The organism is Polaribacter aestuariivivens (assembly GCF_005885675.1).
GTDB lineage: Bacteria > Bacteroidota > Bacteroidia > Flavobacteriales > Flavobacteriaceae > Polaribacter > Polaribacter aestuariivivens.
In genome coordinates this window covers 114,291-171,961 of sequence record NZ_VANR01000005.1, presented here as the reverse complement: position 1 = coordinate 171,961, position 57,671 = coordinate 114,291, and the positions used below count along the sequence as shown (strand labels likewise).

51 protein-coding genes and 1 other RNA gene (2 of these 52 cut by a window edge) are annotated in these 57,671 nt (G+C 29.0%); 22 read left to right on the top strand and 30 right to left on the bottom strand.

Going from position 1 to position 57,671, the window contains the following annotated elements:
• Positions 1-409, bottom strand: partial view of a glycosyltransferase family protein gene (locus tag FDT66_RS14175; protein ID WP_246034840.1) — the beginning only. The gene continues 710 nt to the left of window position 1, outside the view; only the first 409 of its 1,119 coding nucleotides appear in the window; it begins with the start codon at positions 407-409; the stop codon falls past the left edge of the window.
• A gap of 56 nt (positions 410-465) precedes the next feature.
• Here FDT66_RS14175 and FDT66_RS10435 point away from each other — a divergent pair, with 56 nt between their 5' ends.
• Entirely contained in the window at positions 466-1,284 is an 819-nt protein-coding gene (locus tag FDT66_RS10435) for a 2OG-Fe(II) oxygenase (protein ID WP_138536250.1), read from the top strand.
• On the opposite strand, the gene FDT66_RS10430 is transcribed toward FDT66_RS10435, so the two are convergent.
• The 4 genes from FDT66_RS10430 to ssrA all read right to left on the bottom strand — a co-directional run bounded on the left by FDT66_RS10430 (position 1,285) and on the right by ssrA (position 7,017).
• Positions 1,285-2,370, bottom strand: coding sequence for a glycosyltransferase (locus tag FDT66_RS10430; protein WP_171032368.1), 1,086 nt, complete (start codon positions 2,368-2,370; stop codon positions 1,285-1,287).
• Between the two features lie 573 nt (positions 2,371-2,943).
• The gene (acs, locus tag FDT66_RS10425) at positions 2,944-4,851 is read right to left on the bottom strand and encodes an acetate--CoA ligase (protein ID WP_138536246.1); all 1,908 of its coding nucleotides are present in this window, start codon (positions 4,849-4,851) and stop codon (positions 2,944-2,946) included.
• Between the two features lie 66 nt (positions 4,852-4,917).
• Positions 4,918-6,222, bottom strand: a complete 1,305-nt coding sequence (locus FDT66_RS10420; RefSeq protein ID WP_394347938.1) for a sugar MFS transporter — start codon at positions 6,220-6,222, stop codon at positions 4,918-4,920.
• A 401-nt stretch (positions 6,223-6,623) separates the two neighbouring features.
• Positions 6,624-7,017, bottom strand: a transfer-messenger RNA (tmRNA) gene (ssrA, locus tag FDT66_RS10415).
• A gap of 346 nt (positions 7,018-7,363) precedes the next feature.
• Between ssrA and FDT66_RS10410 the strand changes: the two genes are divergently transcribed.
• From FDT66_RS10410 to FDT66_RS10400, 3 genes are read left to right on the top strand one after another with little or no spacing between them, the layout of a single operon-like run.
• Positions 7,364-7,579 carry a hypervirulence associated TUDOR domain-containing protein gene (locus FDT66_RS10410; RefSeq protein ID WP_138536244.1) on the top strand — a complete coding sequence of 72 codons (216 nt, stop codon included), beginning with the start codon at positions 7,364-7,366 and terminating at the stop codon, positions 7,577-7,579.
• Between the two features lie 58 nt (positions 7,580-7,637).
• Positions 7,638-8,843: an NAD(P)-dependent oxidoreductase gene (locus FDT66_RS10405; RefSeq protein ID WP_138536242.1), complete on the top strand. Its 1,206-nt coding sequence runs from the start codon at positions 7,638-7,640 to the stop codon at positions 8,841-8,843.
• On the top strand, positions 8,830-9,054 hold the full coding sequence (locus FDT66_RS10400; RefSeq protein ID WP_138536239.1) for a DUF3820 family protein: 225 nt from the start codon (positions 8,830-8,832) through the stop codon (positions 9,052-9,054). The genes FDT66_RS10405 and FDT66_RS10400 overlap by 14 nt, the downstream gene beginning before the upstream one ends.
• Positions 9,055-9,060: 6 nt before the next feature.
• On the opposite strand, the gene FDT66_RS10395 is transcribed toward FDT66_RS10400, so the two are convergent.
• The 7 genes from FDT66_RS10395 to FDT66_RS10365 all read right to left on the bottom strand — a co-directional run bounded on the left by FDT66_RS10395 (position 9,061) and on the right by FDT66_RS10365 (position 13,455).
• A complete protein-coding gene (locus tag FDT66_RS10395; protein WP_138536237.1) occupies positions 9,061-9,693 on the bottom strand; it encodes a DUF1361 domain-containing protein in 633 nt (210 codons plus the stop codon).
• Positions 9,680-10,060, bottom strand: coding sequence for a ribosomal maturation YjgA family protein (locus FDT66_RS10390; protein WP_138536235.1), 381 nt, complete (start codon positions 10,058-10,060; stop codon positions 9,680-9,682). The genes FDT66_RS10395 and FDT66_RS10390 overlap by 14 nt, the downstream gene beginning before the upstream one ends.
• An 11-nt stretch (positions 10,061-10,071) precedes the next feature.
• Positions 10,072-10,452, bottom strand: a complete 381-nt coding sequence (locus FDT66_RS10385) for a hypothetical protein (RefSeq protein WP_138536233.1) — start codon at positions 10,450-10,452, stop codon at positions 10,072-10,074.
• The gene (locus FDT66_RS10380; RefSeq protein ID WP_138536232.1) at positions 10,449-11,837 is read right to left on the bottom strand and encodes a DUF4153 domain-containing protein; all 1,389 of its coding nucleotides are present in this window, start codon (positions 11,835-11,837) and stop codon (positions 10,449-10,451) included. The genes FDT66_RS10385 and FDT66_RS10380 overlap by 4 nt, the downstream gene beginning before the upstream one ends.
• A 56-nt stretch (positions 11,838-11,893) precedes the next feature.
• Positions 11,894-12,190, bottom strand: coding sequence for a winged helix-turn-helix domain-containing protein (locus FDT66_RS10375; protein WP_138536230.1), 297 nt, complete (start codon positions 12,188-12,190; stop codon positions 11,894-11,896).
• A 32-nt stretch (positions 12,191-12,222) separates the two neighbouring features.
• Complete coding sequence (locus FDT66_RS10370; protein WP_138536228.1) at positions 12,223-12,828, bottom strand: hypothetical protein; 606 nt, start codon at positions 12,826-12,828, stop codon at positions 12,223-12,225.
• A 66-nt stretch (positions 12,829-12,894) separates the two neighbouring features.
• Positions 12,895-13,455, bottom strand: a complete 561-nt coding sequence (locus FDT66_RS10365) for a hypothetical protein (RefSeq protein WP_138536226.1) — start codon at positions 13,453-13,455, stop codon at positions 12,895-12,897.
• A gap of 65 nt (positions 13,456-13,520) precedes the next feature.
• Here FDT66_RS10365 and FDT66_RS10360 point away from each other — a divergent pair, with 65 nt between their 5' ends.
• Entirely contained in the window at positions 13,521-13,892 is a 372-nt protein-coding gene (locus FDT66_RS10360; RefSeq protein WP_138536224.1) for a DUF1801 domain-containing protein, read from the top strand.
• Here FDT66_RS10360 and FDT66_RS10355 read toward each other — a convergent pair whose 3' ends face one another.
• Together FDT66_RS10355 and kdsA are read right to left on the bottom strand one after the other, a co-directional pair.
• Positions 13,893-14,849 (bottom strand): transglutaminase domain-containing protein, encoded by a 957-nt coding sequence (locus tag FDT66_RS10355; RefSeq protein ID WP_246034838.1) that lies wholly within the window; start codon positions 14,847-14,849, stop codon positions 13,893-13,895.
• 110 nt (positions 14,850-14,959) lie between these two features.
• On the bottom strand, positions 14,960-15,778 hold the full coding sequence (kdsA, locus tag FDT66_RS10350) for a 3-deoxy-8-phosphooctulonate synthase (RefSeq protein ID WP_138536222.1): 819 nt from the start codon (positions 15,776-15,778) through the stop codon (positions 14,960-14,962).
• A gap of 133 nt (positions 15,779-15,911) precedes the next feature.
• Here kdsA and FDT66_RS10345 point away from each other — a divergent pair, with 133 nt between their 5' ends.
• The 3 genes from FDT66_RS10345 to FDT66_RS10335 are packed head-to-tail and all read left to right on the top strand — an operon-like array spanning position 15,912 to position 17,790.
• Complete coding sequence (locus tag FDT66_RS10345) at positions 15,912-16,910, top strand: M28 family peptidase (RefSeq protein WP_138536220.1); 999 nt, start codon at positions 15,912-15,914, stop codon at positions 16,908-16,910.
• A 2-nt stretch (positions 16,911-16,912) separates the two neighbouring features.
• Positions 16,913-17,428, top strand: coding sequence for a DUF4136 domain-containing protein (locus tag FDT66_RS10340; RefSeq protein WP_138536218.1), 516 nt, complete (start codon positions 16,913-16,915; stop codon positions 17,426-17,428).
• 8 nt (positions 17,429-17,436) lie between these two features.
• Complete coding sequence (locus FDT66_RS10335) at positions 17,437-17,790, top strand: TfoX/Sxy family protein (protein ID WP_138536216.1); 354 nt, start codon at positions 17,437-17,439, stop codon at positions 17,788-17,790.
• A 92-nt stretch (positions 17,791-17,882) separates the two neighbouring features.
• Here the strand turns inward: FDT66_RS10335 and FDT66_RS10330 are convergent, their stop codons facing one another.
• On the bottom strand, positions 17,883-18,362 hold the full coding sequence (locus FDT66_RS10330) for a hypothetical protein (RefSeq protein WP_138536214.1): 480 nt from the start codon (positions 18,360-18,362) through the stop codon (positions 17,883-17,885).
• 94 nt (positions 18,363-18,456) lie between these two features.
• Positions 18,457-25,143: an alpha-2-macroglobulin family protein gene (locus FDT66_RS10325; RefSeq protein ID WP_138536212.1), complete on the bottom strand. Its 6,687-nt coding sequence runs from the start codon at positions 25,141-25,143 to the stop codon at positions 18,457-18,459.
• Positions 25,144-25,313: 170 nt separating this feature from the next.
• On the opposite strand from FDT66_RS10325, the gene FDT66_RS10320 reads away from it, so the two are divergent.
• Positions 25,314-26,666 carry a UDP-N-acetylmuramate--L-alanine ligase gene (locus FDT66_RS10320; protein ID WP_138536210.1) on the top strand — a complete coding sequence of 451 codons (1,353 nt, stop codon included), beginning with the start codon at positions 25,314-25,316 and terminating at the stop codon, positions 26,664-26,666.
• Here the strand turns inward: FDT66_RS10320 and FDT66_RS10315 are convergent.
• From FDT66_RS10315 to trkA, 6 genes are all read right to left on the bottom strand, one after another.
• Positions 26,650-27,762: a nucleotidyltransferase domain-containing protein gene (locus tag FDT66_RS10315; protein WP_138536208.1), complete on the bottom strand. Its 1,113-nt coding sequence runs from the start codon at positions 27,760-27,762 to the stop codon at positions 26,650-26,652. The genes FDT66_RS10320 and FDT66_RS10315 overlap by 17 nt on opposite strands.
• Positions 27,752-28,891 carry a phosphoenolpyruvate carboxykinase (ATP) gene (locus FDT66_RS10310; RefSeq protein ID WP_138536206.1) on the bottom strand — a complete coding sequence of 380 codons (1,140 nt, stop codon included), beginning with the start codon at positions 28,889-28,891 and terminating at the stop codon, positions 27,752-27,754. Before FDT66_RS10310 ends, FDT66_RS10315 begins: the two co-directional genes overlap by 11 nt.
• Before the next feature lie 90 nt (positions 28,892-28,981).
• Complete coding sequence (locus FDT66_RS14045) at positions 28,982-29,149, bottom strand: hypothetical protein (protein WP_171032367.1); 168 nt, start codon at positions 29,147-29,149, stop codon at positions 28,982-28,984.
• A gap of 26 nt (positions 29,150-29,175) precedes the next feature.
• Complete coding sequence (locus FDT66_RS10305; protein WP_138536204.1) at positions 29,176-31,590, bottom strand: T9SS type A sorting domain-containing protein; 2,415 nt, start codon at positions 31,588-31,590, stop codon at positions 29,176-29,178.
• A 96-nt stretch (positions 31,591-31,686) separates the two neighbouring features.
• On the bottom strand, positions 31,687-33,186 hold the full coding sequence (locus FDT66_RS10300; protein ID WP_138536202.1) for a TrkH family potassium uptake protein: 1,500 nt from the start codon (positions 33,184-33,186) through the stop codon (positions 31,687-31,689).
• Positions 33,187-34,533, bottom strand: coding sequence for a Trk system potassium transporter TrkA (gene trkA, locus FDT66_RS10295; RefSeq protein WP_138536200.1), 1,347 nt, complete (start codon positions 34,531-34,533; stop codon positions 33,187-33,189). It lies immediately after the preceding gene.
• A gap of 151 nt (positions 34,534-34,684) precedes the next feature.
• Between trkA and radC the strand changes: the two genes are divergently transcribed.
• The 3 genes from radC (at position 34,685) to FDT66_RS10280 (ending at position 37,663) form a co-directional block, all read left to right on the top strand.
• Positions 34,685-35,371: a RadC family protein gene (gene radC, locus FDT66_RS10290; RefSeq protein ID WP_138536198.1), complete on the top strand. Its 687-nt coding sequence runs from the start codon at positions 34,685-34,687 to the stop codon at positions 35,369-35,371.
• Between the two features lie 75 nt (positions 35,372-35,446).
• On the top strand, positions 35,447-36,751 hold the full coding sequence (locus FDT66_RS10285; protein ID WP_138536196.1) for a polysaccharide deacetylase family protein: 1,305 nt from the start codon (positions 35,447-35,449) through the stop codon (positions 36,749-36,751).
• A 3-nt stretch (positions 36,752-36,754) separates the two neighbouring features.
• Positions 36,755-37,663 carry a hypothetical protein gene (locus tag FDT66_RS10280; RefSeq protein ID WP_138536195.1) on the top strand — a complete coding sequence of 303 codons (909 nt, stop codon included), beginning with the start codon at positions 36,755-36,757 and terminating at the stop codon, positions 37,661-37,663.
• Here the strand turns inward: FDT66_RS10280 and FDT66_RS10275 are convergent.
• Complete coding sequence (locus FDT66_RS10275; protein ID WP_138536193.1) at positions 37,649-38,908, bottom strand: MATE family efflux transporter; 1,260 nt, start codon at positions 38,906-38,908, stop codon at positions 37,649-37,651. The genes FDT66_RS10280 and FDT66_RS10275 overlap by 15 nt on opposite strands.
• A 1-nt stretch (position 38,909) precedes the next feature.
• Positions 38,910-40,043, bottom strand: a complete 1,134-nt coding sequence (locus tag FDT66_RS10270; protein ID WP_138536191.1) for a glycosyltransferase family 4 protein — start codon at positions 40,041-40,043, stop codon at positions 38,910-38,912.
• Positions 40,044-40,115: 72 nt separating this feature from the next.
• Between FDT66_RS10270 and FDT66_RS10265 the strand changes: the two genes are divergently transcribed.
• The 4 genes from FDT66_RS10265 to FDT66_RS10250 are packed head-to-tail and all read left to right on the top strand — an operon-like array spanning position 40,116 to position 43,520.
• Complete coding sequence (locus FDT66_RS10265; protein WP_138536189.1) at positions 40,116-40,799, top strand: YjjG family noncanonical pyrimidine nucleotidase; 684 nt, start codon at positions 40,116-40,118, stop codon at positions 40,797-40,799.
• A gap of 34 nt (positions 40,800-40,833) precedes the next feature.
• Positions 40,834-41,370 carry a hypothetical protein gene (locus tag FDT66_RS10260; protein WP_138536187.1) on the top strand — a complete coding sequence of 179 codons (537 nt, stop codon included), beginning with the start codon at positions 40,834-40,836 and terminating at the stop codon, positions 41,368-41,370.
• 1 nt (position 41,371) lies between these two features.
• On the top strand, positions 41,372-42,742 hold the full coding sequence (locus tag FDT66_RS10255) for a DUF5723 family protein (RefSeq protein WP_138536185.1): 1,371 nt from the start codon (positions 41,372-41,374) through the stop codon (positions 42,740-42,742).
• A gap of 1 nt (position 42,743) precedes the next feature.
• On the top strand, positions 42,744-43,520 hold the full coding sequence (locus tag FDT66_RS10250; protein ID WP_138536183.1) for a hypothetical protein: 777 nt from the start codon (positions 42,744-42,746) through the stop codon (positions 43,518-43,520).
• Here the strand turns inward: FDT66_RS10250 and FDT66_RS10245 are convergent.
• Entirely contained in the window at positions 43,517-44,788 is a 1,272-nt protein-coding gene (locus tag FDT66_RS10245) for a replication-associated recombination protein A (RefSeq protein WP_138536181.1), read from the bottom strand. The two genes, FDT66_RS10250 and FDT66_RS10245, sit on opposite strands and share 4 nt — an antisense overlap.
• 77 nt (positions 44,789-44,865) lie before the next feature.
• Here FDT66_RS10245 and FDT66_RS10240 point away from each other — a divergent pair, with 77 nt between their 5' ends.
• Positions 44,866-45,543, top strand: a complete 678-nt coding sequence (locus tag FDT66_RS10240) for a rhomboid family intramembrane serine protease (RefSeq protein ID WP_138536179.1) — start codon at positions 44,866-44,868, stop codon at positions 45,541-45,543.
• Positions 45,544-45,556: 13 nt separating this feature from the next.
• On the opposite strand, the gene rlmB is transcribed toward FDT66_RS10240, so the two are convergent.
• The 5 genes from rlmB to FDT66_RS10215 all read right to left on the bottom strand — a co-directional run bounded on the left by rlmB (position 45,557) and on the right by FDT66_RS10215 (position 53,751).
• Positions 45,557-46,306 carry a 23S rRNA (guanosine(2251)-2'-O)-methyltransferase RlmB gene (gene rlmB, locus FDT66_RS10235; protein ID WP_171032366.1) on the bottom strand — a complete coding sequence of 250 codons (750 nt, stop codon included), beginning with the start codon at positions 46,304-46,306 and terminating at the stop codon, positions 45,557-45,559.
• Between the two features lie 74 nt (positions 46,307-46,380).
• Complete coding sequence (locus tag FDT66_RS10230; RefSeq protein ID WP_138536177.1) at positions 46,381-47,100, bottom strand: hypothetical protein; 720 nt, start codon at positions 47,098-47,100, stop codon at positions 46,381-46,383.
• A 65-nt stretch (positions 47,101-47,165) separates the two neighbouring features.
• Positions 47,166-48,653: a RagB/SusD family nutrient uptake outer membrane protein gene (locus tag FDT66_RS10225; RefSeq protein WP_138536175.1), complete on the bottom strand. Its 1,488-nt coding sequence runs from the start codon at positions 48,651-48,653 to the stop codon at positions 47,166-47,168.
• A 27-nt stretch (positions 48,654-48,680) separates the two neighbouring features.
• Positions 48,681-51,950: a SusC/RagA family TonB-linked outer membrane protein gene (locus FDT66_RS10220; RefSeq protein WP_138536173.1), complete on the bottom strand. Its 3,270-nt coding sequence runs from the start codon at positions 51,948-51,950 to the stop codon at positions 48,681-48,683.
• 217 nt (positions 51,951-52,167) lie between these two features.
• On the bottom strand, positions 52,168-53,751 hold the full coding sequence (locus FDT66_RS10215) for a BamA/TamA family outer membrane protein (RefSeq protein ID WP_138536171.1): 1,584 nt from the start codon (positions 53,749-53,751) through the stop codon (positions 52,168-52,170).
• Positions 53,752-54,007: 256 nt separating this feature from the next.
• Between FDT66_RS10215 and rpsL the strand changes: the two genes are divergently transcribed.
• The 5 genes from rpsL to rplC all read left to right on the top strand — a co-directional run.
• Positions 54,008-54,382 (top strand): 30S ribosomal protein S12, encoded by a 375-nt coding sequence (gene rpsL / locus FDT66_RS10210; RefSeq protein ID WP_018943587.1) that lies wholly within the window; start codon positions 54,008-54,010, stop codon positions 54,380-54,382.
• A 25-nt stretch (positions 54,383-54,407) separates the two neighbouring features.
• Positions 54,408-54,887 (top strand): 30S ribosomal protein S7, encoded by a 480-nt coding sequence (gene rpsG, locus FDT66_RS10205; RefSeq protein WP_138536169.1) that lies wholly within the window; start codon positions 54,408-54,410, stop codon positions 54,885-54,887.
• Between the two features lie 5 nt (positions 54,888-54,892).
• A complete protein-coding gene (gene fusA, locus FDT66_RS10200; protein WP_138536167.1) occupies positions 54,893-57,010 on the top strand; it encodes an elongation factor G in 2,118 nt (705 codons plus the stop codon).
• Positions 57,011-57,029: 19 nt separating this feature from the next.
• On the top strand, positions 57,030-57,335 hold the full coding sequence (gene rpsJ / locus FDT66_RS10195) for a 30S ribosomal protein S10 (protein WP_068363283.1): 306 nt from the start codon (positions 57,030-57,032) through the stop codon (positions 57,333-57,335).
• 282 nt (positions 57,336-57,617) lie between these two features.
• A protein-coding gene (rplC, locus tag FDT66_RS10190; RefSeq protein ID WP_138536165.1) for a 50S ribosomal protein L3 crosses the window boundary here: on the top strand, positions 57,618-57,671 show its 5' portion. It continues 564 nt past the right edge of the window; 54 of the gene's 618 nt are visible here — the first part of the coding sequence; it begins with the start codon at positions 57,618-57,620; its stop codon lies off the right edge, out of view.

The window sequence follows — 57,671 nt, the reverse complement described above, 5'->3', positions numbered from 1 at the left end:
TTTTTGCTAAACCTAAGAAATAATGATGTTCGATGTTATGAGTTCTTACATAACTTTCTTTAAAACTATTTTTGTAAAGAGGATAAGTAGCATGCAAACCTTCAAACAAAATAGGTGCATTTATTTCTGTTAAATTTATAATTAATGCTTTATTGTTTCTGCTTTTAACCCGAAAAGGAAGGTGAGAAATAAATGTTTGCAAACCACTGCTTCTTTCATAATAATAAATTCTTTCACACAAATTTTCTAAAGCAATTTGTTGCTTAGTATTTTTAGTTAAATAGCAATGTAAATGAATGGAAACACCTAATTTGGAAAGTGCTTCAATTTTATAAAACACATCTATAATACCACCATAATTGGGTGGATATGGAACATCAAAAGAAACAATTTGTAAAACTTTTTTCATTTTAAACAAAAGTAGAATTTAAAAAATGAATACTTTTATACTTCTTAAAAAGAATTATGAATTTTACGAAAAAGGACATTGCAAAAATTATTTACAACAATTTAAAAAAAAATAAAGAAATTTTAAAAGATCAGTTTTTAAAATCTAAAAATGAAATTGGTTTTTTTTATTTAGATGATTTGTTGCCAGAAAATTTAGCTTTGGAAATTCATGGAAAATTCCCTAACGTAAAAGATTCAGTTCAAAGAAAAAGCATAAGAGAATTTAAGTTTACTGCTTTTCAAATGAATAAATACGACCCTTTATTGGAAGAAGTTATTTATGCTTTTCAAGACAAGGAAATTGTGGATTTGGTGTCAGAAATTTGCGAAATTGAATCAGTTTTTCCAGATGAAAATTTATATGCAGGTGGTTTGTCATTAATGAAAAAAGGCAATTTTTTAAATCCGCATTTAGATAATTCTCATGATAAAGATAGAAACAGATGGCGTGTTTTAAATATTTTATACTACGTTTCACCTAATTGGAAATTAGAAAATGGTGGTAATTTAGAGCTTTGGCCCAAAGGGTTAAATGACCAACAAATGACTATAGAAAGTAAATTTAATAGGTTGGTTGTAATGGCAACTCATAAATATTCATGGCATTCTGTAAGTAAAGTCACCAGCAATGATGTACGTTGTTGTGTATCTAATTATTATTTTTCAAATGAAACGTTATTGGCTTCAGATGATTTTCATATAACTACTTTTAGAGGAAGACCAAACGAAAAAATGAAAGATTTTTTACTGCGTGCAGATAATAAACTACGAAGTACGATTCGTAAAATTTTTAAAAAAGGAATTCGCGAAAATCCTCATCAATACAAAAAATAACTAAAGTGTATTTTTAAAAATAGCTAACAATTTGTCTTCTTGACTTTGCCAAATCAAATCTTTTTTAGCTTTTTTTAATTGGGTAGAAAAATCTTTTTCTAAAATTTTTTCAATTTGATTGGCTAAAGCTTTAGGCTCTCTTTTTTCTATAATTTCTCCAACATGATATGCTGTTATAACTTTTTTCATTTCTGGTAAGTTAGAAGCAATGACGGGTACTTCTGCTTGTATATAATCAAAAATTTTATTTGGTAAAGCGTACCTGTAATTCAAGCCTAAATCTTCTTCTAAACTAAAACCTAAATCAGCTAAAGGTGTTATTTTGTGTAATTTTTCAGGTATTATTTTGTCCAGAAAAATAATTTTGGGGTTTAATTTTTTTTGAGAAACAGTAGTTTTTAATGTATTAAAAATATCGCCATTTCCAATAATTATTAGCATATGATTGTTTAAGTAATTCATAGTTTCAATCATTAACTCCAAACCACGTCCAATATTTACAGCTCCTTGATATAATATGATTTTTCTTTGGTGAGTTTCAAAATTTAAAACACCTTTTTTAATGTTTTTTTTACGTGGTAAATTTAAAATAGTTTCAAAAGTAGTGTTGTATTTTTTTTGATAGTAGTTAGCTATACTATCGCAAACAGTATAATTGTTTTTTAATTTAGGAATTATTTTATTTTCGATAGCAAGCCAGATTTTTTTTACACGAGGACGTTTTACAAGTTCTGGAATTTCAGAAAAAAGCTCATGACTATCAAAAACCAATTTTTTGTTTTGAAATTTTGAAATTAAATAATTAGGTAACAAGGTATCTACGTCGTTTGCCAATAGAATATCTTTTTTAGTAAAAAGTAAAAAAAAGAATAATTTCAAATTAAATTCGGCATAAAATAAAAATCCAGTATTAAAAATTAACTTGAATCTTTTAGTGGCGTAATTTCTATCAATTGGTTCAGAGTTTTTCAAAAAACGTCCAATTAAAAGAATTTCGTAGCCATATCCTTTTAACGAATTGCATACTTTTTCCACTCTTTGATCCGTAGTAAGATCGTTAGTAACAGAAACAATTATTCTTTTCAATTGATTGTAAATTTATGGCAATATAAAACATAAAGTTATATATAGTATAGCATTTTAGTTGAAAACCTATGGTTTGAAACGTACAGAATACAGGAATAGTTAATATTTACACAATTTTTAATTTAATTTTCATTAAAAGTGTTATATTTTTAAATATTTGCAATAATTAATTACTTTTATTTGCGAAATTTTTATTATGTTTGATTGTTATGCTGCATGAAAAAGAAAAAGTTTAAGGATTAATTCCTAGAAATTGATTTATAAACTAAACTAACCAATCAACCAATGTCAAAATGTCCTTCATGCAACTCAAGTTATCGAAAAAGATTATCAAGAAACTTATTGTTGAAAATTATTCCTAAATCTAAAATTTACAAATGTTTTCATTGTAAAACAACCTATTTAGTAATTCCATATTTATTTTCAGGTTTAATTTTAAGAAATAGAAAGGAAAAACAAATACAAACAATTAATTAATTAATTAAAAAGCTCTTAATTTAAATTAAGAGCTTTTTAATAAAATATCTATTGAAAAAAAAATACTTACCTTTTAAGAGTAATTAAGAACAATATTTATAATTTGTTTTTAATAATATTTTCTACAATTTCTGGGTTTAGCAACGTACTCACATCTCCTAAATTATTCAAATCATTAGAAGCAATTTTACGTAAAATACGACGCATAATTTTTCCAGAACGTGTTTTTGGTAAACCTTCTGTAAATTGAATTTTATCTAATTTCGCAATAGGTCCAATTCTGTCAGAAATTAGTTGATTTACTTCTTTTTTTAAGTTATCGTGATTTCTACTTTCGCCAGTTTCTTTTAAAGTGATATAACCATATAAGGCACTTCCTTTAACATCATGAGGAAAACCAACAATAGCACTTTCTGCAACTGCAGGATGTTCATTTATAGCGTCTTCAATTGGTGCAGTTCCTAAATTGTGTCCAGAAACAATAATTACGTCATCTACTCTTCCTGTAATTCTATAGTAACCAACTTCATCACGTAAAGCACCATCACCTGTAAAATATTTATTTTCAAATGCAGAAAAATAGGTTTCTTTATAACGTTGATGATTCCCCCAAATAGTTCTAGCGATACTTGGCCATGGATACTTAATACACAATCTTCCTTCTACTTGATTTCCTTTTAATTCATTTCCAGTTTCATCCATTAAAGCTGGTTGGATTCCAATAAAAGGCAAAGTTGCATAGGTTGGTTTTGTTGGAGTTACGTATGGAATTGGAGTAATCATAATGCCACCTGTTTCTGTTTGCCACCAAGAATCTATAATAGGACTTTTTCCTTTTCCTACAATATCATTATACCAATGCCAAGCTTCTTCATTTATGGGTTCACCAACAGAACCTAATACTTTTAATGACGATAAATCATATTTATCTACCAATTCAGTTCCGTGTTTTGCCAAAGCTCTAATGGCTGTTGGTGCAGTATAAAACTGATTTACCTTGTGTTTTTCTACAATATTCCAAAAACGACCAAAATCAGGATAACTTGGTGCGCCTTCAAATAAAACTGTAGTTGCGCCATTTGCTAAAGGTCCATAAACGATATAGCTGTGACCAGTAATCCAACCAATATCTGCAGTACACCAGTATACATCATTTTCTTTGTATTGAAATGCATTTTTAAAAGTATAAGCTGTATATACCATGTAGCCAGCAGTAGTGTGTACCATTCCTTTTGGTTTTCCTGTAGATCCAGAAGTATATAAGATAAATAATGGATCTTCTGCATCCATAACAGTTGCTTTGCATTGTTTTGAAGCACTATCTAATAAAGGTTGCAACCATTTGTCACGACCTTCTTTCATATTGATATCTGAATTGATTCTTTTTGCAACCAAAACAGTTTCTACACAAGAACAACTTTCTAGCGCATCATCAACAATTCCTTTTAAATCGATGGTTTTATTTCCTCTAAAAGATCCATCTGCAGTAATTACCATTTTACAATCTGAATCATTTATTCTGGTAGATAACGCTGTTGATGAAAAACCTGCAAAAACGACAGAGTGAATTGCGCCAATTCTAGCACAAGCCAATGTAGCAATGGCTAATTCTGGAATCATGGGTACATAAATACATACTCGATCTCCTTTTTGAATACCATTTTCTTTTAAAACATTTGCAAATTGATTAACGCGCTCATACAATTTTTTATAAGAAATGTGCTCTGCTTTCTCATTTGGATTATTAGGTTCAAATAAAATAGCTGTTTTGTCACCACGTGTTGCTAAATGTCTGTCAATACAATTTTCGGTAATATTTAATTTTGCACCTTGAAACCATTTGATTTCTGGTTTAGAAAAATCCCACTCTAAAACTTTGTCCCATTTTTTTCGCCAAATAAAATGTTCTTCGGCAATTTCTTCCCAAAAATTCTCTGGTTCACGAATCGATTTTCTGTAAACCTGATAATATTCTTCTAAATGTTTGATATGGTAATTACTCATGAGAAAAATCTAATTTTATTTGTTTAAGAATGTGAAGCTTTTTGATTTTAAAAGTAAAAAATCTAACTATACTTTCCAATTTTTAATTTTATGTCCCCAAATGGCAAAAAAGAGGATGATGGCATAGCAAGGAATTAATATCCAATAACTTTCATTAGAGGCTGTTGCTATGGCTTCAGCTTCTTGAATTCCGTTGGTAACCATTTCGTGTTTGTTGGCATCTACAATTCTTCCATATAAAGGTGGAATGATTGCGCCACCAGAAATTGCCATTATTAATAGAGCAGAACCTGTTTTGGTAAATTTACCTAAACCATCTAATGTTAAAGGCCAAATTGCTGGCCAAACCAATGCGTTTGCAATACCTAAAGCTGCAACAAATAATACTGATGTATAACCAGTTGTGTTTAAGATGCAGAAACTAAATACAATACCTAATACAGCACTTGCAATTAAAGCTGTTTTTTGTTTTACATATTTAGGAATTAAGAAAACCCCTAAAGCATAGGTGGCAACCATTGCTAACAAGGTGTATGTTGTAAAATACTTGGCCTCTTCACCAGTAAAACCAAGTGAAATTCCGTAAGCAATAATGGTGTCTCCTGCAATTACTTCTGCCCCTACATAAACAAAGAGCGCAATAACACCCAACCATAAATTTGGAAATTGAAAAATACTTGTTTTTGCAGTTTTACCCTCTACAGTTTGTTCTTCTTCAGAAGCTTCTACATGAGGTAAAGGTGCTTTTCTTATTAAAATTCCTAATAAAAATAATACACCCGCCATAATTACGTAAGGCATAAAAACGCTATCTGCCATAGTATCTAACTGTACATTTTTTTCTTCCAAACTAGCTCCTGCTAATTTTGATTTAGTTTCATCTATTCCTGATAATAATAAAGCTCCAAAAATTAAAGAACCTAAGGCACCTGCTGTTTTATTGGCAATTCCCATAATGGCAATTCGTTTTGCACCACTTTCAATTGGGCCTAAAATAGTGATGTACGGATTTGCTGCGGTTTGTAAAATAGTCATTCCAATTCCTTGAATAAAAATTCCTGCTAAAAATACCCAATAAGTTCTAGCTTCTGCTGCAGGAATAAAAACCAACGCGCCAATTGCCATGATAATTAATCCTAAAGACATTCCTTTTTTGTACCCTATTTTACCTAAAATATAAGAAGCTGGTAAAGCCATGACTACAAAAGAAATATAAGAAGCTGTTGCTACTAAATACGATTGAGATTCTGTTAGTTCGTTAATGGTTTTCATAAACGGAATTAATGCTCCATTTATCCAAGTAACAAAACCAAATATGAAGAATAAACTTGCAATAATTATAATTGCTACAGTATTATTTTTTTGTTGCATAGTTGTTGATATTAAAGTGTTTTTAGATAACAGGTTTAAACATACATTTAATACAAATATATGGTATAAATATAGTATAACTTTAAAAGAATCATTAAATGGAATAGGTAGATTATTTTTCTTACATATAGCAATAAAGAGCTTTAAGTATTCAAAATATTTGAATAGAAAAGATAAATGTATATAAAACAAATACTACAACATTAAAATTTACAAGACTTTCTATTGAATTAGTATGTATTTTAAATCTAATAACTAAAGAAATTTTATTACTATATGTAAGAGAAGTAGTCTGTTTAATTTATTTAAAAAAAGAATAATTTATGAGGAAAAACAAGAGAATATTTTTTTTTTAAAAAAAAACCTCAAAAAATTGATTAACAATCAGTTGAGGTTTGTAAAAGTGGAGACGCCGAGAATCGAACTCGGGTCCAAACAAGCAGCCAAAAAGCTTTCTACATATTTAGTTCTTACTTGGTTTTCGATTTAAGGCTGATTAAGAACAACCTACCTTAAACTTAGCTTCTTTAGTTTCAAAAACCTGCCAAAGCTACAGATTTTCTATGTTTATTTTTACGATGCCCAAAAGTGAAACGCCATAAACCAAGGCTTTTCGTGGACATAAAGCTTGCACACCTTGTGTGCCTAGGCAAATCTTACTATAAATTCAGATTATGCAGCTAAAGCGTAGTTATCTTCGCCGTTTAAAAAGTTGAAACAAGTTTTACAAGAATCGTTTCATTCCTTGATATGCTTACAAATTCACTGACCTTGCTGTCAAAACCAGTCGTCCCCAAATTAATGAAATAGCAAATTTTAATTTACGTAATCGATTTAATACTCCAATTATTTCAGCATCTCATCAAAATTATCATTTTCTATTTTCAAAAAAACATAAACCATCAGTACAAAAATAATACCAATAATTTGGGCGTTCCTTTGTTTTAAAAGCATTTAAAACCAAAGGCAGGCTTTCCGTTAAATCTTTTTAACAAAAAAGTTAAAAAGGATATCACTTCAATCCTTAACGCGGTATGCAAAAGTACAAAAGTTATCTCTTTTAAAGCACCAAGTTTTAAATAAAATTTAAGAACAAAAAGTACTGAAATACTTAAATTTGTAAAAACAGAAAAATAAAAAAATGATTAAAAAAGGAACAAAAGTATCTTGGAAATGGGGTAATGGAACAGCAGAAGGTAAAGTAGAAGAAACCTACACAAAAGAAATCACCAAAACAATTAAAGGAACAGAAGTTACTAGAAAAGGAGAAGAAGGAAATAAAGCCTTGTATATTCAACAAAATGATGGTGATTATGTGTTAAAACTTGAAAGTGAAGTAACTAGATCAGATTCATAAAATTTAGTTGCAAACCCCTTAAAAAACGAATACCTTCGAACCAACTAAACTAAAATATATGAAATTTGGTATTATCAAAGAACGCAAAAATCCACCAGATAAAAGAGTTGTATTTTCTCCACAAAAATTAAAAGAATTTCAAGAAAAATATCCTACAGCAGTTTTAAAAGTAGAAAGTTCAGAGATACGTGTGTTTTCCGACGAAGCATATAAACTCGAAGGAATACAAGTATCTGAAAATATGGAAGATTGTGATGTTTTATTTGGCGTAAAAGAAGTGCCAATAGATCATTTAATTCCGAATAAAAAATATTTTTTCTTTAGTCATACTATTAAAAAACAACCTTACAATAGAGATTTATTAAAGGCTATATTAGATAAAAACATCCAATTATTTGACCATGAAACCATTGTAAAAGAAAACGGAGCACGTTTAATTGGTTTTGGGCGTTATGCAGGAATTGTAGGTGCCTATAATGGTTTTAGAGCAATTGGTTTAAAAAGTGGCGCTTTTAAATTACCAAAAGCAAATCTTTTAGACAGTCAAAAAGAATTAATAGAGCAACTTCAAAATATTAAACTGAATAACCTAAAAATACTGTTAACAGGAAATGGTAAAGTAGCTTATGGAGCAAAAGAAATGTTAGATGCTATGAACATTCTTCAAGTTACAGTAGAAGAGTATTTAAATAATACCTATCAAGAACCTGTATATTGTTTGGTAGATGTTTTAGATTATAACAAACGAAAAGATGGTAAAGTTATAGATAATTTTGACTTTTATAATAATCCTGAAGCATATGAATCTAATTTTATGCGATTCGCAAAAGTAACAGATTTTTTTATTGCTGGACATTTTTACGGTGATGGAGCTCCTTATTTATTTACAAGAGAAGATGCAAAGTCTCAGGAATTCAATATAAAATTTGTTGCAGATATTTCTTGTGACATAGATGGTCCTGTAGCATGCACTATAAGACCTTCAACAATTGCAGAACCAATTTATGGCTATAATCCAAGAACAGAAACCGAAGTAAATTTTAAAGATGATAACGCCATTGTTGTTATGGCTGTAGATAATTTACCTTGCGAATTGCCAAAAGATGCTAGTGAAGGTTTTGGAGAAATGTTTTTAGAAAATGTAATTCCTGCGTTTTTCAATAATGATAAAGAGGGTGTTTTAGAGCGTGCAAAAATGACAGAAAACGGAAAACTAACAGCTCGTTTTTCTTATTTACAAGATTATGTAGATGGAAGAGAATAACCTTCAAAACAGACAGTTTTTATTAGATTTAGCAAAAATGAAAATGCCTTTTGGTAAATATAAAGGTACTTTTTTGATAGATTTACCAGAACATTACATTGTGTGGTATCATAGTAAAGGTTTTCCAAAAGGTAAACTGGGTCAACAAATGCACTTGGTTTATGAGTTGCAGTTGAATGGTTTAGAAGATTTGATTCGTAAAATCAAGTAAGTTTTTTTAAGAATGAGCGTTTACTTGCGTTTTCCAAATGGAAAAAAGCAAGTAAATAAATGTTCCAAAACCAAAGGTTATCAACCAAGTTTTGGTATCGTTAAAACTATACATACTTTTTTTAAGCACGGAAATTGGATTTGTAAAAATATCCCAAGAATTCAAGCGTGAAAATCTGCCTAAATAAATACCAAATCCGCATAAAAAAGTAACTGCATAAGAAAAGTAATTTGCGTATTTTAAATTCCATTTTTGTTTAATTATTTTATAAACATCAAATAATGAGATTATTGTGAGTAATAATCCTGTTGATGCATATGTGAATATGATAAAAAGATCTAACCATATTAAGGTCGATTTTATATGATGTAAATGAATAAAATCAGTAATAATATAAGGTGCGTTTGGTAAGAATATCAACCAAATAAATAATATGGAAATTAATTTTGGTTTCCATATTTCTTCAATATTTAGCTTTTTAATTTTTGAAGAAATTGCATAAGGAACAATCGCTAAAAAGAGATTCCAAAGTAAAAATCCAAAGAATAAAGAACTCGTTAGTTTTACTCGAACACCAAATAAAAACAAGCAAAACAAGATTAATAAATGAATATTAGATATTTTTTTAAGTTGCATCATGCCAATTTTTTACAGTGTTTTCAATAACAACTATTGTTAAAAAGCCGAAAAAGTAAGCAATCAAATCACCAACACTAAAAGAAGTTCCTAAAATCAGTTTCCAAATCTTTTCATATTCAAACGGATAATGATTTTGCAGATTTGTGAGTTGTAAAAACTCGATTCCAAATGAAATAATTAAAACAATTATCGCTGTTTTATTTGCAGAAATATTTATGAAGCTTTTCACTAAACTATAAAGTAATATCACTGCTAAAAAATCGCCAAAAGTATGTCTTATAAATCCATTTGCATAAGCTGCTATAACTATTTCTGATAGGAGTAATAAGATGAAAATTAGAAAGTATTTTTTATTGAATTTAATCATTTTTTTAAGAATTAATTTTTAGCAGGCATTTTACAAATCCAAACCCAAGACTGTATCAATGTGAAAAAAGCAGTGATAAAAAACAGGCACACAAATTCATCAAAATTTGAACTTATTATATAATATGCTGAGATACCAAATGCTACAATTGCGTAATAAGGAAAATATTTTTTGAATATTTTATCATTACTTAAAGTAGTTTGCTCAATAGTATAAAATGGTACAATAGTAATTAAAATAGTTAAAGAGCAAACAAGTGAAATGGGTATAATTGCTCCAATTAATACTAGTTCATTTATAAAACCTTCAGTTAAAAGTAGTGTCCAAAAAATAACAACAGCTAAAATTGATGCTTTAAAAAGTGTATATATTATATTAGTTGTTATATTCATTTTTTAAATTTAAAATTATCATATACAATTTCTTGCCAAGAATTGTTTTTTAAATCAGTTATATATAAGTTGTATTTATAGTTAATGCTTCGTTCTTTTCCTGGACTTACTTCGTGGTTTTCAATATAGTCTTTCAATAAATAAGTGTTATTGTTAGAAAGTTTTATAAGGTATTTTAAATCCATTTCATCTGAATAATTTAGATTATAAGAGGTTATAATTTTGTCCCAATTGATGGTAGATGCAAGAATTAATATTACAAATGCAACTTGAGTATTTTTGCGAAAAAGAAACCTTAAATTTTTAATTTTAGTAACTTTTACAAATGTTGTAATTAAGCCTACAGAAGTCGCAATTAAAAAAAATATAACTCCAATTCGTTTGTAGGTAAGTCCGAAAGAAACTATGTATTCTATATTTTTTATAACAGTAATTATAACCACTGCTAGGTTTAAAAATATCCAAGTAAAAGTTAATAGTTTAAGGTCTTTATTTTTTTTAATAAAATTAAGATTTCCTCTAAAGAAATAAAGTATGATTATAATCGCTAATATGTTAGAAATAATTAGCGCATTTACACCTGTATGAACTTGGTTAGAAAGCTGTGATGCAACCATTTTATGAAGCTCAAACACATACATAACATCTGTAATTATAAATAAGGTAATAAGTATGTTTAGTAGAGACATTAAAACAATTGCAAGTTGTTTTTCACTCTGTAGTTTTTTAGGAGAAATAGCTGTTAAATCATTTTTTTCTAATTCATTCCCAAAACTAAAATCATTAGAAGTTAATGGCTCAATTTTAATTGGATTTGTAATATTGTAAAATAAATAGTAGCCTAATCCAGTAAAAAGTAGCCAATGAAAATTTACAAAACTAAAATCTATTTTTGAAATTAATTCATCAAATTTCGGGTTTCCAAATCTATATAATTGTATAAAAATTATTAGTACAATTGTAGGAATTCCTATTATTTTAAACCAATAGCCATAATTTATTTTTTTCTTTTTTATATTTTCAACTTCAGTATTTAAAGTGTCAAAATAATGAGAAAATGCAGAAACAATAGTAGTATAAACACCATTAATACATTTTACATAGATTGAGGAATTTTGTTCAGAAGTACTTCCAACAAAGGTAAAAAAGACTATAATATTAGCAATTATTGCCAATTCCGATTTATACAAGAAAACCATAATTCCTGTTATTAAATAAGCAAATGCTTTTATTATATTGTCTCTGTTCTTAAATGTTTTAAGGTTGTTAAAAGCTAATACTACAATAGTAAGAAGCGTAAATAATGATAAATTGAGTCCAATATTTTTTTGATAAAAAAGAATACTGAATAAAATGGCACTAATTAAGGTGATAAAATTTTTCATTTTTAATGTTTTTTAAAAGAACTTTGAAATACAAAGTATGTGAATAAAAAAATAGTCTATTTGTTTTTAATTAATTTTTCGAGTGCTTCTATATGCTTTTTAAATTCTTGTTTACCCAATTCTGTTGCATAATATTTTGTATTTGGTTTTCTGCCTATAAATTGTTTTTCTACTTTTATAAAATCTACTTTTTCAAGTGATTTTGTATGGCTTGCTAAATTCCCATCTGTAGCACCTAATAACTCTTTAAGTGTATTAAAATCGGCATATTCGTTTACCATTAAAATAGACATAATTCCTAATCTAATTCTATGGTCGAAAGCTTTGTTTATATGTAAGATGATGTTTTTCAAATAGAAAATTTTTCGTTACTAAATTACAGCTATTACTTATCATATTTAAAATACATAACTGCTCCGTAAACAATATGCATGATTCCAAAACCAAGTACCCAGAACCAAAAACCATATCCAGGAAAAAGGGCACAAATTAGTCCAATTATTATTTGTGTATAGCCTAAATACTTTACGTCTCCTAAAGTATATTTGGAAGCACTTAACAAAGCTAAACCGTAAAAAAGTAGCATTAATGCAGCAGTTTGTCCATAACGTTGCTGATTCAGAATAATAAGAATGTAAATTCCTCCAGCTAAAAGTGGCACAATAAAGCTAGTTAATAACCTTCTGGTTAAAGAGTCCCAAATTTTTTGATTGTTTTTTTTGGCTTTTTTAGTTGTTAAATATATAGCAGTTCCAATACTAAAAACACCTACTAAAATGAGATCAATAATTATAAAACGAAAAACTTTTTCATCTAAAATTAAAATACCATTTTCACTTTGAGCAACTAACCAATAAGCGAAACCTGCTCCAATTAATGCATAAATACCTGCTAAAATACCAGATAAACCACTTAATGAAATAAATTTTGACGATTTATTCATTAAATTTTTGATTTCTGATATGTCTTTTAAATAATCTTCTGAACTCATTTTTAAAGAACTTTGAATTACAAAGTAAAACATAAAAAATGATTTATGCAACAAAAAAATTAAAAATTAATTTTTAACAACAACTCCGTAAGTAATATGAGCAATTCCTAAAATAGAAAGTGAAGCATACCAATAGCTTGGAATTAAAAAGCAAAGTATGGCTAAAGTAAAAGCTATACCTGGTAAAATAAGGTAATTTTTTGGAGCTTTATTTTTAAAAATTAGTAGTAAAAAACCGTAAGAAATTAAAAAAGAAGGAGTTATAAAATCAATGTATCCATATTTCATTAATAAAAATAGCATTAAAAAAATGATGGTTATACACACAAAATATTTCCAAAAAGCAACTTTAGTTTTTTGATTCCACAATAAATATTGAAACCTTTTTGCCAATCTTTTTCCTCTGAATAAAAAAGCCAAGGATGAAAATAAAAAAACTAAAAAGGCCAATAAGAAAATAACCATTTCTAGTAATTCTGCAGATAACATTCCAACTACATTATTATCTATTAAAAAACCATCTAAAATAAATTTTATAGCATAACCAGCTCCGAAAATGTACAAACCAATTAAAATACTAGTTATTCCTTTTAGAGAAAAGTTTACAGAAAAATTATCGTGCATCATTAATTATATTCAGATTTTTTATAACTTTCGTAAATATACAAAAAATGATGCCTAAGTTGTGAGATATGAAACCAGCAGAAGAATATATTTTAAAGCAACCTGAACCTTACAAATCTATTTTATTGCATTTACAAATATTAATAGAAAGTAGTTTTCCAAATACAGATTTACAGTTTAAGTGGAAAATACCTTTTTATTATTTAGATGATAAACCTTTTTGTTATTTAAATCCATCTAAGAAAAAAGGCTATGTAGATGTTGCTTTTTGGGTGTCTGCACATTTAACAAAATATAATGAGTTGCTAATTTCAGAGAACAGAAAAGTTGTAAAATCATTACGTTATAAAAGTATTGATGACATTAATGAAGAGGTTTTATTAACAGTTTTAGAAGAGGCACATCAATTAAAAGATAAAGGATTTTATAAGAGAAATTAATTACTTCGTTTTAAATTGAATAGCAGAAATATTATTAAAATATAAAACTAATTCAGAATTTTTTTTCGCCTGATTTAATCTTAAATATACTACGTTATCTTCTTTTTTTATCAAAGGTTTTTTACCAAACTTATTACCTTTAAAAGCATATAAAATAGGAATATTTACATCTAAGTTTTCAAATTTTAATTCAATAGTTTTGGAAGAATTTACATTAATTGTTCCTGTGGTTGGAGCAATTAGTGTAGCATTATGTTTTAGAAAAGTATTACTATAAATAGGCTGGTTATAAAACTCTTTCAAGCTCATTCTACCAAAACGCAAAATCCAAATACTATCTTCTGGAAAATGAGTTTTAAAAATTTTATCTTTTGGTATGTCATAAAAATATTCATTAAAGGTTTTTTTCCAAGTTCCGTTATATAAAAAACCAGAAGCCCAAGTTGCATCTAAAATTACCCATCTTTCATTTAGTTTTACGGCGTTCCAAGCATGGTTTGTACTATTTCGTGGTTTACCAATTTCATTGGTATTGTTTCTTACATAGCCTCTTATTACTTCAGCTTGTATGTCTAATAAATCGCAAATTTTTTTAAAAGATTGTGCAAAATCTTCACAAACACCTTTTTTGGTTTTAAAAACAGTTGCAACTACTTTGTCTTTTGCTTTTTGTAGTTTTAATAGTTTTTCGGCTTCACTAGAATAACTAAAACTATAAGTTCTATGAGTAGGGTTGTAGTATTCTTTTAAATTGTATTGTATATTTTTTGCTAACCAAAAAAATGCAGCTCTTGTTTTGTCTTCATCAGAAATAAAGTCATTTTCTATTTTCGAAACCAAATCTTCTACTTTAGAAAAACGAGGATATTTTAAAACCTTATTATCAACACTTGTATAATTTTGAGAATTTACAATAGTTGTGGTCAATAAAAGCAAAAACAAAAAATATTTCATCATATAAATACTTAAACAATTTAAGCAAACAAATATTGTGCCTTGTTTTATAAAAGCAAAAATTCCTTCAAATTTTATAATTGAAGGAATTTTAATTTATTTTATTAAGCGTATTACAAATTGTTAATGGTTTTACGAATAGCAACTAAATTAGTTAATAAACTTTCTAGGTTGTTTAAGTGCAACATATTTGCACCATCAGATTTTGCATTTGCAGGGTCAAAATGAGTTTCTATAAATAAACCATCTACATTATTTACAACTCCAGCTCTGGCAATGGTTTCTATCATTTCAGGTCTTCCACCAGTAACTCCAGCAGTTTGATTTGGCTGTTGTAATGAATGTGTAACATCTAAAATTGTAGGAGCAAATTCACGCATTTCTGGAATTCCTCTAAAATCTACAATCATATCTTGGTAACCAAACATAGTACCTCTATCAGTGATCCACGCTTTGTTTGATCCAGCATCTTTTACTTTTTGAACTGCGTGTTTCATAGCAGCAGGACTCATAAATTGTCCTTTTTTCAAATTGACAACTTTACCAGTTTTGGCTGCAGCCACTACCAAATCTGTTTGACGAACCAAAAAAGCAGGAATTTGTAAAACATCTACATATTCAGCAGCTTTTGAAGCATCAGAAACTTCATGAATATCTGTAACAGTTGGCACATGAAAAGTTTCTGAAACTTTACGTAAAATTTTTAATGCTTTTTCGTCTCCAATTCCAGTAAAACTATCAATTCTACTTCTATTGGCTTTTTTAAAACTTCCTTTAAAAATATAAGGTATTTCTAATTTATTGGTAATTGTAATTACTTTTTCCGCAATTCTCAACGCCATTTCTTCACCTTCAATGGCACAAGGTCCTGCTAATAAAAAAAAGTTTTTAGAATTTGTATGCTTTATGTTTGGTATCAGAGATAAATCCATGTGTATAATTTTTGACAAAAATACATAAATTTTTAGCGTTTAAATAGTTGATTTATTTAGTTGTTTAAAATTACTAGTCACAAAAAATGTATAATTAAAATAGCTATATTTATAGCCTAAAAATAAATTTAAAATGAAAAAAATAATTGGTTGTTTTTTAATGTTAACCCTAATGTTAGGTTGTATTGCTGTAAAGAAAGGAAAAGATGGTGCTAAGGGAAAAGATGGTGTAAGTGCTAAGAAAGAATTTTTTATAGATTCTACCTTAGTTAAAAAACACTTGTATACACTAGCTTCTGATGCTATGGAAGGTAGAAAATCTGGAACATCAGGTATTGAAAAAGCAGCAGTATATATTGAGAATGAATTTAAAAAATTAGGGTTAAAAACTTTTGAAAACTTAGAAACATATAGACAAACTTTCACTTTTAAAAACAGAAGAAGTGGAGAAGATATTACTTCAAGTAATATTTTAGGTGTTTTAGAAGGAAAAAGTAAAAAAGACGAAATTGTAATTATTTCTGCACATTATGATCATTTAGGTATGAAAACAAGTGGAGAAGGAGACTTGATTTACAATGGAGCAAATGATGATGCTTCTGGAGTAACTGGAGTTTTAGCATTAGCAAAATATTTTAAAGAAGTTGGTAATGAAAGAACAATAGTTTTTGCTGCTTTTACAGCTGAGGAAATGGGTTTAATTGGTTCTACTCATTTTGGAAAAGGAATTAACGCAAGCAAATATGTTGCAGGAATAAACCTAGAAATGATTGGTAAAATACCAAGTTTTGGACCAAACACAGCTTGGTTAACAGGTTTTGAACGTTCTGATTTCGGAAAAATAATTCAGAAAAATTTAGAAGGAACTGGCTATCAATTATTTCCAGATCCGTATAAAAAATACAACTTATTTTTTAGATCAGATAATGCATCTTTAGCACGTTTAGGAGTGCCATCTCATACTTTTTCTACAACTCCAATTGATGTAGACCCAGATTATCATAAAGTATCAGATGAAGCAGAAACGTTAAATATGACAGTAATTACACAAACTATTCAAGCAGTTGCTAAAGGAACTGAAAGTATTATTAATGGAAAAGACACACCAACAAGAGTTGTAATTAAAAAATAACAATGAAAGCTGTAAAATATTTCTTTTTGGTATTGTTGATGAGTTGCGGAACTTCTAAAGTTATTTATGATTATGATGACAAAATAGATTTTTCTCAATTTAAAACTTTTCATTTTTTTGAAGATGTTGGTAATGGATTAAATGAGTTTGATGTAAAAAGAGCAACTGCTATCTTAGAGAACGAATTATCGAAATTGGATTTAACAAAAGTTGAAAAACCAGATTTTTTCATCAATATAAAAGCAGTAATTACAGAGGTACAAAATAATAATACAATTGGCATTGGTATTGGAAGTGGAGGTAGAAATGGTGGTTTTGGCATTTCAGGAGGTATTCCTATTGGAGGGAAAAAACTAAATGAAAAAATAATTATTGAGTTTGTAAATGCAAAAAATAACGAACTTTTTTGGGAAGGTTCTTTAGTAACAACTATTAAAGAGAAAAGAAAACCAGCTGAAAGAGAATTGTATTTAAAAGATGTAATTCAGAAAATTTTAGCAAAATATCCGCCAAAATAAAAATAATTATGGCGTACAACGAATTTTTAGCAGACAGAGTTTCTCAATTTTTGGTTGAAAAAAGTGTTCCTTTTGAAACTAAAAAAATGATGGGTGGCTTACTTTTTAAAGTAGATGATAAAATGTTTGTGGGTGTAAATAAAGATGAAATTATGGCTCGAATAAACCCAAATATTTATGAAGATTCTCTTTTAAAAGAAGGCTGTAAAAAAATGAATTTTACTGGCAGACCCATGAAAGGTTTTGTGTTTCTTTCTGATGAAGCCATAGATTTGGATAAAAATTTACATTATTGGTTACAATTGGCATTAGATTTTAATCCGCTAGCTAAAATTAGTAAGAAAAGAAAGTCAAAAAAATAAAATAAGTATTTGTTTTAGAATGATTAAAAGCTAACGAAAAAAATCCCTTTAAAAATTAATTTAAAGGGATTTAGCGTTTTTAATGGTTATGCTTAAAACTGGTATCTAATACCAAAAGCAATATCATTATCATAATCGTTAAAATTGTTTCCAAAACCAAACTCTGGTCTAAGATCTAAAGAAAGTAATATTGGAGCGTTTGGAAAATTATACTCAATACCAATATCACCAGCAGCAAAAACAAATGTTTCAGAAAAATCATCATTTCCTTTTCCGCTATAGTTACCTAAACCACCACCAACACCAGCAAACCAATTAAAACCACCATCTATATTCCAAACCCATTGGTAAATACCAGTAGCTTTAAAACCGTCGTAATTTTTATTGTCTCTTAAACCTAAATCAATTTCTAATCTGTTATTGTCACCTAATGCTCTTTGGTAAGAAATTTCTCCACCAAAACCGTCATTGTCACCCAAACGTAAACCAATAGCATTTTTAGAAATACTTTGCGCGTTTGCTGAAAATGCTCCAGCTACTAAAAGACCGATAATTAAAAGTGTTTTTTTCATAATTTATATTTTATATGTGATTGAATTACAAAATTAACATTATAATTTAGTTTTATTGACCTCATTTGCATTTTTAATTAATTCAAATGAATGTTTATTTTTCTATTTGAATACGAATTCCTTTAGAATGACTACTAAATTCAGGTGCATACATGCTTTGTATGGTGGTAATTCCGTTACTAAAATTACCTGCATTGTTTACTCTTAAATCATACTCAAAAACATATACTCCTTTTGGCAATCTATCAAAAAAGAAGTTGGTAGCTGCATCTTTTGTGCTTTCAAAATACCCTAAATTGTCTTGCCATTTGTATTTAGATAGTACATTAACAGGTTCTAAACCAGCTGCTCTCATATCTTTCATGTGAATGAATTCCATATTTCTATCCGAATGTAATTCTATTCTAACAGTTATTAAATCACCAACTTTTAAATTGGTATTATTTGTAATTTCTTCTAGCTTTTTTCCAGTATCTGAAATCACTTTTTTAAACAATTTTTTATTCAATTTTAATGGAGTTTCAGCACTAGTAATTTTATCTAAATTCTCAAAATATTGCCAATACAAACCACCCCAAGCAATTCCGTTTCCTTTTTTATTAATGGTAACTTCGCTCATTTTCGGCGTAATTTCATTACCATTCCAAGAAGTTTTAAAATAACCTGTACCAGCTTCAATTTTTACATCGTCCATTTTTGTTGGATCTACTGTTTTACTTCCAACTTTTATAGAAGCCATGTCTGTTATAGAAATCCAATCAGTTCCGTTTAATAACAGTGCATATACAGCTTCTGAAGTTGCTTTAGTAGTTTTCCAACGGTTTGTTTGCTTGTTTTTTAACAACCAAATTTTTAAATTATCAATTGTTGAAATATCATTTTCAATTTCAGAAAAAACCTCAATCATTAATGCTTGTGTTTCTACAGGAGCTTGATAATAATAGTAACCAGCAGTATTTTCTTTCCAGTACATACCTAATTCTTCTGATGTAATTGAATTTTCTCTTAAGGACTTCAAAATTTGAGTTGCAACTTGTTTTTTATCATTTCTAAATAATGTCAAAGCAATTTGTCCTTTTGCGTATAAATTATAGTCTTTCCAATATTTTGTAGATTGATTTTGATAATAATCAATCGCTTTTTGTAGTTTTTGTGAGATAGTAGTATCATCATAAAAACTCCTCATATATAAATATTGAATGATAAAATAGCTTAAATTATTTTTTGATAAATATGCAGCGTATTCTTTTTCATCTCTTTTTTTATTTTTTTGATTGTAGCTATTTTTTTCTGCTCTATTTATCAAATCAGTATATGTTTTCATCAATTGCTCGTCTAAAAACGTTACCGCTTTTTCAACCATTTTTTCTGTAGCAACATCAAAGTCTGTAACGCCTAATTTTTGTAAATGCCCAAAGCCAGAAACAATATATTGTGTAATGTATGTACTTTCATATTTGCTACCTTTAAACCAAGGAAATCCTCCTGAACTCATTTGAATTTCCGCCAATTTATTAATGGCTTTTTCTTGCTCATTTTTCATTTTATTCAAATCAAATAACAAGGCAATTCTCTTTTTTTGTTCTGTTTCAGACTGTGCATCTCTTAACCAAGGAGTTTCTTGAATAATTAAGGATTTTAATTCCTGATTTTTTTCCAAATTAGATAACAAAGCATCCGAATTTTTCCAAATATTAAAAACTTCTTGAATTCTTGGGTTGGCATTTGCTACAAAACTTGCCAAAGTATTTGCATAGTATTTTGCGAAAGTTTGTTCTGCACATTCATAAGGATATTCCATTAAATAAGGTAAAGATTGAATGGCGTACCAAGCAGGGTTTGAAGTAAACTCTAAAGTTAACTTATGGTTTTTTAGGGTGGAAGAAGTATTGTTTTTTAATTTGCTTAACGTGAATGTTTTAGTTTGGTTGGAGCGAACCCACATTGGTAAAGTTTCTGTAACCAACATTCTGTTTGATAAAACAGGTAGTACGTTTTGTTCTCCGTCTGAAAAACTACCAGATTGTGCCACTATTTTATATTGAATGGATTGTGCAGTTTCTGGAATGTTTAAATCCCAAAAAACGTTTGTATTCCCATCAGCATTTACTGTAAAAGAAACTCTGTCTGGTCCAGAAGATTCACTTAATGGAGGGTGATTTTTGTCTGTAAGTAATTCTTTTGTAATGCTTTTTCCTGTGATAGCATCTGTTAAATATATTTTTACAAAACCAGATAATTTGTTGTTTGTAAGATTTGTAATTTTTGCAGATAATGTAATTTTATCTCCTTCACGCAAAAATCTTGGTGTATTTGGTATTACCATTAACTCTTTTTGAGTAACTGTTTGTAAAGTTTTTGTGGTAGATTTTAATTTAGTAGTATGCGCTAATAACTGTAATTTCCATTTTGTTAAAGCCTCTGGCATTGTAAATGAAAAACTTACTTTTCCGTTTTTATCTGTTTTTAGTTTTGGAAAAAAGAAAGCAGTTTCTTTAAAGTTTTTACGTGCTTTTACTTGAGATAATTGGTTGTCAATTTCTTTTTTAGTGGTAATTATTACAACTCCATTTGCACCTCTTGACCCATAAAGTGATGTTGCTTGTTCATTTTTTAAAACAGTAATTTCTCCTATGTTATTAGGATTCATACTTTTTAGTTCTTCTGCAGAAATTACTTTTCCATCAATTACATACAATGGGTTTGTATTTCCTGAAATACTACCTAAACCTCTAATGTTAATGCTATTATTAGAACCAGGTTGTCCAAAAGCATTTATACTTGAAACTCCAGCAACCATTCCATTTAAAAGAGAAGAATCATCACTTTCTGATAACGCTTCTGATTTTATCATAGAAGCTGAACCAGTCATTGTCTTTTTTTGACTTGTTCCATAACCAACCACCACAACTTCATCTAAAACACTATCATCTGCATCCAATTTAATATCTAAACTTTTATAATTTTCTACTTTAACTTCTTCACTTTTAAAGCCTAAGTAATTAAATACTAAAACATCATCTTTTTTTATTTTTAGAGAATAGTATCCATCAAAATCTGTTTCTGTTCCAAAAACGGTTCCTTTTATAATTACGGAAACTCCTGGTAAAGGATCTCCTTGTTCATCTGTAACAACACCATTTACAGTGCCATCGTAATCTTTTCTTGTAGCGTTTAACTTTCTTTTAATAGTTCTTAAATATTGCCTGTTTAACCAATTGTTTTTATGTAAACTAAACCCAAACCAATTGTACGTAGCAAAATTAATTTCCGGAAAGCTGTAATACTTTCTATAATTATTTTGAATGTTAAAGTTGGTAGTGCCAAAACTATGATATGCTTTGCTGGTTTGGTAAGAGTAGTAGTTTTTATTTTTTGTAATCGGATTAAAACTCCAATTATGAGGTTTGAATTCATCTAAAGAAGCATCATACATTGATGCTAATACTTCTGCTGTAACTACATCATTTTTATCATTTTTTATAGTGAAACTCCAAGTTTCATCTGCACCAGGTTGTAATTTGTCTCTAAAAATATTGGTTTCAATTTCTATAGGTGTTTCCTCTTTTTCAGGAACATTTACAAGCAAACTACCACTATTAAAATAATTAAAATTCACAAAATGATATTTTATGGCAAAACCTCCAATATCGTTTTTGGTTACCGGAATTTTTATTTTTTTGGTATTGTTATTTAATTTTATGAGTTGCGTTTTTACAATTTCATGATTTTTTTCAATTTGAATTACAACAGTAATATCTTTTGAAGCAGAACCAATTTGAAGCTCAACTACATCATTAACTTTATAAAAGTTTTTATTGGTGTTTATGACAAACAATTTACTATCAGCAACTTGTTTTTCGTTGGTAGAATAAAGGGTAAATTTATGTTCATCTTTAACAGTTTGCCCGAATTTATCTTCACTGTCTAAAACAGCAATATATTTACCTGACAGCCATTTTTTGGTGTTTTTAAGTTGAATTTGTTTCTCTTTTTCTGTATTGAACTTTACAGAAAAAACTAGTTTTCCTTTCTGCCATTTGTCTTCATCATTTTCATCATCTGAATAAGCATCGTTTGGAAACAATTTTTTGAATTCACTTTCAGAAATATCTTGATAATCTGGTGCATTCCAAGGTCTTTTTCTTAATGGATTTTCTGGTGCTTGTAATTTGTAAATTTTAATTGTTCCTTCAGCAGGTACAAACTCACCATTTAAGTTTTTGGTATCTACATTTAAAACATTTTCTTTGTCATTTTTATAAACCTTGTCATTCATAGAAATTGTAGCTAGTAAAGAATGATAACCAACTTTTACAATAGTTGTTGCACTTCTTGTTTCACCATTTACATCTGTCACATCAGCTGTAACTTCATACTTAAAAATTGGTAAACTTTCTTTAGAAACAGTTTCGTCAGCAATGGCTTTAAATGTAATTTTAAATTCACCTTTTTCGTTGGTGGTAATTTCTCCGTTAGTAATTTCTTGCGAACTTGAATTTATAGCAGGACTTCGCCAATAATACCAAGTTGGATATTGTACTTTTCTATGAACCCTATAAACCACTTTTGCATCTGTAATAGTTGCTCCAGAAAATGCTTTTGCGAATCCATTAATGGTAACAGAATCGTTTAATTTTATACTTTCTGTGATGGGTTTAAACTCCGTTTTAAATTTAGGTCTTTTGTATTCTTCAACAGAAATTGAAGTGTAAGTATTATCAAAATAAATATCTTTATAAAAAGCGATATCTTTTTTTTCACTTTCATCTACCTCTATAGAAAAATTTCCTGTCAATCCATTATTAGGTAATATAAATTCGCCAGCAGCAGATCCAAATTCATTCAATTTTAAATCTAAAGTTTTAACTTTTTGTCCATTTGCGTCTTCTAATGTAATAGCTACAAATTTATCTTTTAAAACGGTTGAAGTTTCTCCTTTTTTCTGTAATACAATTGTTTTAAAATAAATAGTTTGTCCAGGTCTGTAAATACTTCTGTCTGTAAAAATGAATGGTTTAATAGTAATATCTTCATCAGTATTATTATAAGTATTTTTTTCTTGTTTGTATAAATACCTGTTTCCAAAAGATGCTTCGTCATTTTTTGAAGTAACTTTTATGTTTACGCTGTGATACGTATTGTAATTTCTGAAGGAAGCAAACCCATTGTTATCTGTTTTTAAGGTTTTTCTAATTGTTTTTCCTCTTTTTGAGTGTTGGTTAGTCAACAGTATTTCTGCATTCTTATAAGGCTTTCCATTGTTTCTGTTAACTACTTGATAATTGTATTTATTGTTAAATGTATTTACGATTAAGGTTAAATTTGTTGCTTGAAAAGCAGTTGTTCCATAAATAGCATCTTCATTGAATTCAGCTGTTTCTGAAGCCAAAATTAAATACATTCCATTTTGAAATTTAGGAATAATTACTTCTGTGGAATGTTGTAAGTAATCGCCTTTATTTCTAAGTGTTTTATTCCATTGTGCTACAATTGTAAATTTTTTTAGAAAATTAATTTTTTGTGCAGATTTGTAAAATTTTTGATAATCTGTAAATTGATTTTCAGAAATTTTATAGGCTGTGAAAAATAATTTATCAATGTTTTTATAAGAAACTAACAAACGAGAATTTGTTTGTATAGGTACATATTTTTCCGCTTTTATAGAAAGTGTTTTTTCTTTAATTTTTTCTACAAGAATTCTACATTTTAAAGCACCTAAACTTTTAGGAAATTTTGTTATAACTTCATTACAAAGTTTTAATGCTTCTTTATTTTTAAAACGGTTTTTTTCTTCATTAGAATTACTATAGTTACTTGCTTTTTGATTTAAAATTTGTGCAATTTCAAAAACATACAAACCAACTGATTCATGATTTTTATGATTTTTTTCTGCATTTTTTAAAGCTTGAAGATAATTGGCTTCTATATCTTTAAAAGTGGCATTATTTTTTACAAACTGTAATCTTTCAATATTACTATTTGCTAAAGCATTTTTGTTTTTTGCTTTCAAATGAAAAGAAATGAGTTTTTGATAGGTTTTTAAAGCATTTAATTGCAATGAAATACTATCTTTTGAAGTAATATTTAAATTTGAAAAAGTATTAACATCACCTAAAAAATCAGGATTATCAATACTAAACTTATAAGCTGGTTTCGATATAGAATTTTCTGAGGTTTTATAAAAAATTAATGCATTATTTGCCAAAAAATCATACAAAGTAGGGCTATAGGTTTCATTATCCTTTTGTAAATTTAAAATATCTTCAAAAGCACTAATCTTAATGTTTTGAAGCTTTTCTTCATTTTTTAAAGATGCCTCATAGTACTTGTGAATTTCTTTAAAAAGGGTATCTAAATCCCACGTTCTAAAATCTGTAGAATCTACTTTATTTGCTGTTTGTGTTCGATTGTAAAATTTATACCTATTTTGGGTGTAATATTGCCAATATAAGTTGGCTAAAATATTTTTTAGTACATTTTTTGTTGGAAATTCGCTTTTAGCAATATGCTCTTTAAAAGAAGAAATTACTTTTAGTTGCGCATCTTCTTCTAAGGTTAAAGAAAATTTGCTTTTGTAAAAAAGCGATTTTATAATTTGTGGTGAGTCATTCTGTTTGGTTGCTGAATCATAAATTTTCTCAACAATTTTTAATGCTGATTTTGGTAAATTATCAACTTCAAGTTTTTCAACTTCTAACCAAAGCTTTTCATATTTTTCTTGCGAATGCAGGCTAAAAGAAAATAGCATAATCATTATAATTGTTGTAACTTTTTTCATGTTTCAAAGATTTTATACGAACAAAACAACTAAAAATTGGTTTTTCAAACAATAAGCAATTAGTAAACAGTACTTTTTGGCACGTAAAACTAATTTTTAACTGAGTTTCGTTGTAAATTACTATATTTTGTTTAAAGCTTTTGTATTTTTACTTTTTAAAATTTTGTTAAATGAATATTCATTTTATTGCCATTGGTGGAAGCGCAATGCACAATCTTGCAATTGCTTTACACCAAAAAGGATACCAAGTTTCAGGAAGTGATGATACAATACATAACCCATCTAAATCTCGTTTAGAAAAGTATGGTTTACTGCCTAAAGAGTTTGGTTGGTTTCCAGAGAAAATAAACTCTAACATAGATGTTATTATATTGGGGATGCATGCTAAGATTGACAATCCTGAATTGTTAAAAGCACAAGACTTGGGCTTAAAAATTTATTCTTATCCAGAGTTTTTATACGAACAATCAAAAGATAAAACGAGAGTTGTAATTGGAGGTTCTCATGGAAAAACGACGATTACTTCTATGATTTTACATGTGCTAAATTATCATGAAAAAGAAGTAGATTATATGGTAGGAGCACAATTAGATGGCTTTGAAACGATGGTACATTTAACTGAAGAAAATGATTTTATTGTTTTAGAAGGTGATGAGTATTTAAGTTCGCCAATAGATATGCGCCCTAAATTTCATTTGTACAAACCAAATATTGCGTTGTTAAGTGGAATTGCTTGGGATCACATCAATGTTTTTCCAACTTTTGAAAATTATACCAAACAATTTAGAATTTTTACAGATTCTATGATAAATGGAGGTTCAATGATTTATAATGAAGAAGATGCTGATGTGAAAGATGTAGTAGAGTCTTCTGTAAATCATATTAAAAAATATCCATACAAAACGCCAACTCATTTTATAGAAAACGGAATTACTTACTTAGAAACTGCAGAAGGTAATTTGCCTTTAGAAATTTTTGGAAAGCATAATTTACAAAATTTAGCTGGAGCAAAATGGGTTTGTCAGCATATGGGAATTGATGAAGACGATTTTTATGAGGCAATAGCAAGTTTTAAAGGCGCAAGCAAACGTTTAGAAAAAATTGCAGAAACAAATTCTACAGTAATTTTTAAAGATTTTGCTCACTCACCTAGTAAAGTAGCAGCAACTACTAAAGCTGTTAAAAACCAATATGAAAAAAGAACAGTTTTGGCTTGTTTAGAGTTGCATACATACTCTAGTTTAAATGCGGAGTTTTTAGCAGAATATAAAGGTGCATTGGAATTTGCAGATAAAGCAGTTGTTTTTTATTCACCTCATGCTGTTAAAATTAAACAGTTAGAAGAAGTTACAAAAGAGCAAATAGCAACAGCTTTTAAAAGAGATGATTTGATTATTTACACAAATTCGCAAGAATTTAAAGATTTTTTACTCTCACAAAACTTAGAAAATACTGCTTTGTTACTAATGAGTTCTGGAAATTATGGAGGCTTAGATTTTGAAGAAGTTAAGCGTTTGGTTTAGGCTTTTTAAGCTTTAGCTGAATAAGTTTTTCTTGTTGCCAATTTTTATCAGTGATTCTTTTTAGCAACCAATTTCTATATGCCTTATCAAAAAAAGCTTTTTTAATAATATTTAATCTTGCTTTTATAAATACTCGAAAAGCAGCCTTTTTGCGAGTAGTGTTTAATTTTTGAATATCAGAAATTTGCGTGTTGAATTTTTTGAGATAATTAAATACATCTTCCGAATGTTCATAATTTAGTGATGCTACTTTTCCAAAAACTTCATAACAACTTGCCAAAAAACAATTTAAAGGATTTTTTAGAGTATCAAATTTAGAGAAAGCATCTATAGCTTTGGTTTTTTTGGATAGTAAAAAAACATCATAGGCATTTCTTAATGCCATATTTTTATAATGAATTCCAGCGTCGTTAATTTGTTTAGCAATGATTGATAACGATAATTGGTTGGCAAAACTTAATACATTAACATTATGTATTGTTTGACTATCAGTTTTAACCAATTCGTAATTAAATTCATCTGCAAATTTTTCAATTAATAATTCTTTATGAATTTCTACAGCAGCAATATTGTCTTTTTTTTGTAACCTATTGTAATGTTTAAATTGCGGAAAACTATATTCTTCCTCTGTAACTACAGAGTAATTATCACTTTCAATAATTTGAATAGTTTTAAGGTAGTTGTCTTTTGAAACAATAAAGTCAATATCACCTACCATTCTTTCTGCAATATCTTCATACAAACCTTCTAACAAGTTACCTGTACCTTTTAAAAAAATAGGAGTGATGTTGTTATCAAGTAACAGTTGATTTATTTCTTTTGCCTGCTTAATAATTTGTTCATTTCTTTCACGATTAAGTGTGGTGATATGATTCATGTATTCTACCAAATCTTCTGGTAAATATTTAAGGAAATCTACTCTTTTTAAATTGCAATACAATGCAGGAAACACGTAGTGTTCTGTACTTAATTTTACAACAGACTCCCAGTCTATTTCCTGTTTTTTTAATTGTTGTTCAATTTCTATTCTGTTTTTCTCTTCTAAAGAAATTGTCAAACATTTAGCAACAAAAAAAAGAGTTTCTTTATAATTCATTTTTAAATATTTTAGAAACTGTAGCAATCATTTTAGAGTTGTTTGAATAAGTAATTTGATAACAATTTAAACTTTTAAACCAATTTAAAAACAATTGTGCATTTTCTTTTATTGGTGATAACCACGAATCTGGAACTAACTGCTGAAAAGCTTCAATTTTTGAAATTTTTTCGCAGATTAAATCTGCATCTTTTTGATATTTGATAAAAACTAAATCTTCACAAGGTAAGTGTGAAAAAAAATCATCATTATTTGGCTGTAAATAACGTACAATTTTATTTAGTCTTTTAAAATGATACTCTGCAGAGTTTTGTAGTTCTGGATAAAGTGGAAGTAGAATTTCTAAGCTGTTTTTTTTTATAGAAATAGCAGCAGGAAAACTATAAACTTCTTTCTTACTAGCATCAATTGGAACAAAATCGTCAGCTAAACAAGTAAAATTATTGGCTTGTAAAAGTGCTAAAGAAGTGCTTTTACCATTACCTGAATCGCCTAAAAATAAGATACATTTTTCACCATTAGAAACTGCAGAAGCATGAAAAACACCCATCCATTCACTTTCTTCTTTTTGATGAATTTTTTGAATTAATTCCATAGAAAATTTCCCCTGAAAGTAATGAACTTCTTTTTTATTCCAAGCTCCAATAAAATCTTTATCTACATAAAAGAAAATAAAATTATTGTTTAAAAAAACAGCAAATGTATGTGAAACAGTTTTAGTTGTTTGAACCTCTAAATGAGCAAATTTAGGATGCACCAAATACAATTCGTATTCAGACGAAAACTCAACTTTAAATACCAGATTATTTATTTTGTAGTACTTTGTATATTCAAAATTTTTTGGTTTTAGAATATCTCTATAATCATTAGTTATAGATGTGTTTTCTATGTTTTTTTTAGCATAAATATCTTTTTCAATATCTAAAACAAAATCAATAGTTTTTTCTAATGGTACTGATAGCTTTTTAGCTAAAGCACTGGCAATTTCTTTAACAGAAATACCTTTGCTTAATCTTTTTAAAATATCTGCAGTAGTGTTTTCTAGTACTAGGTATTCGTTGTTGTTTTCAAACCAGACTACAGTCTTGTTTTCTAAGGTTTGATATAAAAAATGAGATTTTTTTTTCATAAAAAATAAATGTAGGTATTTTCTATAATATTTAAAACAAAAAACGTCTCGAAAAAAATCGAGACGTTTTTAAAAAAGATGTTTCATATTTTAAAATCCAGTTCCTGGTGCTTCAGGACTTTGTGCCTGAGCTTTTTGTGGATTTAAAATCATGTATGTTCCAAGCGCTGTTAGTGCAGCATATTTACCGTAATTACCAATTTTTTTAATGGCATCTTTACGAGAGATATTTTCGTTTTTTTCGGTTTGTTTTTTCATATTGTATGTTTTTAAATCTTGTGAAACTATTCTAAAACTATTTTCTTAGTAATCTTACCTTCTAACGTTTGAAGTTTTACAATGTAAACTCCTGTTGATAAATTAGGTAAACTAATAGTATTAGAAGTAGTTGATTCAAAAGAAGTGTCCATTACTTTTTTACCTAATATATTAAATAAAGATAAACTTGCTTTTCCTTGATTTAAACCTACAATTTTAAGACTATTATTTGTGTTGAAAATATTTACATTGCTTAAAAATTCTGAATCTGTATTTAAAACAGAAGAAGATTTTGTATGTAAGTAAAACCTTCCTGTACCATTTAAGTTTTCTTTTGGAGTAATGGTGTATTTACTATTAGGTTCATCTAAACGTGTATATGTATTTGTTAATCTATCTTCTAAAAATACTTTAATATTGTTAGGGAAGTTTAATGAATTTGCAGAAAATGTTAATTCACTATCAGCAACTGCTTTTATACCTACTGGAATTACCATTGTTTCATAATTTGAATTTGGTAACGATTGAATTGCTAAATTCTTTTCTTGAGAGCCAGAAACCAATTTCGTATACAAAGAAAAGGAAGTATTTACACCACCAAAAATAGAACTATCATATCCATTATCAAAATCTGTAGTTTTGTTTTCATAGTAATACACTACTGTTTTTTTAGATACTTCATTTTGAGTAATATTCAATTCAATTTCGGGTCTAGTATTTTGTACTTTGTTATATGTTCCGCTATTTTGATGACTTTGCATACTTTCTGTAAAACTAAAAGTACCACCTCCAGTTTTAGCTTTCACGAAAAAACCTTGAGTTGGTGCAATATATAAAGACGGTCTTTGATTTGTACCTGTACCTACTGTTGTTGTTTGGTTTACAGTAATATAAGTACTAGTAGCTTTATCCCACAACCAAATAGTTTCTTCTGCTAATTCACCAGTATTTGCAGTTAATAAATTTGTGGCATTTGCTGTTGTATTAAAAGGAATAAATGATGGAAAAGGATTTCCAATTAGATTGAAATCATTACCAACACCACCACTATTGTCTGTTATTGCTATAGCTACGTCTGTTGTTGTTACTGCACCTTTAAAACCAAGCTTTCCCTTAGCTGTATCTGCATTTAAAGCAGAATTTGGGAGCACAGAATATCCTTTTCCACTTGTCATAACCACATTATTTGTAGCTGCAATTTCGGTAGTTGTATAATAGTCCCATCTATTTGCTGCAATTACTGCATTGTCATAAGGAGCTATTCCATAATTTGTTCCGTTTGTTTGTAAAGCATTAAATCCTGCAAAACCTGTAGCTCCACCATCTATAACTTCTCCATTAGTTGGTGATGAAATTAATGTCCATCCAGAAGTATTATCATTAAAAGTTTCTGTAAAATAGAAAAATTGATTGGCGTCAGAAGTATATGTTCCTCCTAAAATTACTGAAGCAGCATCAATTGTGTTTGCACCAGTAATAGTTGATTCTAAGTATAAAGAACTACCAGTATTAATTGTAAGATTTCCAGAGATTGTTAAAGAACCACCTAAAACAGATAAGCCATCTGCTTCTGTAATAGATAAATTACCTACTGTTGCATCTATACTTGTTGTTATTTCTGGAGCGTTTGTTACTTCTGGTATTGAAACTAAAGAACTTGAAGTTGGTACACCATTATCCCAGTTTCCAGATATACTCCAATCGCTATTTGTAGTACCAGTCCAATTAGTTGTGTTTATAGTAAATGCTTCTTGAGAGAAAGGTAAAAGAGTTTCACCATCACTAGTTGAGGCTAGTGTATTCCAGTTAGTAGCTTCATTTACCAATTCAGTCTGATAAATACTAAATGAAGTTTGATTTGAACGTGAACCAATATATACAGCTCCATCTGGTGATGCAACTGCATCTAAAACTACAATTGTGTTGTCAGTATTCAAACCTGTTCCTGACAATGTTTTTCCATCACCATCAAAAGGACCAAGTTCATTACTGTCGTTTCCAATTTGCATTGCAGTTAAGAAATTGGTTGGTGTGTTTTCATCAGTTCCAGTGAAAGCTATCAAGCCATCTTTAGATGCAGAGATTGTAAAACTCCCTGATCTTGTAATACTACCTACTGAAGCTCCAAACAAAGGGTTTGCATCACTATCAGTATCAGTAAAAATAATTATTTTACCGGCTTTTATTGTGTTAGCTCCTGTTGACCAGGTTATTGTTCCTTCGCTACCAGCTAAACCACCTACACCATCAGTTTCATCATCAGTAAAATATATTGTTGAATTTGCAGCGATATCTGCTAAGGCAACTATAGCGAAATCTCTATCTCCATCTGCATTAAAACCAACAAAAGCTATATCACCAGTAGATTGTGCAAATGAATTATTAAAAAATAAACTAGCAAATAGAATTGCTATAGTTTTAAAAAAGTATTTGTGTTTCATAAGTTAATTTTTAGAAGCTTAAAAATACTAAAAATTTTATTAAATAAAAGCACAAAAGGCTAATTAACAATAAGATAATATGTATATAATCTACGATTAATTTTTACGCCAAAAAAATGGAGTAAATAAAATAAGTACTGTAAATAACTCTAACCTACCAATTAGCATTAAAAAAGAACAGAACCATTTTGCAGAGTTTGTTAAATGTGCAAAATTATCAATAGGACTTACAGACCCAATTGCGGGTCCAATATTACCTAAAGAAGATGCTGCTGCACCAATTGCAGACATAAAATCTAAACCAAATAATGTTAAAATTACCGAAGAAATTATAAAAATTAACATGTAAATAATAAAGAATGATAAGATATTAAATACAATAGTTTGATTTACTGTTTTACCATCATACCTCACAGGAATTATGGCATTTGGGTGTAATGTTTTTTTGAATTCTAAAAAGCTGTTTTTTAACATGATTATGTGTCTTACAACTTTTACTCCTCCACTTGTAGAACCTGCAGAACCTCCTGTAAAAAATAAAGCGAAGAAAATACCAGTTGCAAAAAAGTTCCACATGGTAAAATCGGCAGTCACAAAACCTGTAGTTGTAACAACAGAGGTAACCATAAATAATGAATGTCTTATCGCACTTTCTGTTTCTCCTAATACTTTTGGGTGTGCCAAAACACTTTCTAAATTTGGATCTTGAAAAAAGATAATGATAATAGCTATAATTGAGCTAACTCCAATAATACCAAATAAATAATATTTAAATTCTTCACTTTTAAAAACCTTTTGAATTTTACCTTTTAAAGCAAAATAGGTAAGTACAAAATTGGTTCCAGCAACAAACATAAATGCAATTATAATGTATTGTATTAATGGTTTTCCATTGTAAAACGCAATACTATCTGACTTTGTAGAAAAGCCGCCAGTACTCATTGTTGCCATTGCATGATTAATTGCATCAAACCAAGTCATACCTGCGATTTTTAATAAGAAAAATTCAGTTAACGTAAGTACAACATAAATTAAATACAATCTTTTTGCGGTATCAGTTATTCTAGGGTGCAATTTGTCTGCAGATGGTCCTGGAGCTTCTGCCATGAAAAGTTGCATACCTCCAATACCTAAAAGAGGTAAAATGGCTATGGTTAATACGATAATTCCCATTCCACCAATCCAATGTGTTGCACTACGCCAAAATAAAATTCCTTTTGGCATATTGTCAATGTCTGTTAATATGGAAGAACCTGTAGTTGAATATCCAGAAATAGTTTCAAAAAAAGCGTTGGTAACACTTGGTATTGCTCCAGATAATAAATAAGGTAACATTCCTGTAAATGAAAGTATTAACCAACCTAATGTTACAATTAAATACCCTTCTTTTTTATGAATGTTTGTATGTTTTGGTTTGTTTACAATGTATAGTAATACGCCTATAAAAACGGTAATGATACCTGCATTTAAAATACCCCATTTTTCGGGTTCATTGTAATACACACTAAAAGGAACTGCAATAAACATGAATAAACCATTTAAAATGGCTGTTATTCCTAAAAAGCGAAAAATAATTTTTGTGTTTAAAGTGCTCATTTATTTGAAAAGTCCTTCTACTGTACTAATTGCTTCTGGAAGACAAAATACAATCACCTTGTCTCCATTTTGTATTTGCATACCCCCAAAAGACATCAATGGCTTGCCATCTCTAATGATACCACCAAATACGGCTTCTCTTGGAAAGTTTAGGTCTTTAATTGGTTTGTGAGTTACTTTTGCATTTGGTCTTACTTCAAACTCAAAAACTTCAGCATCTATATTATGTAAATTTGCCAGAGCTAAAATTTCACCTTTACGAATATGTCTAAAAATATTACTCGCTGCAATTAATTTTTTATTTATTAAAGATTCAATTCCAATGGTTTGAGAAATATCAATATAATCCATGTTTTCTACCAAGGCAATTGTTTTTTTAACACCTTTTGATTTCGCCACCAAACAAGACATAATATTGGTTTCAGAATTTCCAGTAACAGCTATAAAAGCGTCAGTTTCTCTAATGTTTTCTTCTTCTAAAAGTTCTAAATCTCTACCATCACCATTAATTACTAAGGTGTTGCTTAAATCTTCGGCTAAAATTTCGGCTTTTTCTCTATTTTTTTCAATCAGTTTAACGCTAAAATTGTCTTTACATAAATTTCTAGCAGTTTTCTCACCAATACTACTGCCTCCTAAAATCATAACATTTTTTATGTTGAATTGTTTTTTTCCAATAATTGGATACAAATCTTTCATACTGTAATTAGGAACAGAAAAATATACTTGATCGTTTAATTCATATTTAACATCTCCTCTAGGAATAATAGTTTGAGCAACATTTTCTCTTTTAATAGCAATGGTAATAAAATCGATATTACTAAATTTTTGTTTGGCTTCTTTTACAGACAAATCTACCAAAGGCGATTTGTAAGTTAGCGAGGTTCCCATTACATTAAAAATACCGCTTTCAAAGGCAACAGTGTCGTTAAATGAAGATTGATTTAACAACATTTTAATTTCATTTGCAGCTAATTCTTGTGGAGAAATCATAAAATCTAAACCGAATTTAGAAAAATCTACTTCACAATCTTCTAAAAATTCAGGATTGTCAATTCTAGCTATTGTTTTTTTTGCCCCTAAAGATTTACCAATTACAGAAATTGTAAAATTGGTGTTTTGGCTTTCTGTAACTGCAATTAATAAGTCTGCAGAATCAATGCCAATTTCTTTTAATAATTTTATAGAAGTAGCATCACCTCTTTGTGTGATTACATCTAAGTGATTATTAATATAGTTTAACTTTTCAGCGTCAAAATCTATAATATACGTGTCTTGAGATTCGTAAGAAAGTAGTTTTGCCAAATGAAAACCAACATCTCCAGCACCTGCTATAATAATTTTCATATAAAAATTTACAGAATAGGGTACAAAGATACGAAACAATAGAAATACTTTTTAATTATAGCTTTGTTTTTTAAATTTTGAAAAAAGTAATGCATAAATTCAGTTTTCGAGGTTCGTTTCCTATTTTGTACATTTATACAAAACAAATTGTATGGAAAAATTAACTATTAAATCTTGGGCTTTAGATGATAGACCAAGAGAAAAATTAATAGCGAAAGGAAAAACATCACTATCTGATGCTGAGTTGATTGCTATTTTAATTGGTTCAGGAAACAGAGAAGAAAGTGCTGTGGCATTATCCAAAAGAATATTAAAATCTGTAAACGGAAATATTAATGAACTCGCAAAACTATCTGTAGAAAAATTAATGGAATTTAAGGGTATTGGAGAAGCCAAAGCAATTGCCATCATAACAGCCTTAGAATTAGGTAAAAGAAGGCAATTAGAAGTTGCATTGGAAAAACCAAAAATTACCAGTAGTAAAGATGTTGCAAACCTAATGCAATCGATAATCGGAGATTTAGAACACGAAGAGTTTTGGGTACTTTTTATGAATAATTCTAATAAAGTAATTACCAAAACTCAAGTAAGTAAAGGTGGTTTAACTGCAACCATTGTAGATGTACGTTTGCTGTTTAAGCGTGCTTTAGAATTAGCTTCTGTGGCAATTATTGTTTGTCACAATCATCCTTCAGGAAAAATAAACCCAAGTAGTGCAGATAAACAATTAACAGAAAAAATAAAACAAGCTGGTGTTACTTTAGATATAAAACTGTTAGACCATTTAATTATTACCCAAAAAGATTATTTTAGCTTTGCAGATGAAGGGATACTTTAGCACTCAGTTTACAACTGTAACATTTTAGCAAATTGATAGCTTTTAGTTACAACTGTTACAACTAAATTAACATAAATGATATTAGTTTATACACATAAAATTACACCTAGAGTTCGTTATATTTTTAAACATATATTTACACGAATTCTTTTAATTCCTGTTGGTTTTACCTCTAAAGTTGAAGAGTTTGTTGCTCATAACGGACCTAAAATATCGTACACAAAAACACCTTTAGGAAACGAATTTTTTATAAAAAGTAATGATTTACTATTTGAGCAAGGTGTGAACGATTTAGAAATTAATATCCAAAATTGGGAAGAAGTTCCTTGTTTTTTTGCTGCTGGAGGTAAATCAGTTATTCCTTTCGATATTTTTGCGGCAAGCTTTTATTTAATCACTAGATATGAAGAGTATTTACCTCATGTAAAAGATATTCATGGAAGATATACTGCCGACCAAAGTTTGGCTTTTAAAAATAACTTTTTAGAAAAACCAGTTGTAGATATTTGGACCTATAAACTGCTTGCTATTTTTAAAGAAAAATTTCCAGATTACGAATGTAAGAGCAGAAAGTACCAATACATTTCTACAATAGATATTGATAATGCATATGCATATAAACACAAAAGTTTGGTGAGAACTTTAGGTGGATTTTTTAACGACTTTTTTAAGTTTAGACTGCTAAATGTTTGGAATAGATTTGCTGTAGTTACCCGAATTAAAAAAGATCCTTATGATACTTTTAAAGAAATACTAAGAATAAAAAAACAATACGACGTAAGAACAGTTTTTTTCTGTACCGTAGGAAATTACAACACTTTTGATACAAATGTTTCTGCTTCAAAAACAAAATACAGACTACAAATTAAAGAATTGGTAGATTATGCTAGAGTAGGTTTGCATCCTTCTTATTTCACCATGCAAAATCCACTTATTCTCAAAAAAGAAAAACAACGATTAGAAGGTATAACAAACATGCCTGTTTTAAGATCAAGGCAACATTATTTACGTTTTAATCTGCCAGAAAGCTATCAGCAATTAATAGATCTAGAAATAGAAGAAGATTACTCTATGGGTTATGCAAGTAACGTTGGTTTTAGAGCAAGTACCTGTATACCATTTTATTTTTACGATTTAGATTTTGAAATACAAACACCTTTAAAAGTTTTTCCTTTCGCATTGATGGACACAACTTTAAATGATTATTTAAAAGTGACTCCAAAACAATCTTTAGGAAAAATTAGAGATTTAAGAAATGAAGTAAAAGCTGTAAACGGTGTTTTTATCACACTTTTTCATAATGAAACGTTAAGCGACTATTTACGTTGGAAAGGTTGGAAACGATTATACGAATCCATGATAAAAATTGCGACAAACTAAAGAATGATACAGTATATAAAGCGAAAAAACTTAGACGTTTTAAAATATGATACTTGTATTGAAAACTCCATTCAATCTAGAATTTACGGCTTTTCTTGGTATTTAGATATTGTAGCAGATAATTGGGACGTTCTTGTTTTGGATGATTACAAAGCTGTAATGCCCATTCCTTGGCGAAAGAAATTTGGAATAAAGTATATGTATCCACCATTTTGGGTTTTAGAGCTGGGTATTTTTTCATTAGACCATAATCTAGATACAAATACTTTTTTAAAGCATCTTTTTAAAGAATTTAAGTTTGTTGATAGTAGGTTGAATAGTGATAATAATATCACTTTAAATCAACAGTATCTGCAACAAAAGACAATGCAGATATTAAATCTTGATAAAGATTATAACACACTTTTTAATAATTATAGAAAAGATAGAAAGAAAGATTTAAAAAAAGCCTTAAAATTAGATTTGACAGAAAAATGGAATGATAATCCTGAAAACTTAATTTCGCTTTTTAAGGAAAATGTAGGTACAAGAACACCTAATATTGTGGAAAGTGATTACCTTATTTTAAATAAATTGATAAGAGCATGTTTGCAAAACAATGTTGGAGAAATTTTATCCATCTACGACCATAAAAATTTGTTAGTAGCATCTGGTTTCTTTCTAAAACACAATAATGTTGTTACTATTTTAATATCATCAACAGATTTTAAAAATAGAAATAATGGTGCGAATACATTTTTGATAGATCGCGCAATATTTAAATTCGAAAAAAATTATAAAGTTTTTAATTTTGGAGGTTCTTCAATACAAACCATCGCAAAATATTTTTTAAGTTTTAATGCAGAAACTAAAAAGTATCAACATATAAAATATAATAAACTTCCAATTCTATTAAAACTATTTAAGAGGTAATTTTTTATATAAATATAAAAACCAAACATAAGAAGCAATTCCAGTAAACCACATTAACAAAGCAGAAGTAATTGCTGCACCTCTTATACCATATTTAGGAATCAGATAATAGTTACTTACGATATTTAGAAGCAGAGCAATAGTTGCAATGTAATAGTTAATGTGTGCTTTTCCTATAGAAGATAATAAGTTTCCATAAAGTCCTCTAAACATAAATATTCCAGAAATTCCTACCATTAATATGAAAAAAGTAGTTGAATATTCAACAAATTTTTCGTCCAACAGTTTTAAGATAAATTCACCAAAAAAGTAGGAGAGAAACATTAAAAAAATACTGACTATTAAAAACAGTAACATATAGCTTTTCATGTATTTTTTTATATACATGTTATCGTAAATTTTTTCAGTAAATGCTACAAAATCGGTTGCAATAAAAACACGTGGTAAAAATAATAAGCTAAAAGGTATTAACGAAATATATCTATAATTAGTAACCATTTCTGTATCTGCAAGCAAATAACCAATTAGTAAAATATCAATTACAAAAAGCAATTGAGTAACAACGTTAGATAAACTTGCAAAAAAACCGTATTTCCAAAAAGTAGCATCTGTAATAGGTAGCTTTGTTTTTAATTTAAAATTGATGTTTATTTTATTTATAAATAGTAAGGCTGTAAGTAATGGAGATAAAAGCAATGCAATAGCGTACCCAAATTCTGCAAAATAATAACTTAAAATAATTACCGTAATTAACAAAATAATACTTTGTGCAATTTCTGTATAAGCAAAACTTTTATTGTTGTGACTCAAACGTAGTTGAGCTTTAATAATTTCTAAAAGAAAAGACGGAATTATAATAAATGATAGTAATATTAAGTATGTTTTTGTATTCGAAAATTGAAAATCAATAAAAAAAGCACTCACAGAAATAATTGCAATTAATACTAAAGAAACCCAAAATCCTTTTTTAAAAACATATAAGAAAAGGCTGTTTTTTTCTTCAGTTGTTTTCAGCAAAGCACCATACCTTATAAAGCTTTGGTGTAAGCCTAAACCACTAATTGGAAGTATAAAAATTATGATGTTATATGCAAAAAGTACTTCTCCTAATTCTTTATTGGGTATTAATTTTAATGCAAACCAAGCAGCTAAAAATGAAAATATTCTAGCGAAAATTGTAGCTAAAAAAACATAGCTTCCTTTTCTACTTATAAAATTTGAAATGTAAGAAGTTATTAAGTTCAATTTACTTTTTTAAAGATTGATAGTAAAGTAAAGAAAATTTATGAGAAATAACTTCTTTGCTATATTGTTGTTGTATGAAATGATGCATTTTAGAAACATCTAAATTAGCAAAAGTAGTTTTGTGATTTAGAATTTCTTGTAATAAAATTTCTTCATTTTTTACAGGAATTATTTTACAAAAACCGGTTTCTTTCAAATCTAAAGCTACGCCTGTTTCTGTTGCAATTACTGGTGTTCCACAAGCAATAGCTTCTGTAATTACAATGCCAAAAGTTTCGTAATTACTAAAAGAAATACAAAGAGTTGCATATTGTAAATGTGTGGCTAATTTTTTTTGTGATTGATGTTCTAAAAAAGAAATTTCCCCTTTTTTAATATTTAAATCATTTAAAAACTGCAAATATTCGTCACCATTATTTCCAATAAAGGTCCACTCAAAATAATCGAAATAAGTTTCTAAAAGTTTTGCGACACGCAACATTCCTGTAATATTTTTATGCTCATTTTTAAGACTAGAAACATGTACAAGTTTTAATGAATTTTCTGCCTTTTTATTTGGGTAAAAAACTTCTGTATCCACCACATTTGGTACAGTAACATAATTGCCCTTAAAACCTAAGTTTTGCATATTTGTAGATAGGTAGTTGCTTACTGTACAAATTGCTGAAGCATTTTTTGTGATAATCTTTGAAATAATTTTTTCGAAAAAAGAAATTTTAATTTTTGATGATTTTAAATAACCAGTATAGTGTTCAGAAATTAAATAAGGTACTTTGTGTTTTTTTGCAGTATATTTTGCTAAAATACCAAAAGGATATATCTCGTTTAAATGAATAACATCAAACTTTTTTACCTTCTTTAAAATAAGTTGGTATGCTTTCCAAAATAATTTAATTTTATTAATTGCTTTTTTTTGAGGTTTTACATATGCAATATGAACAGTAAAATTTTTATTGTTTTTGGTTTCTATTTCTATATCATTTTTACAATTGGTATCTGTAATTATATGAATAACAGTAACTTTATGTTTTAGTGAAACTGCAAGTGCATGTCTTTCAATAAAATCGCCATTTGTTGGTAAAACCCTAGATGGGTACCAACCGCAAATAAATAAAATATGAAGTTTATTATTCAAAAAAATGATTTGTTTTCACAAATATAACAACTTAATATCCTTTTTTTTATTTATAATTTTTACATTTAGCAAATGAAGATTGAACACGTTTTTTTTGACTTAGATCACACACTTTGGGATTTTGAAAAAAATTCTGAATTAACTTTCCATAAAATTTTTGCAGACAATGGTATAGCTATTACCCTGCAAGATTTTTTAGAAGTTTATAAACCTTTAAATTTAGAATATTGGAAGTTATACAGAGAAGAAAAAATATCTAAAAAAGCGTTGAGGTACGAACGTCTAAAAAAAACTTTTGATGCTGTAAACTATACAATTTCAGATGATTTAATTGATAAAATAGCCATAGAATATATTGATAATTTGGCTAATTTTAATCATTTATTTGATGGTACTTTCGAGCTTTTAGATTATTTAAAAGAAAAATATACGTTACATATAATTACCAATGGTTTCGAAGAAATTCAAAGTAAAAAAATGATGAACTCTAAAATTCACCATTATTTCGATAAAATAATTACTTCAGACTCTGTAGGTGTAAAAAAACCAAACCCCAAAATATTTAATTACGCACTAGAATCTGCCAAAGCAACAAAAGAAAGTTCAATTATGATTGGTGATAGTTTAGAAGCAGACGTACAAGGTGCCTTAAATATTGGTTTAAAAGCAATACATTGTAACTTTAATAATACAATTTCAACAAATAAAAATATACTTTCTGTTACCTCACTTTTAGAGTTAAAACAATATTTATAATACTTTTTGCGTTTTAAAATTAATAAATTTATATATGTTTAGATTTACAAGACTTTCTCTCTATTTAGCTGTTTTATTTTTATTTTCTTGTACTCAAAGTTTAGATTTTAATCAAATAGAAGATTACACTGCAAGACCCGCATACACAACTGCTTTAACTTATTTTTCTATTAATTCTGCAGCTTTTGCGTCACCTCCTTCAACAGAAATTACTGAGCAAACAAATTTTGAAATTTTTCAAAATTCATTTGTTAGAAATAATTCAGTTCGGTTAGATTTTGAATTTGAAATTATCAATGAAATCAACCGTGATTTTGTTTTAGAAATTAACTTGTTAGATGCTAATGATAATACTATTTACCAACTACAAGATTTAAATATTGATGCTAACGATAGAGATTTTCAACAAACTGAAGTAATAGACATTACTTTAAATCCAAATGTAAAAAACTTCATTAAAATAGAAGTAAGGTTAAGGTTAGAAAATCCGTTAATACCACTTACAACTTCAGATGCTGGTAATATATTTTTAAAATCTGCAGGAACTATTTATTTAGAAACTTCTTTATAATATGAAATATAAGTTTTTAATACCATTCTTATTTGTAGCATTATACTTACAAGGTCAAAACAAACAAGTTTTATACGATTTTGCAGAACTACCGCAAACATTACTATTAAACCCAGGTATAGAAACAAATTACAAATATCATATTGGAGTTCCATTATTGTCTGGATTTTCATCTGAAGTAGGCATCACAGGTTTTACTTTATCGGATATTTTTTTGAGAGATGGTTTGGCAATTAATGATAAAATATCAACAGTTTTATCAAGATTGAAGGTAAACGATTATGTAAAAGTAAACTCGCAAATAGAAGTTTTAAGTGGAGGTTTTCGTTATAATGATAATGTATACTTTAGTTTTGGGTTTTATGAAGAAATTGATGCAATTTCCTATTTTCCAAAAGACGCAATTACACTTTTAAATGAAGGGAATGCTGCTTACCTAAATACAAGTTTTAATGTTTCTCAAATAAACTATAAAATGGATGTTTTAGGAGTAATTCATGCAGGAGTTACCAAAAAAATAAATGAAAAATTAACTTTAGGAGGTAGGTTTAAAATTTATTCATCTGCCTTAAATATCGAGTCTACAAATAATTCAGGAACATTTACAACTGCAGAAGGAAATAACAATATTTATATTCATTATTTAAATAATATAGATGTAAATTTTAAAACAGCTGGTTTAATTCAAAATGATGAATATATAGACGATCCATCTACTTATTTAAAAAATACCTTTTTAGGTGGAAGCTTAGGCTTGGGAATAGATTTTGGTTTCAGCTATAATATCTCTAAACAATTACAAATTTCAGGAAGCTTGTTAGATGTTGGTTTTGTGAATCATACAAAAAATATAAAAAACACTGTTACTGAAGGAAGTTTTACTTTTGAAGGAATAAATTTTGAATTTGATTCTGCAAATCCAAGAAATTATTGGCAAGAATTAAATGATAATTTTAAAGAACAATTGCCAACAACAGAAAATAATGATTCGTATGTTTCTTGGAGACCCGCAAAATTGAATATGGCTTTAAAATATAGCTTTGGTCAAAAAAGAAGCAAATACTGTTATGACAATACCTATAAAGATTTTTATACCAATTCAGTAGGAGCTCAATTATACTCTGTTTTCAGGCCTTTAAGTCAGCAATTTGCACTCACAGGTTTTTATGAAAAATCATTTTCAAAAAATTTACATGCGAAAGTAACCTATACTGTTGATGATTATTCTGCGTACAATATTGGTTTCGGACTTTCTACTCAAATCTGGAAAATAAATTTTTATGGTATATTTGATAATATTATTCAATATGAAGATTTATCTTCGGCAAATAGTGCATCTTTTCAACTAGGAATTAATCTTATTTTTAATTAAAATGAAAAAAAATATTCTTTTTTTAATGGCAGTATTTTTTGTGTCATTTTACAGCAATTCTCAACAAAAAGAAATAAACAACTATAAATACATTATTGTTTCCGATAAATTTGATTTTGTAAAAGAAAAAGATCAATATCAAACAAGTTCACTTACCAAATTTTTATTGAAAAAAAATGGTTTTGAAGTTTTGCTAGAATCAGAAGAATATCCAGAAGACTTAAAATCAGACAGATGTGCTGCCCTTTTTGCAACTGTTATAGATGAGTCTACAATGTTTAAATCAAGACTAGCAATTCAGCTAAAAGACTGTTTTAACAAAGTTGTATACACTTCAGGTTTTGGTGAAAGTAGAGAAAAAGAATATAAAAAATCATATCAATTAGCAATAAGAAATGCTCACAAAAATATGAGCGAAATGGTTTATACACCTTTGCCTAAAAATGAAAAAGTTATTCAAAAAGATGTAAAAGTTCATACTCCTCAAGTTGTAACTAAAGTTATAGATACTGATGTTTCACAAGAGATACTTAAAAAGAATGATACAGGTGTTAAAAAAATACCTTCGAATATTTTATATGCTCAAGTAAATGAAAATGGATATCAATTAGTAAATACCAAACCAGAAGTACTTTTCTTATTGTTAGATACGAACGTGAAAGACGTATTTATTATCAAAGATAAAAACGGAATTTTATATAAAAAAAATACGGTTTGGATTGCTGAATATTATACTAATGAAAAACTTATAGTGGAAGAATATCAAGTAAAATTTTAATAATTATACTTGTTTTTCCATCTGTTTTTAAGCGTTTCTCTAAATTGATTTTCTCTCTGATTTTTACCAGGCTCATATAGTTTTGTGCCAGAAATTTCACTTGGTAAAAACTCCTGTTCTACAAAGTTGTTTTCGTAATTGTGAGAATACATATATTCTTTTCCATAATCTAAATCTTTCATTAATTTAGTTGGAGCATTTCTAAGATGTAATGGAACAGATAGGTTACCTGTTACACGGACTATATTTTGAGCTTCACCAATAGCTAAATATGAGGCATTACTTTTTGTAGAGTTGGCTAAATACACAGCACATTGGCTCAAAATAATTCTAGATTCAGGATTACCAATTACAGAAACTGCTTGAAAAGTATTGTTAGCTAAAATTAGTGCAGTTGGATTTGCATTTCCAATATCTTCAGAAGCTAAAATTAACATTCTTCTTGCGATAAACTTTACATCTTCACCACCTTCAATCATTCTAGCTAACCAATAAACTGCTGCGTTAGGATCACTTCCGCGAATTGATTTAATAAAAGCAGAAATAATATCGTAATGGTTTTCACCTGTTTTATCATAACGAATCGTATTTTTCTGAATTTTTTCTAAAACAAGTTTGTTTGTAATCTCAATATTATCTTCTGTAGAAACTAATAGCTCAAAAATATTTAATAATTTTCTGGCATCTCCGCTAGAAACTTGTAATAAGGCATCAGTTTCTTTTAATTTAATTTTTTTTGATGCTAGAAATTCATCCTTTTTAATAGCCCTTTCTAACAACGCAATTAAGTCGTTTTTATCAAAAGAATTTAAAATATAAACTTGACAACGAGAGAGTAGTGCTGGTATAACTTCAAAACTAGGATTTTCGGTTGTGGCACCAATCAACGTTACCCAACCTTTTTCTACAGCTCCTAATAAAGAATCTTGCTGAGATTTGCTAAACCTATGAATTTCATCAATAAATAAAATAGGATTTTTAGCAGTAAATAAACCACCACTTTTTTTCGCTTTTTCAATAACTTCTCTAACATCTTTAACACCAGAACTTATTGCGCTTAAAGTATAAAAAGGTCTTTTAGATTCTGTTGCAATAATATTTGCTAAAGTTGTTTTGCCAATTCCAGGAGGTCCCCATAAAATTAAGGAAGGAATAATACCTTGTTTTATCAAATTTGTTAAAACACCATTTTTACCTACCAAATGTTGTTGACTTATATAATCTTCTAAAGTTTTGGGTCTTATTCTTTCTGCCAAAGGTTCATTCATAAAGTAAAAATAATAAAGATTTATGACAGAATTTGTAGTTTTTTAGTTTTGGTTACATTTTTGATAATTTTACAACAATGAAAAATGAGCAAAAATTAAACTTTTCTAAATCTATCTTTTTAATACCAATAATTTTTATTGTAATTATATGGCTTGTTTATTGGATAGAAATTCATTTTGGTCTTAATTTTAACAAGTATGGAGTTTCTCCGAAGACTTTAAAAGGGTTTAGAGGTGTTTTTTTAATGCATTTTATTCATGGAGATGCATTGCACTTATTTAATAATTCCATTCCTCTTTTTGTACTATTATCATCTTTATTTTATTTTTATAGAGATATTTCATTTAAAGTATTACTATTAGGAGGCTTTTTTACAGGTTTTTTTACTTGGTTAATTGCTGATGGTTCTTACCACATTGGCGCAAGTGGTATTGTTTACTTATTGTTTAGTTTTGTTTTTTTTAGTGGAATTATTAAACACTACTATAGGTTGATTGCACTTAGCTTAGTAGTCATTTTTTTATATGGAAGTATGATATGGTATGTTTTGCCAATTAAAGAAGGAATGTCTTGGGAAGGACATTTATCTGGTTTTGTAACAGGTTTTATATTTGCTGTTATATATAGAAAAAAAGGAATTGTTAAGAAGAACTATCAATTCAAAGAAACTGAGTTTGATTTACTTTTTGATGAAAATGGAAATTTTAATCCACCAGAAGAAATAGAAGAGGAGTTGAATGAAAGAAATAATTAGTTAACAATAAATACTATTTTACAGATATTCTTTGTCTTACGGTTTCATATAAGAAAGCACCACATGCAACAGAAACGTTTAAAGAGGCTATTTCACCTAATAAAGGTAATTTAGCTTTATAGTCTACCATTTTCAAGATAGATGGATTTACACCTCTGTGTTCAGACCCCATAACAATTGCCAAAGGTTGATTAAAATTAATATCGAAAATAGAATCTTCTGTTTTTTCTGTAGCTGCAACAATTTTTATATCTGATGCTTGTAATAAAAATAAGGCATCTTTAATATGATCAACTTTACATATAGGAATTTTAAATGCTGCTCCTGCAGAAGTTTTAATCGTTTCTGCGTTAACTGGTGCACTTCCATTTTTTTGAATAATGATTCCGTGAACTCCAGTACATTCTGCTGTTCTTATAATCGCTCCAAAGTTACGCACATCAGAAATTTGATCTAACAATAAAAACAAAGGAATTTCTTTATTATCTATTGTTTTTTCAATTAACTTTTCTAAATCGTAAAAATCTATTGGAGATATTTGTGCAACAGCACCTTGATGGTTATTATTTTTTGAAAGACGATTTAATTTTTCAACAGGTACAATACTTGTGGTTACATTATTTTGTTTTATTAACTTATCTAATTCAAAAAACAGTTCTCCTCTTAACCCTTTTTGAAGATAAATTTTATTAATTGTAGAGCCACTTTCAATAGACTCTATAATTGCTCTAATCCCAAAGATGTTTGTCATGTCTTTTTCCATTTTGCAAATGTATGCTAAATAAAGAGCAAAAAAAAACCATCTCAAAAGAGATGGTTTTAATTTAAAATAAATTTTTATTTTGTATCGAATTCAGTCTCAGAACTAGAACCAAAGTCTCCGCTAACTGTAGCTTTAACATCTCCTCCAATAGTTAATGTTGCCATTCCTGGAGAAGCATAACCATCTCCAAAAGAATCTTTAAATGTAAATGTATAATCTCTACCAGAACACAATGTAATTGGTTCTGAAACAGATACATCACCATCTGCATAACCACCACCTGAAACGACTACTCCTCCTAAAGAGTCAGTAATTTCCCATGAAGTTTCACTTCCATAAGCATCAAATGTAATATCTAAAGTACCAGTTACTTCTGTACAGTTTTGTATGTAACTAATAGTAGTAGATCCACCATTAGATAATCCTTCTTCTGCTCCAAAATTTAAAATAAGTTTATTTACTCCAATACCTAAATTAGTATCTGTTAAACTTACCGTAATCATTCCTTTATTTGTGTTTGCTGGAATTTCCACTGATGTTGGTACTGTATAAGACCCAGTGGCTGCGTTACTAGATTCATCTACACTTACAACAAATGTTCTTGCTGAACCAGATACGTTAGACGTAAAGACTGGAATTTCAACCGTTGTAGAACCACCAACATCTACTCCTGCAGAAAATTCAGGTTCTGCAAACGTTACATAATTTGTTCCTAATGGTTCAATTGATTGTTCACAACTGTTTAGTGTTACTATAGTTATAAATGCCAATAATATATAAGTAAATTTTTTCATTTTTATCTATTGTTGAAATTAGAAACAAGAGCATACGAATATGCTCTTGTTTTTAAGAATTTGTATTAGTCGTTTTGAGTTGAAATAAAAGGGTTAAATTGAATTTCACCTTCTGGAATTTCAAAAGCCATTCTTTCATCGTTGTATGGAATTGGAACGCCTACAAAAGATAAGTGATTGTCTCCTCTTGTTACTGTTGCTTTGTTTCTTTTCATAGCTAAGTAACTTCTACCCTCACCCCAAAGTTCAATTCTTGTCTGTAAGTAGATTTCATCTTTTAAAGCTTGTCCTGATAAACCATCAATATAAGATGCATCTGGAACTCTTTTGGATACAACAGCTTTTAACATTGTTCTAGCATTTCCTTCGTTTATTCTAGAAGCATATTCAGCAGCTAATAAGTACATTTCTGCAACTCTCATATAAACGTAATCTGCTTTTACGATTCTAGAGGAACCATATCTAGTTCTATCAGAGTCGTAAAATTTAAATAATGGCATTAAGTGCTCAGTTCTACTTGGATCATTAAAAAATTGATTTTTTCTAACGTCATTTGCAGGTATAGCTGCATATAAACCAGAATCGATTGCTTTGTGATCTCCAAAAGCAGGGTAACTATAACTATAGTAATCCATTTGACCCCACCAAGATACTAATCCTAAACCAATCTCATCATTTAAGTCAACACCCCACATCCATCCTGGAGTAGCGACGTTGTTAAATCCACCAGTAACCTCTGAAGAACTCATAATTGGATATCCAGCTAAAGCTGCAGTTGCCATATTATAAGCTTTTTGGTAATCTGTTCCTCTTGCACCTAACACATAAGCATAAATTCCTTGAGCAACACTCTGATTTATTTCGGTCTTATTAGCTCTTGTAAATCCATTTAATAACGAGATTGCTTCTGTTAAATCAGACTCCATTAAATCATAAATAACCTCTGCAGTCACTTTAGGACCATTCTCGTCAACAGAATTAGTATAAATTGGTAAAATCTCTTCTGAACCAACATACTCTTTTTGATAAAATTGTGCTAAATAAAAATAAGAATGAGCTCTTAAAGCTTTCGCTTGTCCCATTGTATATTTATTTTCTTGATTGTCTGGTGTAACATCTGTTCCACCTAACCCATCAATTACTTGGTTACAAGCATTTATGATTCTATAATAATATCTCCAAACTTGTCTGTTATCTCCAAATGTAAAGTCTTGGGTAGCTCCAAATTCTGTTATAGATGCTCTATACCAACCATATACACTTTGGCTTAATGCCATGTCTCCAGATAACATATCTCCGAAAATATCGTAAGATTTCATACCGAAGTCATCATGACCACCAGTACCTCCTGATCCAGTATCAAAAGTCAATGCGTATACACCACTCATAAGAGCAGAAGATAAAGTTGGGTCTACAGCAATAGCATCACTTAACTGAACTGACGTTAAAGTAGTAGAACTATTTTGGGCTGGGTCTTCTAAAAAACTATCACCGCAACTGAATCCTAATCCAATAAATGCTGTTAATAATCCGTATTTAAATAATTTGTTCATTTTTTTAATTTTTTAATTTTTTAATTTTTAAAATCTCACTCGAACACCTAATGTAAGTGTAGACATTGGTGGGAAAAATCTTCGATCAGTGTCTCCATCAACTCTTGTGAAAGGAAGGAATCCACGACGTGCAGTGGCAGCGAATAAATTATCTCCTGTTAAAGAGACATTAACAGCGTCAAACGTTTGTCCTAAATACTTTGAAGGAAGGTTGTAACTAATGTTAACGTTATTTAAAGCTAGGTAATCGGTTGATGTTATAAAGCGTGTAGATTGAGATGTTGCTAATTGATCAGTACCATCGGCTAATCTTGGGAAATTTGTAATGTCTCCTGGTTGTCTCCATCTATTTTGAATGTCTTTGTGAAAGTTATTTCCTGCAGCTCCAAATCTATCAGATAATAATTCTGCATATTGTCCATCATAAGCATACCCTCCTAAACTATAGGTAAACTGTGTAGATATTGTAAAATCATGTATTGTACTTGATAATCTGAAAGCACCTCTAATATCTGGTATTCTTGAAAAACCTGTAAATACATCAGCAGCATCACCATATGTTTTTGTAACTCTTTTTTTAATATTAGCTCCTGGTACTATAGCTTGATATTCTACGATAGATCCTGATCCATTTTGTAAAGTTGCATCAGTAGGAACCCAAGATGCGTCAGAACTTGATGATGGTTCACCAGCATCTAAAACACCATTATTATTAACGTCATCATAGTACTGATACCACATTGGTGCCCCGTCTGCAGGATCTACTCCAGCCCATTCTCTCATATAGTAATCATAAACAGATTTTCCTTTTGAATACGCAAAGTTTCCATTTGTAACTAAATATTGTTGAATACCAGTCGCAGGTTCTATTGGTGTTTGTGTAACTTCGTTTCTTAAAAATTCCCCATTAATATTTAAGTCTAATGTAAAATTTTCTTTTTTAATTAGATGACCTGTTAAGTTAAATTCTAAACCAGCATTTACCAAAGCACCGTCATTAACAGTGATAGACGAAATACCTCTAGAAGGACCAACAAATCTATCAAATATTAAACCATCTGTAGTTTTATTGTAATAGTCTAAAGAACCATCTAAATAATCTCCTAATGTAAATTCTATACCTGTTTGAAATTGTTTTGAATTTTCCCATGTTAAATCTGGATTACCAAAATTAGCCACAGCTAAAGATATTCCTCCATCTAAATTACCTGCTGTAAATGTATTAAATCCAGAGAATCTTCCTACACTTCTTTGTTCTCCTGAGGTACCATAAGAAGCTTTAATTTTTAAATACTTTAGTACATCATTATTTGATAAGAAGTCCTCACTTGTTGGAAGCCAAGAAGCACCTATTGAATAAAAAGTACCCCATTTATCATTAACAAATCTAGACGAACCATCTGTTCTTACAGAACCGTATAAGTAGTATTTACCGTCATAGTTATAGTTAAATTGACTAAAATAAGATTCAATAGCATCTATATCTGTAGAACCTGAAGGTAAACCTAAACTAGATTGAAAATTATCTAAATCATAAATAAATGGACTTACTTGTAACCCTTTTGATGCAGAAGAGAATGTTCTTGTAAAAGAATTGCTCTCATGACCTAAAAGTGCGTCAAATGAATGTATACCCCAACTATTTTGGTATCTAATAAGTTGCTGTATGTTTTCTGTTAAGCCTGTGAAGTCATTTATTGTTATATCTCCAGAAGTTGGTACACCACCACCATAAAATTTATTAGTATAGTCTTTGTTTTCTTGCGTTGCATAGTTAACACCATACCTAATTTCACCTGTCAAATGTTCTGTAAAAGTAAACTTAGCAGCAAAGTTACCATTAAATTCATGACGATCTGTACCATCGAAATCATATAAAGCAGATCCAATAGGGTTTAATCCATTCGCGTTTGGTCTTGGTCTAAATCCTGATAATGCACCGTAATCATATTGGAATCCACCATAAAAAGGATCTGGAACCAATTGAGCATTGTTATCTCTTAGAAAAACAGGGAAAATAGGTGCCATTTTGTTAGCAAATTCAAATACATTTTCTGAACCTGCAATCTGTCCATTTTCAATTCTTTCCGAGTAAGTATAACCTATATTAGATGTTAGATTTAACCAAGGCTTAATTTTAGAATTTAAATTTAACCTTGTAGAATATCTTTTATATCCTGTATTTAATGAAAAACCATTATCGTCTAGATACCCAAAAGAAGCATAATATGTAGAGTTCTCATTACCACCACTCATTCTTACATTAGCTTCTGTTCTAATTGCTGGGTTAAAAGAAACATCTCTATATCTTAAAGGTGTATATTTTCTCGTTACACCTTCTCTAACTGAACTTGTAGCAGGATCTATTAAATCCGCTCCAGAGTTTACATTCCACATATTGTAACCTGCTGGTACATTGTTGTCTGTAAATAAAGTAGCATTAGCAAATCCGTTAGGGTCTGTATTGCCATCTATTCTTGCTTTGTTTCTGATACCCTCCCAAACATAACCAATATATTCTTCAGGAGATTCCACTACGTCATATTGACTAAGCCATAAATCATTGATACTTGTTCTTAAATCTACAGTTATAGAAGATTTATCAGAACTACCAGATTTTGTAGTAATAAGAACAACACCGTTTGCTCCTCTAGACCCATATATAGCAGTTGCAGTAGCGTCTTTTAATATCGTAGTAGATTTAATATCTGCTGGGTTAATTGAGTTGACATTTCCTAAAAATGGCACTCCGTCTACAACATATAAGGGGTCACTATTACCGTTAATAGAACCATAACCTCTAATTCTAATTGTTCCAACAGAACCAGGTTGCCCTGATGTATTTATTACTGTAACACCAGCAACTTCACCTGTTAGTGCCTGAGATACGTTAGAGAAGTTTTTTATCTCTAATTGTGCCTGATCTACTACTGTTGCTGTTCCTGTAAAAGATTTTTTTGTTGAAGTACCATAACCAACAACAACAATTTCATCTAATACATTAGCATCTTCTGCTAAAGTAACATTAATTGTATTTGAGTTACCTACTACTTTTTCAACAGTTTTGTAACCTAAGTAGCTAAATGATAATGTAGCTCCCTTGTTTACTTTTATGGAATATTTTCCATCAAAATCTGTTTCGGTACCAGTAGTTGTACCTTTAATATAAACACTAACACCTGGTAAAGAACCTGATTTATCAGATACAGTCCCGGAAATAGTTTTTTGTTGTGCGAATGAAATCTGCACTACAAACGCCAGTAAAAGCGTTAAAAATCCATTAAACTTTGTCTTCATTGTATAATTATTTGAATTAATTAATGTCAAAAGTCTTAAATAAAACTTAATAAAACAATTTTTTAACATAAAATATTTAAAAATCAATTCAATTTATTAGACACACAAAAGTTTATAACCTTACAGAACTATTTTATTTTTTTTAAATCTTTGATTTTTTGTAGTTAAATTAATCATATTTGTTGGATGTAATAATCATTTAAGATTTCTTTTTGAATTAAAAATAATTAATCCAACTAATTGATAATTGGGTATTTGTGATTTTTGCTTGCGAATTTTTTGATGAATTTATTGCCATGTTTATGTTTATTTGAGTGTTTTTTACTCTGAATAAATAACCTGCTCCAAGGCTTAAAAAGTTTTCTCCTTTTTTAAGAGTAGTTACTCTTGCAATATCACTTATAGTATATAGGTATGATGTTTCGGAAGTAAGATATCTGTATTCTAAATTAAAATATGAGTAGTTTTTTGTAAATATACTTTGTTCATTGAATCCTCTTATTGAATTTTGTCCACCTATTCTAAATAATTCATTATCTATATATGTTGATGAATTTAAGTACCCAGTATTATTTTTAATAAATATAGAATTTCTGCTATTTAATTCAAAAATGTAAGACGTGTTTAAAGTTATTTTTATTTGATTTGTTTTCTTTTGTTCAATATTTCTTTTCCCAACAGAAAAAGTTAAATAAAAATAAAAAAGGTTATTTTTTAAAAAATCATTTTTTGGAATACTGAAATTATAAATAGCACCTATAAAAAAATTACTTAAAGTAAATATATTATTAGCATCGTTTTCAATTAATTTTTGTGATTTATCAGAATTCAAAAAAAAACCAATTTTAGATTTTTCATTCAAATCGTAATTTACAATTGTTTTGAAATTCGTTGTAAGAAATGTACTATCTTGTTTGTAAATGGAAAAGACTAATTCTGGCGAAAATTTTGAATTGAATATATAAGGGATTCTAGTATCTATTTTAAACTCTTGCCTTTCATCACCAATGCTATTCCAAAACAGATTTAAGCTTTCACCAGTATTCAGTACATTATTCAACTTTAAATCTATATGTCCATTAAAAAGTAGTTTTCCGTTTTCTTTGGATGCAAAATTAACCAAGGCATCAAAACTGTTTGCTTGAGTTTTTTTGAGATACAAAAATAGTGATGTAGAATCTTTTGTGAATAAAATTTCTGGAGGTTTTATTTCGTCAGCAAATATTAATTTTTTAGAAAGTGTGCTTATAGAAGAAAGTTTTTCTTTATTAAAAAGAGTGTTTCTTTTTATTTTAAAATAATTTTTAATGAATTTTCTAGGAAAGTTTTCATACCCTTTAATAATTGTCTTATTTATAGTTCTCTTATTTGATTCTCGAATATATATGTTGCCATATAATATGTTGTTTCGAATATTAATTCCTTTAAGCTGTAATTTTGAAAATGATTTTCCTTGATTTTCAAGTTTTTTAGAAATATAAAGTAGGGTGGATTGTAGTTTTTCAATAGGAATTTCTAATATATTATTTTTTAGCAATAAGCCTTTAGTTAAATATAAGTCTTTATTATTAAAAGTTAATGATGCTTTTTCAACTCTTTTATTTAAATTTAAATATGCAGTAAAACTTTTATCTTTCTTAATGATGCTTTTCACTGTTGCTAAAAAAAAACCGTTGTTTTTTAAACTAGAAATAATATTTTTTATTTCAGTATTTACACTTATGCTGTCATTATGTGCCTTCTTGTATTTAATTTTTTCTAATATAGATTTTTCTGAATTAATATGAGATAATACTATCAAATTGTATTGTTGAGAAAAAATATTACAAGAAAAAAATACTAAAGAAAAAAAGAAAAAAAGAAAAGTTGTTTTTTGTTTCAAGGTTCTTGTTAAAAATATATTCAAAAATAAGTGAAAATTCCACAGTACTCAAAAAAAATAGTATTTCAAAAAAATAACTTGCTGATATTTGTATAATTAGAAATTAGTTGTACATTTGCAGACCCTTAAAAATAGGGGAATGTTTAATATAAACGTAAAACAGTAATAATTTAGTATGCCAACTATTCAACAATTAGTTCGTAAAGGAAGAACCAAAATAACTAAGAAGAGTAAATCGGCTGCTTTGTCGTCTTGTCCTCAAAGACGTGGAGTTTGTACTAGAGTTTATACTACTACGCCAAAGAAACCTAATTCTGCAATGAGAAAAGTAGCCAGAGTTAGATTAACTAACGGTAATGAGATAAACGCGTACATTCCAGGTGAAGGACATAACTTACAGGAGCACTCGATAGTATTAGTTAGAGGTGGAAGGGTAAAAGATTTACCAGGTGTTAAATATCACGTGGTACGTGGAGCATTAGATACAGCAGGTGTTGAGGGTAGAACCCAACGTAGATCTAAGTATGGTGCAAAACGCCCAAAAAAGTAATTTAGTAACTTTTTTAATGTAAAACATGAGAAAAAGAGCAGCAAAAAAAAGAGTCTTATTGCCAGACCCAAAGTTTAACGATCAGTTAGTAACACGTTTCGTTAATAATTTAATGTGGAGTGGTAAGAAGTCTGTAGCATTTAAAGTATTTTATGATGCTTTAGAGATTGTAGAAGAAAGAAAAGGAGAAGGCGAAGAAAAATCGGCTTTAGAAATTTGGAAAGAAGGTTTATCGAATGTAATGCCTCACGTAGAAGTTCGTTCTAGACGTGTTGGTGGTGCAACATTCCAAATTCCAATGCAAATTAGACCAGACCGTAAGGTCTCTATGGCTATCAAATGGATGATTTTGTATACTCGTAAAAGAAACGAGAAAACAATGGCACAGCGTTTAGCTGCTGAAATTTTAGCTGCGGCTAAAGAAGAAGGTGCTGCTGTTAAAAAACGTACAGATACTCACAAGATGGCAGAAGCAAACAAAGCATTCTCTCACTTTAGATTTTAATAGAAATGGCTAGAGATTTAAAATTCACAAGAAATATTGGTATTGCAGCACATATTGATGCTGGTAAAACCACAACAACAGAGCGTGTATTGTATTATACAGGAGTTTCTCATAAAATTGGAGAAGTTCATGATGGTGCAGCTACAATGGACTGGATGGAACAAGAGCAAGAAAGAGGTATTACAATTACTTCTGCGGCTACAACTTGTACATGGCAGTTTCCTTTAGAAAATGCACAACCAACTCCTGAAACTAAAGGATATCACTTTAATATTATTGATACTCCTGGTCACGTAGATTTTACAGTAGAAGTAAATAGGTCTTTACGTGTTTTAGATGGATTGGTGTTTTTATTTAGTGCTGTTGATGGTGTAGAGCCTCAATCAGAAACTAACTGGAGATTAGCTGACAACTATAAAGTACCTAGAATTGGTTTTGTTAATAAAATGGACCGTCAAGGATCTGATTTCTTAGCAGTTTGCCAACAGGTAAAAGACATGTTAAAATCAAATGCAGTGCCAATTGTATTAAATATTGGTGATGAGGATGAGTTTAAAGGTGTTATTGATTTAGTAAAAAACCGTGCTATTGTATGGCATGATGAAACTCAAGGAGCAACATTCGATGTAATCGATATTCCTGAGGATATGAAAGAGGAAGCTCGTAAATATCGTGCACTTTTAATAGAAGAAGTAGCAAGTTATGATGAGGATCTTTTAGAAAAATTTATGGAAGATGAGAACTCTATTACTGAAGAGGAAGTGCATGCAGCACTAAGAGCAGCAGTAATGGATATGGCAATTATTCCTATGATTTGTGGATCTGCATTTAAGAATAAAGGAGTTCAGTTTCTTTTAGATGCTGTTTGTCGTTATTTACCTTCACCTTTAGATAAAGAAGGTATTGTAGGTGTGAATCCAGATACACAAGAAAAAGAATTACGTAAGCCAGATGTTAAAGAGCCTTTCGCAGCTTTAGCATTCAAAATAGCAACAGATCCATTCGTTGGGCGTTTAGCATTTTTTAGAGCTTACTCTGGTCGTTTAGATGCAGGTTCTTATGTTCTTAACAATCGTTCAGGTAAAAAAGAACGTATTTCTAGAATTTATCAAATGCACGCTAATAAGCAAAATGCTATCGATTTTATTGAAGCAGGAGATATTGGTGCAGCTGTAGGTTTTAAATCAATAAAAACTGGAGATACATTAACAGATGAAAAACATCCAATAGTTTTAGAATCTATGGACTTTCCAGATCCAGTAATTGGTATCGCTGTTGAGCCTAAGACAAAAGCAGATGTTGATAGATTAGGAATTGGTCTTGGTAAATTAGCAGAAGAAGATCCTACTTTTACAGTTAGAACTGATGAAGCTTCAGGTCAAACTATTATTTCTGGAATGGGTGAATTACATTTAGATGTAATTGTAGATCGTTTAAAACGTGAATTTAAAGTAGAAGTAAATCAAGGTCAACCTCAGGTTGAATATAAAGAAGCTATTACAGCTTCAGCTGATCATAGAGAGGTTTATAAAAAGCAATCTGGTGGTCGTGGTAAATTTGCTGATATTGTATTTACAATGGAACCTGCAGATGAAGGTGTTCAAGGTTTACAGTTTGAATCAGTGATTAAAGGAGGTAACGTACCAAAAGAATTTGTTCCTTCTGTAGAGAAAGGATTTAAAGAAGCAATGAAAAATGGACCATTAGCAGGTTATGAAATGGATTCCATGAAAGTAACTTTAAAAGATGGTTCTTTCCACGCAGTAGATTCTGATCAGTTATCTTTTGAATTAGCTGCTAAACTTGGTTTTAAAGCTGCTGCAAAAGCTGCAAAGGCAAAAATCATGGAGCCGTTAATGAAATTAGAGGTTTTAACTCCAGAAGAAAATATGGGAGATATTGTTGGTGACTTAAACAGAAGAAGAGGTCAAGTTAATGATATGTCAGATAGAGCAGGAGCTAAAGTTGTTAAAGCAATCGTTCCTTTATCAGAGATGTTTGGATATGTAACAGCATTAAGAACAATGTCTTCTGGTAGAGCTACTTCTACTATGGAATTTTCTCATTATGCAGAAACACCATCAAATATTTCTGAAGAAGTAATTGCAGCAGCAAAAGGTTAATTTACTAAATCATATAAAGATGAGTCAAAAAATTAGAATAAAATTAAAGTCTTACGATTACAATTTAGTAGATAAATCTGCTGAAAAAATTGTAAAGACGGTAAAAAGTACTGGAGCAGTTGTAAATGGCCCAATACCATTACCAACACATAAAAAGATTTTTACAGTATTACGTTCACCACACGTAAACAAGAAATCTAGAGAACAATTTCAATTAGCAGCTTACAAGAGATTGTTAGACATTTATAGTTCTTCTTCGAAAACTATTGATGCCTTAATGAAATTAGAATTGCCAAGTGGAGTTGAAGTAGAAATAAAAGTATAATGAGAACAACTTTCGGTTTAATTTTGTTAAACCGAAAGTTTTTTATACTTTTGCAACCCGAAATAGAGTAGGGGAAATTATTTTTGAGTTTTAATTCAAAAATAAGTACATGTCCAGAGCGTTTCGCAAAGGAAAAACGGAAAAAACAAATTCAGCGTTGAAATTGTTTTGCGCTGTTTTTTTTTAGCTAAACTCAAAGGAAAAAAAAGAAACATTTGTTTCAAAAAATAATTACTAATAGACGCGCTGGATAAATAAATCTAACGTCTTAAAATTAACAAAATGTCTGGGTTAATAGGAAGAAAAATTGGAATGACCAGCTTGTTTGATGAAAAC

What these genes read in the sequence shown, in the direction of transcription:
- FDT66_RS10435 (WP_138536250.1), top strand. Translation starts at nt 466, where the DNA reads ATGAATTTTACGAAAAAGGACATTGCAAAAATTATTTACAACAATTTA.
- FDT66_RS10280 (WP_138536195.1), top strand. Translation starts at nt 36,755, where the DNA reads ATGATACAGTATATAAAGCGAAAAAACTTAGACGTTTTAAAATATGAT.
- FDT66_RS10220 (WP_138536173.1), bottom strand. Translation starts at nt 51,950, where the DNA reads ATGAAGACAAAGTTTAATGGATTTTTAACGCTTTTACTGGCGTTTGTA.
- FDT66_RS10240 (WP_138536179.1), top strand. Translation starts at nt 44,866, where the DNA reads ATGAAAAATGAGCAAAAATTAAACTTTTCTAAATCTATCTTTTTAATA.
- FDT66_RS10250 (WP_138536183.1), top strand. Translation starts at nt 42,744, where the DNA reads ATGAAAAAAAATATTCTTTTTTTAATGGCAGTATTTTTTGTGTCATTT.
- FDT66_RS10380 (WP_138536232.1), bottom strand. Translation starts at nt 11,837, where the DNA reads ATGAAAAATTTTATCACCTTAATTAGTGCCATTTTATTCAGTATTCTT.
- FDT66_RS10395 (WP_138536237.1), bottom strand. Translation starts at nt 9,693, where the DNA reads ATGATGCAACTTAAAAAAATATCTAATATTCATTTATTAATCTTGTTT.
- FDT66_RS10245 (WP_138536181.1), bottom strand. Translation starts at nt 44,788, where the DNA reads ATGAATGAACCTTTGGCAGAAAGAATAAGACCCAAAACTTTAGAAGAT.
- rpsL (WP_018943587.1), top strand. Translation starts at nt 54,008, where the DNA reads ATGCCAACTATTCAACAATTAGTTCGTAAAGGAAGAACCAAAATAACT.
- FDT66_RS10225 (WP_138536175.1), bottom strand. Translation starts at nt 48,653, where the DNA reads ATGAACAAATTATTTAAATACGGATTATTAACAGCATTTATTGGATTA.
- kdsA (WP_138536222.1), bottom strand. Translation starts at nt 15,778, where the DNA reads ATGGATTTATCTCTGATACCAAACATAAAGCATACAAATTCTAAAAAC.
- FDT66_RS10310 (WP_138536206.1), bottom strand. Translation starts at nt 28,891, where the DNA reads ATGAAAAAAAAATCTCATTTTTTATATCAAACCTTAGAAAACAAGACT.
- radC (WP_138536198.1), top strand. Translation starts at nt 34,685, where the DNA reads ATGGAAAAATTAACTATTAAATCTTGGGCTTTAGATGATAGACCAAGA.
- FDT66_RS10365 (WP_138536226.1), bottom strand. Translation starts at nt 13,455, where the DNA reads ATGATGCACGATAATTTTTCTGTAAACTTTTCTCTAAAAGGAATAACT.
- FDT66_RS14045 (WP_171032367.1), bottom strand. Translation starts at nt 29,149, where the DNA reads ATGAAAAAACAAACCGAAAAAAACGAAAATATCTCTCGTAAAGATGCC.
- FDT66_RS10315 (WP_138536208.1), bottom strand. Translation starts at nt 27,762, where the DNA reads ATGAATTATAAAGAAACTCTTTTTTTTGTTGCTAAATGTTTGACAATT.
- FDT66_RS10335 (WP_138536216.1), top strand. Translation starts at nt 17,437, where the DNA reads ATGGCGTACAACGAATTTTTAGCAGACAGAGTTTCTCAATTTTTGGTT.
- rpsG (WP_138536169.1), top strand. Translation starts at nt 54,408, where the DNA reads ATGAGAAAAAGAGCAGCAAAAAAAAGAGTCTTATTGCCAGACCCAAAG.
- FDT66_RS10400 (WP_138536239.1), top strand. Translation starts at nt 8,830, where the DNA reads ATGGAAGAGAATAACCTTCAAAACAGACAGTTTTTATTAGATTTAGCA.
- FDT66_RS10300 (WP_138536202.1), bottom strand. Translation starts at nt 33,186, where the DNA reads ATGAGCACTTTAAACACAAAAATTATTTTTCGCTTTTTAGGAATAACA.
- FDT66_RS10360 (WP_138536224.1), top strand. Translation starts at nt 13,521, where the DNA reads ATGAAACCAGCAGAAGAATATATTTTAAAGCAACCTGAACCTTACAAA.
- FDT66_RS10305 (WP_138536204.1), bottom strand. Translation starts at nt 31,590, where the DNA reads ATGAAACACAAATACTTTTTTAAAACTATAGCAATTCTATTTGCTAGT.
- FDT66_RS10410 (WP_138536244.1), top strand. Translation starts at nt 7,364, where the DNA reads ATGATTAAAAAAGGAACAAAAGTATCTTGGAAATGGGGTAATGGAACA.
- FDT66_RS10260 (WP_138536187.1), top strand. Translation starts at nt 40,834, where the DNA reads ATGTTTAGATTTACAAGACTTTCTCTCTATTTAGCTGTTTTATTTTTA.
- FDT66_RS10385 (WP_138536233.1), bottom strand. Translation starts at nt 10,452, where the DNA reads ATGAATATAACAACTAATATAATATATACACTTTTTAAAGCATCAATT.
- trkA (WP_138536200.1), bottom strand. Translation starts at nt 34,533, where the DNA reads ATGAAAATTATTATAGCAGGTGCTGGAGATGTTGGTTTTCATTTGGCA.
- FDT66_RS10370 (WP_138536228.1), bottom strand. Translation starts at nt 12,828, where the DNA reads ATGAGTTCAGAAGATTATTTAAAAGACATATCAGAAATCAAAAATTTA.
- FDT66_RS10255 (WP_138536185.1), top strand. Translation starts at nt 41,372, where the DNA reads ATGAAATATAAGTTTTTAATACCATTCTTATTTGTAGCATTATACTTA.
- FDT66_RS10325 (WP_138536212.1), bottom strand. Translation starts at nt 25,143, where the DNA reads ATGAAAAAAGTTACAACAATTATAATGATTATGCTATTTTCTTTTAGC.
- FDT66_RS10320 (WP_138536210.1), top strand. Translation starts at nt 25,314, where the DNA reads ATGAATATTCATTTTATTGCCATTGGTGGAAGCGCAATGCACAATCTT.
- acs (WP_138536246.1), bottom strand. Translation starts at nt 4,851, where the DNA reads ATGAGTAATTACCATATCAAACATTTAGAAGAATATTATCAGGTTTAC.
- FDT66_RS10230 (WP_138536177.1), bottom strand. Translation starts at nt 47,100, where the DNA reads ATGAAAAAATTTACTTATATATTATTGGCATTTATAACTATAGTAACA.
- FDT66_RS10265 (WP_138536189.1), top strand. Translation starts at nt 40,116, where the DNA reads ATGAAGATTGAACACGTTTTTTTTGACTTAGATCACACACTTTGGGAT.
- FDT66_RS10340 (WP_138536218.1), top strand. Translation starts at nt 16,913, where the DNA reads ATGAAAGCTGTAAAATATTTCTTTTTGGTATTGTTGATGAGTTGCGGA.
- fusA (WP_138536167.1), top strand. Translation starts at nt 54,893, where the DNA reads ATGGCTAGAGATTTAAAATTCACAAGAAATATTGGTATTGCAGCACAT.
- FDT66_RS10345 (WP_138536220.1), top strand. Translation starts at nt 15,912, where the DNA reads ATGAAAAAAATAATTGGTTGTTTTTTAATGTTAACCCTAATGTTAGGT.
- FDT66_RS10355 (WP_246034838.1), bottom strand. Translation starts at nt 14,849, where the DNA reads ATGATGAAATATTTTTTGTTTTTGCTTTTATTGACCACAACTATTGTA.
- FDT66_RS10405 (WP_138536242.1), top strand. Translation starts at nt 7,638, where the DNA reads ATGAAATTTGGTATTATCAAAGAACGCAAAAATCCACCAGATAAAAGA.
- rlmB (WP_171032366.1), bottom strand. Translation starts at nt 46,306, where the DNA reads ATGGAAAAAGACATGACAAACATCTTTGGGATTAGAGCAATTATAGAG.
- rpsJ (WP_068363283.1), top strand. Translation starts at nt 57,030, where the DNA reads ATGAGTCAAAAAATTAGAATAAAATTAAAGTCTTACGATTACAATTTA.
- FDT66_RS10390 (WP_138536235.1), bottom strand. Translation starts at nt 10,060, where the DNA reads ATGATTAAATTCAATAAAAAATACTTTCTAATTTTCATCTTATTACTC.
- FDT66_RS10285 (WP_138536196.1), top strand. Translation starts at nt 35,447, where the DNA reads ATGATATTAGTTTATACACATAAAATTACACCTAGAGTTCGTTATATT.
- FDT66_RS10330 (WP_138536214.1), bottom strand. Translation starts at nt 18,362, where the DNA reads ATGAAAAAAACACTTTTAATTATCGGTCTTTTAGTAGCTGGAGCATTT.
- FDT66_RS10420 (WP_394347938.1), bottom strand. Translation starts at nt 6,222, where the DNA reads ATGCAACAAAAAAATAATACTGTAGCAATTATAATTATTGCAAGTTTA.